Origin of the sequence: Variovorax paradoxus B4 (assembly GCF_000463015.1) — a bacterium.
GTDB classification, from domain to species: Bacteria; Pseudomonadota; Gammaproteobacteria; order Burkholderiales; family Burkholderiaceae_C; genus Variovorax; species Variovorax paradoxus_E.
The window spans coordinates 845,995-902,752 of record NC_022247.1 but is presented as its reverse complement, the minus strand read 5'-3'; the positions used below and the strand labels follow the sequence as shown (position 1 = coordinate 902,752).

The following is a 56,758-nucleotide window of genomic DNA, read 5'->3' as shown; positions in this document are numbered from 1 at the left end:
TTCACCTGGGTGCCGGGCGTCGCACACGCCAATACGCGGGTGACGCGGTCGAAGCCGGCCCTCTCTGTCGCGGCGCAGACCGAGGGAAGCCCGCCCCCGTCATACCTTCCTGTCGAGCTGATCGAGGACGAAGCAAGCAACGCACGCAGCGCCCTCGCTGACGCACTCAAACACGAGAACTACACCATTGTCTCCGTGGATGAAGCTTGCCGATTCGTTCTTTCGGAGATCAAGGCGACCACTGCGCTCAGAGTATGAAGGCGTCATACTCCGCACCAGGCCTACTCGACACCGAGCAACAGAAGTCAAGCCTTCTTTATGACCACGGTCATGCTGTCCGCCTCGTTCATCAGATCGACGCCGCACTCACAGCGGTATGAGTGGTAGTCGAAATTTGAAGAGCCGCACTTCCAGCACTTTGATGGCAACGTCGCGCGCTTGTAGACATCAATCGACGCGATCTGCGCGAACAGCTTTTCTATATCGCTGGTCGTGAAATGCGATCCTCGTCCCAACACGGCCAGCCGGGACGGCGATAAGGCTTCGCCTCGGCGTTTCAAGTGCTCAAAGGCAAGCAGTACGGAGAGCGAAGTCTGCCCCACGGCACTGCCGAACTCATCGGCGTATTGGCTGTGAGCGGGATGACTGGTTTGAATGTCCTCGAGGACATAGGTCCCTCCCGGTTCCAAAGCATCGAGACCGAGCCTCAGGCACCGCGATTGGTGCCGCGGAAAATGAGAGCCGTCCTCGATCAACAGTCGAAGGCCTTGCCCGATCTTTTCGAGCAAGCTCTTCACCTGCTCTTCTTCGTCTTGATCGACCTCGTGATAAGTAACACGAGAGTCTAAAGGCCACTCTGGCTGGGCCGGAAGAATGTCCGCGCCGTGAATGAGGGCGTAGGGGAATTTTGCCAGCAACCACCGTATCGAGTTTCCCTTGAACACGCCGAATTCGAGGATCTTTCCTTCGATCCTGTGCGGCAAGTGCGTGTCGTAAAAGTTGGTGAATCCGTGCCAAAACGACTTGTCGGTCTGCTCGAGTCGAGGGTCCATCATGGGCATGAAAGTGAAGAAATTTTGGAGCTGTGCGACTATCAATGCGAGCCCCCGACTTCAACGGCGGGCTTCTCGCAGCTACACCAATACGCTCGCCGGCGCCGCGACGCTGTCGCGTGCCACCAATTGCTCCTGCCAGCGGGGAATGGAGAACGGCTCACCTCGCTGTTCGAGGTCTTCGGCCACAGTCGCCGCCCAGGTGGCATCAACCACCGCGCAACCTTGTGCTCTCAGCCGATTGCTGAGCATCTGCTCGTTGACGATTGCAAGCACCTTGCTCTCGAAGAATGGCAAAGTCGTGGCGTCGAGCCTGAAGCGCGAGTGCCATTCGACCCCCTGCTCGGTACCATCGCCTGTCAGCCAGCCAAGAATGTTTTTTCGATAGCCGGACGAAATTGGCGCCTCTTTCAAGAACGGCTCTGCGGGATCTCCCGAGAAAAAGATCTCCTTGCTGGTCACGCTTACCAATGACCTCAAGAGCCTGATCTCAGCGGGTGGAAGAAAGACGAATGATGTTCTGAGCCACGACTGAGAACCCACTCCCAGCAGCGACACCGACTCGTTGTAGTAGTCGACATGGCCCAGCGCCACGCTTCGCCCCAGCATGAGGTTCAACATACGCTCGCTGAAGCGGTCTAGGTAGTCCACGTACAGTTGTCTGAATGCGGAAGTTGCAAGGTGGACGAAGTCGAAGTCGTCGAGGCGTGAGCCTAGGTAAGCGATGGCACTATCCCACGCAGAGAATTCCCAGGCCTCATTGGACCCACCGATCAGTATCGCGCCGCCATCAAGGCGTTCTTCGTGCGACGGAGGCAGCGCGTTGTCAACAACGATGAAGGTGTGCTCGATCTGCGGGAGGCGCTGTTCGATCAGTGCCCGAAGATCGGCCACAGCGGATTGATATTTAGCGGTACCGTGGCGGGCCATAAGCGTGGCAATCCGCAGCTTTGGGGTCATAGCTTCATCCATGTCAAGGTATGTTCTCGCTCCGTCCACCGTGCAATGTCGGTGCGGTGTAGGCATTCCTCGACAAAATCGAGCAGGTCCAACGCATAGCTGTGCCAGTTCGGGGGACGCACGCCATCGGCGAGTGCGGTAGCGCAAGACAGTTCGCTCACCGGCAACCCCGCCAACACTCGGCCCAGGCCCTCGACCAAAGACACAGTATCGTCGAACTCGATCATCCGGCCAGGCAAGCATGAATGCGCAGCAATCTCGTCCCATAGGGCGGATTTTCGAACCAGCACGGAACGTCCGTAGGCAAGGCTCTCCACCACCGGCAGCCCGAAGCCCTCATAGTGCGACGGAAACACCACCGCCTGCGCGGTTGCGATCAGCCTGTGAACCTCGTCGCCCGATACCTGTCCGCTCGGCACGTATTCGACCCGCGGCAGCGCACAAGAGGCCGCACCAAGAACCATGAATTTCTGCAAGGGAAAGGCATCGGACAAGACCTGCAATGTCGGCACTAGGTCCTTATGGTCGTAGTCGTTGCCAAACAGCAGCACATGATCGAGCGGCGCCTGCGCACCGACCGCGGGATCCGAGTGGTCGTTACCATCGAGACTCAGGTGAATGACTCTTTCCTGCACGCACGGCTTCACCGGAAATCTCGGCTGAAACCGTTGGCGGCTGAAAGACGAAATGTAGGCAAGCCCATCTGCGTGCGCAGCGATGAAACGCCAAGTTTCTTCCACGCGAAGATCGACTGCGTACAGCACATCCCAGGCAATGGTGTCCAGGATGTTGAAGATATTGACCAGCGCGTGGCGATGCAGTTGCGCCACGGTTTCCAGCGCCCATGGCTGATTGGGCATCAGGGCAGCAGCGTATGCGCCTGCAATATCGCCATGCGCATGGACAAGACCCGGATACCGCTCTGCCAAGCCATGAAATCTCGCGGCCTCGGACTGGCTTTGGACAACGACTTCCCAAGATGGGTGCTCGACCGACGAAAGGCCGTCAAGCAAACCCAGCATCACTTGCGACGTGCCGTTGTGAATGGCGGACATGCCGCGGAAATCGAGCAGAAGGCGCCTCGACTGGAGCGCAGGCGGATGCGCTGCAGCCAAGAGTTGCTCCAGCCGCCGGCTCGCACGACGTTCAATCTCGGCACCTGCACGCGCGTGGTCAGGATACATGTCGAGCAGTGTCGTCATGTCGGCTGATTCGAGCTTCGGGTAGACCAGCCGTTGCGCCTCTTCGCTGGGATCCGCAGGCAGGACGACGACCGCCCTGTTGGAGACCACATTTCGGTAACCCTTGCGTCTTGCCCGGCACAGCCCCAGGGCGAGCGCACCGGGCAAACTGCGAAATGGCCCGGAGGGCCCGAGCGCGGCGACGACTTCACGGCGCAGCAGAAGACACGACGACAGCAGTTCCGCCGTGATCGCGATCTCTGGCAACTCCGCCAACGCTCTTTTTGAGGTGAGCCCATGGCTCGGAACCTCGCCCGAATACGGGAATGGAAAGATGCCATCGGTTCGCGCATCGGCGAAGCGCGGTTGAGCGACGCCGAGCAATGGATCGGAATGAACGGCACGCCACAGGTGCAGGAGCACTTCGTTGGACGGCAGCAGCGGACCGATGACCACCAACAATGCCCGGCGCCGCACGGTGGCCTCCTCGACGGCAAGGTCGAACAACCCGGCCCCGTCGGCACTGCTACGTAGCACACCGGGCCACTCCGGCCGGGGCTGCAACTTAAGACTTGGCGGCAATACGACACTGAGTCGATCCACGACGTCGGCGAAGCCGCAGTACTTCAGCAGCTTGGCGACATGACGATCGAGCTTTGCCTGATCGAGCGCGCAAGCAGACATATCGATCAACAGGTCGTAGGGCCCCGCGGTCAAAGAGTCAGCGGCGGTCGAGTCTGGGTCTGTCATCGATTCAGAGTTCATCAATTGCACCGGCAAGCTCCGCATAGACAACTTCGGGCGAAAACTCGCGTGCAAGTGCGGCGCCGAGTTCGACAAGCGTCGCCGCGTCTGGGCGGTCCGAGAGAACACGCACCACGTGGTGCGCGAAGTCGAACCAGTCCGAGGCCACGTGGAGCAGCGGTTTCGCTGCCCCACCAATACCGTCGACCCCGGCGGGAAACGCGACCACCGGCCGCAACTGGCAGATCGCCTCGACCGTCTTGATCTTGAGGCCTGTGCCCGCTACCGTCGGATTGATAACGACTGCGGCACCAGCATACGCAGCGTCCAGCTCTTCGAATCTGCCGAGCACCTTGACGCCGTCGGGCACGATTGCAACCGATCGCCCCACATCGCCGACGATGTGCAGTTCGACATCCCCTCTTTCCTTGCGGATGATGGGCCACGAAAAGCGCAGGAAGTCCCGCGTACCTTTGACGTTCATCGGATTGTTCGAGGCCACCAGCAGAACGACGGGCTTGGACGGTGCCGCCCCAGCCTCGACGTTGACATGGAAATCGACACCCACATTCACGACACGGCGACCGGGAGCGAGCCGCGCAAGATCACGGCATTCGTCCGGCTGGATTCCGATCAGCAGCTGGGCTCGGTTAAGCAACGCGGCCTCCTCGGCCTCGCTCATGGCGAGCCCATCAGTCACGCCGTATTGCTCAACCTTGCTCGCCTTGGTCGAAAAGACATCGATGGTGTCAATCACCTTCGGTAGCTCGGAGCGCATCGCGGCGAACGCCCGCGTCATGAACACGTACTCGGCCAAAAGAACGTCGGGCTTCCAGTTTTCGTCGAGCTTCAGCAGCAATTCGATCAGCACGTCTGGGCAGAAAGTGCGCATGGTAGCGAGCAGATCGCGCTCACGCTGGATTGCGGGATCTTGCTCGCCGAGCACTGCGCCAAAGTCGCGGACAACTTCGCCATCCAAGCTCTCGACAAGGTGCGAATCTTCGGAGAGATTGTGGTGCACCACACCGTCGTGCCCGCATACGATGAAGTTGGGATAGATCGAGGCGGCCATTGCGATCTGTTGATCGGAAGGCATCTCATGCGGAAGCGGGCAAATCACGACCATCGGACTCCAGCCCGCGCTCGACAGCCACGTCAACAGCCGGTGAATTCGGTATTCATTACCGGCGCGGGGCGGGTACGGCATCACGTGGCCGACGCAGAGCACGCGGCGGTTCGCAGCCGAAACCGGAGTGCTCGCAACCGAGCGGTCCACATCGATGCGCCGCACATTGAAGTGCTTGTCGACGTCCGTACTAGGGGCCAACGCGGGCAACAACTCGACTTCGGGCGGTGGCGGTGGCGGTACCGGCGTCGCTACCCGACGCAGCGTGATAAGCCGCCATCCGGCCTTGACGGTGCCCACCGCCGCATGCCTGAGTTTCGGATGGCGCCTGAGGAACCCGCGCAGCCCGGCCACCGCCCCCGGGTGCCGCGAGGCAATTCCACGCATTGGGCCAGTAAGCCGCCAGCTGACGGAGGCATAGACCGCATGCAGCTGCTGGCGAGCGCTTGCAGCGTCGGCTCTCAGTTGATCCGCTTCAGCTTGCAACGCCAGAAGCCGTTGCTCAGCGGCCGTGCCATTCGCAACAAGCTGCTGTTCAAGCACGGCGGCCTTGTTGCGGTGGACTTGCAGCTCGCTGCGCGCGAGTTGAACGCCTTCGGACACCTCTTGCAACCGCGCCTCATGCAGGGCGGCATTTGCGCGCATCTCTTCTGCCAGCTCGGCTTCTCGAATGGTGAATTGTTTGCTGTTCTCCTCCAGCAATCGGCGTTCATGCACGAGCACAGCATCGGCGTTACGTCTCTCGAGTTCGGCCGCCGCGCGGACATGGCGCAACGACTCGCGCAATGCTTCGATCGCGCGACGCAGTGTCTCGAGCGCAAGCTCATCGCTGCTGGTCGCATCGCGTTCGGGCAGCTTTGCAAGCAGCGGTGTTGTGGCCGCTCCCAGTTGCGAGGTATCGATCTGCGGTGCGACGATTTTTCGAGTAGGGAGCTCGCGGGCATACGCTGCATCAAGCTGGCGGCAAATCGTCTGAAATGCCTCATCGCCATTGACGCCCTCCTCTTCTTCCCACGTCTTGAGGCGGTCGATGATGTCGTACAGCGCGCGCAACACTGCCACAGCGCGTGGATAGCCTCCCGGCTCGCTCGACTTGGTGACAGAGACATAGCGGTTGATATTCTCGTGCGAGAACGCCACGACATCATCACCGGCATGCGGGACTCGCACCCGGTCCAGCCTCGATGTGTAGCGGTTGGCCTTCTCGATCCACTGCTCTACGTTCTTATGCGACAAGTGATGAATGCAGGTACCGTCTCCGTAGGGGACGACGAAGGCGGCCGCCTCGTCGTACTTCATTCCGCCATGTACCGTCTCGAGGAAGGTTATTGCCTGTTTTGAGAAGAACCTGGGCTGGAATTCAGGCCAATAGTAGGCACGCTCGTCGTGCTGGCCCATGATGTAGTGCCGCTGCGGCAACAAGTAGACAGACGCGCGGGGAGATATGAGTTCGCGCTCGATGAAGCGTACAGCCTCGACGCTCAGGCATTCATCATCGTCCATGCAGACGATCCAGTCGTGCTTGCAGGTCGCGACCGCAAACGCCCTGGTTTCCTCAACCACAGGCGACCAGGGCACGACGATCACGCGGTCTGCAAACTGGGCCGCAAGCTCTGCGGTCCCATCTGTTGAGGACTTGTCAATCACCAAGAGCTCGTCGACGAACGACAGCGCCCTGAGGCAGGTACCGATCAGATCAATCCGGTTGTAGGCAATGACAACGCCACTGACCTGTTGACGTATTGCGCCAGTGTTTGCCACTGGTGCTTCGGGCGTCTCCCGCGCTCCTTCAATCGACATTCGGTTCCTCGAATTTGACGCTCATGCGGGCATTGCACTCACACATGGGTGGCGGTCTTCGCCCATTTTTTTAGTCGAAGGTCTCAGCTTGGTTCAGTGAAACACCGGCCTGGTCTTTGGCGGACAACACGGGGGCCATTCCGATCTCAGGCCACTCGATGCCCACTGCCACATCGTTCCACGCGATGCAGCGCTCATACGCCGGCGCATAGTAGTCGGTGGTCTTGTAGAGGAAGTCTGCCGTCGCGCTAAGCACAAGAAAAGCATGCGCGAACCCGGCCGGTATCCACAGCTGTTTGTGATTGTCCGCAGTCAGTTCCACGCCCACCCATTGTCCGAAGGTAGACGACGACTTGCGGATGTCCACCGCCACATCGAACACCGCACCTTGCGCCACACGCACCAGCTTGCCCTGCGGCTGCTGGATCTGATAGTGCAATCCGCGCAGCACGCCCTTGGCCGAGCGCGAATGGTTGTCCTGCACGAACTCGATGTGCCGCCCGACCGCCTCGTCGAACGCCTTGCCGTTGAAGCTCTCGTAGAAGAAGCCGCGCGCATCGCCGAAGACCTTCGGCTCGATGATCAGCACCTCGGGAATGGCGGTCGGCGTGGCCTTCACGAGCGCACCTCCTCGGCCAGCAGATGGTTCAGGTACTTGCCGTAGCCATTCTTCTGCAGCGGCGCGGCCAGCCTGGCCAGCTGCTCGCGGTCGATGAACCCATTGCGCCACGCGATCTCTTCCGGGCAGGCGATCTTCAGGCCCTGCCGGTGCTCCAGCGTGGCGATGAACTGGCCGGCTTCCAGCAGGCTCTCGTGCGTGCCGGTGTCCAGCCAAGCATAGCCGCGCTGCATGATCTGCACGTTGAGCTGGTCCAAGTCAAGGTAGGCCTGGTTGACCGCCGTGATCTCCAGTTCGCCGCGCGCACTCGGCTTCACGGCCTTGGCGATCTCGACCACCTGGTTGTCGTAGAAGTACAGGCCCGTGACGGCGTAGCTGCTCTTGGGCTTGGCCGGCTTCTCCTCGATGCTGCTGGCCTTGCCCTTGTCGTCGAAGGCCACCACGCCGTAGCGCTCGGGGTCGTGCACGTGATAGGCGAAGACGGTGGCGCCGGAGGGCTTCGAATCGGCATCGGCCAGCAGGTGCGCAAAGTCGTGGCCGTAGAAGATGTTGTCACCCAGCACCAGCGCGCTCGGCGAATTTCCTACGAATTTGTCGCCGATGATGAAGGCCTGTGCCAAACCATCGGGACTGGGCTGCACCGCGTACTGCAGGTTGATGCCCCACTGGCTGCCGTCGCCCAGCAGTTGCTGGAAGCGCGGCGTGTCCTGCGGCGTGCTGATGATCAGGATGTCGCGCATGCCGCCGAGCATCAGCGTGCTGAGCGGGTAGTAGATCATCGGCTTGTCGTACACCGGCAGCAGCTGCTTGCTGAGCGCGAGCGTGGCGGGGTGCAGCCGGGTGCCGGAGCCTCCGGCGAGGATGATGCCTTTGCGTTGCGTCGTCTTGGTCATGGGGTGTCGTGTCTCTTGTCTGCCATCAGAAAGTTTCGCGCAACATGCGCGCAACGCCGGACTGCCAGGTGGGCAGCACGAGGTCGAAGGTCGATTGCAGTTTCGTGGTGTCGAGGCGCGAGTTGTGCGGGCGCGTGGCCGGCGTCGGGAAGGCGCTGGTGGGCACGGGCTCGACCGCTTCGGGCCCGGCCTTGAGTGCGACCCCCGCCGCCTTCGCCTGCTCGATCACGAAGCGCGCATAGCCGTGCCAGGTGGTCTCGCCGCCGGCCACCGCGTGATACAGGCCAGCCTTGGCCGGGTCCTGCAAGGTGGCGCGAATGGCGTGCGCCGTGACGTCGGCCAGCAGCTCGGCGCCGGTGGGCGCGCCGAACTGGTCGTCGATGACGGTCAGGCGATCGCGCTCCTTGGCGATGCGCAGCATGGTCTTGGCAAAGTTGCCGCCGCGCGCGGCGTAGACCCAGCTGGTGCGGAAGATCAGGTGGCTGGCGCAGTGCTTTGCCACCAGCTGCTCGCCTTCGAGCTTGGTGCGGCCGTACACGCTGAGCGGACCGGTGGCGTCGTCTTCCTTCCAGGGCGTGCGGCCGCTGCCGTCGAAGACGTAGTCGGTGGAGTAGTGCACCATGAGTGCGCCGATCTGCTGCGCGGCCTCGGCCACCACGCCGGGCGAGGTGGCGTTGAGGGTGCGCGCGAACTCGGGCTCGCTCTCGGCCTTGTCGACGGCGGTGTGGGCCGCGGCATTGACGATGACGTCGGGGCGCACTTTGAGCACGGTGTCGGCCAGCTGCTCGGGGCGGCTGAAGTCGGCGTGGAAGTCGGTGCTGTCGAAGTCGAGCGCGACCAGCTCGCCCAGCGGCGCAAGGCTGCGCTGCAGCTCCCAGCCGACCTGGCCGCCCTTGCCCAGCAGCAGCAGCTTCATGCCGCCGCCTGGGCCGCGGGTGCGGCGTCGTATTGCTTCTCGACCCATGCGCGGTAGGCGCCGCTTTGCACGTTGCGCACCCATTCGCCGTGGGCCAGGTACCACTCGACGGTCTTGCGGATGCCGCTGTCGAAGGTTTCGGCGGGCTTCCAGCCGAGTTCGCGCTCGAGCTTGCGCGCGTCGATGGCGTAGCGGCGGTCGTGGCCGGGGCGGTCAGTGACGTAGCTGATCTGCGCCTTGTAGGGCTGGCCGTCGGCACGGGGGCGCAGTTCGTCGAGCAGGGCGCAGACGGTGTGGACGATCTCGATGTTGGGCTTCTCGTTCCAGCCGCCGACGTTGTAGGTCTCGCCGAGCTGGCCGGCTTCGAGCACGCGGCGGATGGCGCTGCAATGGTCCTTCACGTAGAGCCAGTCGCGCACCTGCATGCCGTCGCCGTACACGGGCAGGGGCTTGCCGGCCAGGGCGTTGACGATCATCAGCGGAATGAGCTTCTCGGGGAAGTGGAAGGGCCCGTAGTTGTTGGAGCAGTTGGTGGTGAGCACCGGCAGGCCGTAGGTGTGGTGCCAGGCGCGCACGAGGTGGTCGCTGGCGGCCTTGCTGGCCGAGTAGGGGCTGTTGGGCTCGTACTTGTTCTCTTCGGTGAAGGCGGGGTCGGTCTTGGAGAGCGAGCCGTAGACCTCGTCGGTGGACACGTGCAGGAAGCGGAAGGCGGCCTTCTGCTCGGCCGGCTGCGCGCTCCAGTGGCCGCGCACGGACTCGAGCAGGCGGAAGGTGCCGAGCACGTTGGTCTGCACGAAGTCTTCGGGGCCGTGGATGGAGCGGTCCACGTGCGATTCCGCGGCAAAGTTCACGATGGCGCGCGGCTTGTGCTCGGCCAGCAGGCGATCGACCAGGGCGCTGTCGCCGATGTCGCCCTGCACGAAGATGTGCCGCGGGTCGCCCTTGAGCGACGCGAGCGTCTCGAGGTTGCCGGCGTAGGTCAGTTTGTCGAGATTCACGACAGGCTCTTCGCTCTGCGCCAGCCAGTCGAGTACGAAGTTGGCGCCGATGAAGCCCGCGCCGCCGGTTACCAGGATCATGAGTCTCCCCGAAGTTTCGAATCAATGACAATTATCCCATTGGTCCGAATTGTCAAAATTCATGGTTGGCGGCTTTGCGGCCTCCGCCTACAATCGTTTCACTGCAGGAGAGTGGGTAGTGCTTTTTACTACCCCACCGAAGGCGCAAACTCCCATAAACGCTCAGGTCGGCCGAACGGATTTTTTGAAGTTCTTTCAAAGAGTTGCGTGGCATGTACTGCATCAACTGATACGCCGTCTGGAGAGCCATCACCTCGCGTGATGCACCGAAGGAGCAAACCCGTTGCAAGGTGCAACAGGTGAATCTCTCAGGTACCAAGGACAGGGGGAGCGGCAACTTGGACGGCGGTCGTCCGGTTGCTTGCTATTGAATCAGTAGCGCACCAAGTCCGTCGTTCAAGCGCCAATCTTCAAAAGGTACTTGAAATGCGCGTGATCGTTCTTGGCGCCGGCCTGCTCGGCGTGACTTCGGCTTACTACCTCCAGCAACTCGGCCACGAAGTGACCGTGATCGACCGGCAGGCCACGCCGGCCGCCGAAACCAGCTTTGCCAATGGCGGGCAGATCTCGGTCAGCCATGCCGAGCCCTGGGCCAACCCGAGCGCTCCGCTCAAGGTGCTGCAATGGCTGGGCAAGGAAGACGCGCCATTGCTCTTTCGCATCCGCGCCGACATGCGCCAGTGGCTCTGGGGCCTGCAGTTCCTGCGCGAATGCACGCCGGCGCGCACCAGGCACAACATCGAGCAGATCGTTCGCCTGGGCACCTACAGCCGCGAAATGCTGCAGCAGCTGCGCCGCGATGCCGGCCTCGACTACGACCAGCGCACGCAGGGCATCCTGCATTTCTATACGACGCAGAAAGAGTTCGACGGCGCCCTCGAGCCCGCGGAGCAGATGCGCGCGCTCGGCTGCGAGCGGCTGGTGATCTCGGCCGACGAGGCCGTGAAGATTGAGCCCGCACTCGCCCACATCCGCCCGAAGCTGGCCGGCGCCACCTACACGGCGGAGGACGAGTCCGGCGACGCGAACCTTTTTGCGCGCGAGCTGGCGAAGCGCGCGGCCGCGGCCGGCGTGAAGTTCCTCATGAGCCACACGGTGACCGCGCTGCGCGAGGCCGGCGGCAGCATCGACCACGTCGAAGCCACCGACAGCGAAGGCCGCTTCCAGCGCATCCGCGGCGATGCCTTCGTGCTCGCGATGGGTTCGCTGAGCCCGATCGTTGCCGCGCCGCTGGGCATCCGGCTGCCGATCTATCCGGCCAAGGGCTATTCGGTGACGCTGCCGGTGAAGGACGCGTCCAGGGCGCACCAGGTCTCGCTGACCGACGACGAGTTCAAGCTCGTGTTCTCGCGCTACACGTCGGCCTCCGGCGACCGCCTGCGCATTGCCGGCACGGCCGAGCTCAACGGCTACGACCGCGACCTGAACCGCGTGCGCTGCGAGGCGATCGTGCGCCGCGTCGAAGAGCTCTTCCCGGGTGCCGGCGACACCACGCAGGCCCAGTTCTGGACCGGCCTGCGCCCCGCGACGCCGAGCAACGTGCCGCTCATCGGCAAGACGAAACTGCCGAACCTGTTCCTCAACACCGGCCATGGCACGCTCGGCTGGACGCACGCCTGCGGCTCGGGCAAGTCGATTGCGCGCATCGTGAGCGGGCTCGCGCCCGAGGTCGACTTTGCGTTCACCGGCATGCCTGCGCCGGCAGCGCGCGTGCTGCAGCCGGCCTGAATGCCGGCAGGCAGGGCGAGGCTCAGTCCTTGCTGGTGAACACCGTCAGCACACCGGTGTAGCCGTACAGGTGATGGCGGGCGATCTCGCCCGCGGCAAAGAAGCCGACCAGCGGCACGTCGCCCAGCGCGTGCCGCACGATCTGCAGCTCGGCGCCCGGCGCGCCGAAATGCGGTCCGCCGCGTCCCGAGCAGCTCACGTACACGGCGCCCGCGATGCGGCGCGCCGGATGCGGCGCCGCCTCGGCCTCCCCCGCTGCGACAGCGCGCGCGGTGGCCAGCGTCTGCTCCTCGGGCTCGAGTTCTTCGCGGATTTCCGCGCAGATGCGCATCAGGTCGGCGCGCGCGGCCTGCGCATTGCGGCGGCAGAAGGTCAGGCGCATGCCGGCCTCCGCCACGTCGGCAATGGCGATGCCGCGGCGCGTGGGGTCCAGGCCGATGATGTGGCGCACCAGCACGTCGGCCCCCAGGTCGCCGGTGCGGCGGATGCCGTCGCTGCCTGCGGCGGCAAGGCCCACCAGGGTGGCGCGCACGGCGTCGATGGCTTCCTGCGGCCGCTCGAGCGACACCTGCAGGTCGGCCAGCAGCACATCGAGCGCGGGTTCGCCATCGAGCTTGAGCAGCAGGTTGCCGTCGGCTTCGGTGATCTCGCGCTCGCGCCCTGCGCCCGAGCGCAGCGGCTGGCAGCCCTGGGTGACCCGCGACACCAGCCGCACCCCCTCGCCGAACACCACGCCCGACAAGCCGCCCGAGAACACGCCGCCCGCGGCGCCATGCCCGCGGATGTTGCCGTTGCCGCCCACCGCGAACTGCAACGCGCCGCCGCGTCCCGACGACAGGCCGCCGAACAGATAGCCGGTGTTGGTGCGGCCCGCCATCTCGCCGATCAGCTCGGTGAGGTCGGGGGTGGCGGGGTCCGCGTGCACGAGCGCCGTGTGGGCCTCGAAGCCGCTCATTTCCGAATTGCCCAGCGGCGCCACGCCGGAGAACACGCGGTACTGGTCGCTCGGCAGCGCGCAGAGCATCAGGCTCAGGCCGGGTTCGTCGAAGTATTCGGCGTTGTTGGCCGAGACGCCGATGCCGACCGTGCCGGACCAGTCGGTGACCTCGGGCAGTTCGGCGCTCAGGTGGTCGAGGATGTCCTGCGCGTCCGCCGCGTAATGATCGGTGATGTAGAGCAGCCCGAGCGTCGGCGACGGCGCGTAGTCGGGCAGCGCCATCTGCGCGCGCAACTGGGCCAGCACGAGGCCCGCCGCCATGCGCCATTGCGGGTGGGTGGCGTGGCCGGAAGGAAACAGCTTCATGATGCGTGCCAACCCGTTCTCTTCAAAAAAGTGTTACGTATGGCGTCAGCGCCGGCCGGTCGTTCGCTTGCGCGCGGCGGCCGGTGCCTTCTTCGCGGCGGCGGGCGCGGCCGCCTTCCTGGCCGCGGGTTTCGAGGCCGCGGGAGCCGCCGCCGCCGGCTGGGCCATGGCCGGCACCTTGAGCTGGGCCGCATCCTGCAGCGCCGAACTCGCGATCTGCTGGAACTGCTCGGTCAGCGAGCCCCACCATTGCATCGGATCGACCACCCCGCCATTGCCGCCGCCACCGCCTGAAGCCGGCTTGCTGCGCGCTTTCTTCGCAGGCGCCGGGGCTTCTTCAGTCTCGGCTTCCGGTTCGGCCGGCGCGGCAGCCGCAGGTGCGGGTGCCGGCGCAGCAGCGGGCGCCACGGCGGCCGCCTGCTTGGTGAACGCGCTGGCGATATCTTCCATCCGCACGTTCATGCCGCGCAAGGTCGAAAGTGTCATCTTTTGCACTTCGAGCGCCTGGATGGTGGCCTTGAGCGCGTGGCCGTTCTGCTCGAGCCAATACTGGACCGTCTTGAGTTCCTGGATGCGCTTGTCGACCTCTTCCACGCTGAGCGTGGGGGCCACCCAGCTCGCGAGGCTCGGCAATCCGGGCACCGCGCCGCCCGCCGAACCGCCGGCGCCACCGCCGGCAAGGTTCTTCAGAAAATCGAATCCGGGGACGAATTGACTGAAGTCGAAGGGTTGGCTGGCGTTGCTCATGCGGAGGTCTCCGGGTTGGGTTTTCTTGTGATGCCAGCTTACTCCAAGGCATCGCCGTTTTGGGCCCCCGGGCCCTCCCCGTTGCCCCGTCAAAGTTCCGCGCGCACCTTGCTGAACACCTTCCAGAACGCCGCGTCCTGCGAGGTCGCGAAATTGATCCGCATCATCGTGCTCGGCGGCCGCCTCGCATGGAACAGCGAGCCCGGCGCGAGCAGGTAGCCCTGGTCGAGCATGCGCTGGGTGAGCGCGTCGGTGTCGACGCCGGTGTCGACCCAGCCGAACAGGCCCGCCGGTTCCGACGCGAAGGTGCAGCCGTGCGCCATGGCGAGCTTCACCGCGCGGCCGCGCGCGCCGTCGAGCCGGATGCGCACGCGCTCGGCATGCCGCCGCAGCTGGCCCTGGTCGATGCACCACGAAAGCGCCCGTTCGAACAGGGTGGGCGTGGTGAGCGTGGCCAGCAGCTTGGTTTCGAGCAGCCGCTCCTTCAGTTCCGGCGAGGCGGCCAGGAACCCGATGCGCCAGTTGGGCGCCAGGATCTTGGCGAACCCGCTGACGTAGATGGTGCGCTGCAGCCCGTCGAGCGCGCTGAGCCGCGTGGCGTGCTCGGGCGCGAGGTGACTGTAGGTGTCGTCCTCGACGATGTGGAAGTCGTGCTCGTTGGCCAGCTTGAGCACGCGGTGCGCGCTGCCGGGCGTGAGGCTGTAGCCGGTCGGGTTGTGCAGCACGCTCACGCTCACGAAGAGCTTGGGGCTGTGCAGCTGGCAGTACTGCGCCATCACCTCCAGGTCGGGCCCGTCGGCGCGGCGCGGCACCGGCAGGATGCGCATGCCCAGCGCCTCGAGCCGCGCAAACTCCAGCGCCCAGCCGGGCTCCTCGACCATCACCGGATCGCCCGCGCGCAGCAGCGTGCGGCTCACGATGTCGAGCGCATGCGTGGCGCCCACCGTGGTCACGATCTGGTCGGGCGCGGCGGGCACGTTGATGCCCACCAGCTTGTTCGACAGGCTGCGGCGCAGCGCCGCGTCGCCCGAGGGTTCGCCGTACTGGAGCGACAGCTCCTGCAGCGCGGCTGTACTGGTCATGCGGCGCACCGCCGTCGGCATGAAGGTGGACGACATCCATTCGGGCGGAAACACCCCCATGCCCGGCTGCGGCTTGTCGCTGGGCCGGTGGAACATGCTGCGGATGAGCGAGCTCGCATCGGCCGGCACGCGCGAGGCCATCATCTGGATGACCATGGGCGCCGCGTTGGGCGGGCGGCCCTCCTGCGCCGGGGCCGAATCGCGCACGTAGAAGCCGCGCTGCCGGCGCGCCTCGACCAGGCCCTGCGCCAGCAGCTGGTCGTAGGCCGCCACCACCGTGTAGGGGCTCACGCCCTGCTGGCGCGCGCATTCGCGCACCGAGGGCAGGCGCGCACCGGGCGGCAGCAGCCGGGTGCGGATGCGTTCCGCCAGCCGGTCGGCCAATTGCCCCGTGAGCGACTGGGTGGAGGTTCGTGTCAGCATCTGCGCCGGGCTTCTGTGTCGAAAGAAAGACCAATACAGTTTTCGAATATGTTCGATCAACTGTATTGGAACTGTAATGGTGTGAAAGTTTAGAGTGTATGCAATGAACTGGCAAGAATTCACCGCGCTGCTGGTGCTGGCCACGGCGATGAGTTTCTCGCCCGGTCCCAACACCACGCTTTCCACCGCCCTGGCGGCCAACGGCGGCCTGCCGCGCGCGATGCGCTTCGTGGTGGCCGTGCCGGTGGGCTGGACGCTGCTGCTGGTGCTGTGCGCGGCCGGCATCGGCGCCCTGGTGGTGGCGGTGCCTTCGCTGCGCCTGGGCATCAAGGCGCTGGGCGTGGGCTACCTCTTGTGGCTGGCCTACAAGCTGAGCGGCAGCGGCACGCTCGGCCGTGCAGACGGCGCCAGCCTCGACATCGGCTTCGGCCAGGGCGTGATGCTGCAGTTCGTCAACATCAAGGCCTGGCTGCTCGCGCTCACGCTGGTGGCCGGCTGGATCGCGGGGCAGCCCGATGCGCTCGGGCGCTTCGCCATCGTCGCGCCGGTGATGCTGGCCTACGCCTTCGTCAGCAACTTCACCTATGCACTGGCCGGCGCGCTGCTGCGCGAATGGCTCTCCAAGGGCCGGCGGCTGTTGTGGTTCAACCGTGCGATGGGGCTGGTGCTGGTGCTCACGGCCTGGTGGATGCTGGGCGTATGAGCAACAGGCTCAACATCAAGGACGAGACGCTGGGCATGTGGCTCGGCGTGATCGGCGTGGCGCTGTTCGCGGTCACCTTGCCGATGACGCGGCTGGCCACCGGCACGCAGGGCGCGCCGCAGCTGTCGCCCTGGTTCGTCACGCTCGGACGCGCCGCGCTGGCGGGCATTCTCTCCACGGTCTTCCTGCTCGCCACGCGTTCGCCGCGGCCCGCGCCGCACCAGTGGAAGCCCCTTGGCATGGCGGTGCTCGGCAACGTGATCGGCTATCCGCTGCTGCTGGGCTACGCCTTGCGCGTGGTCACGGCCAGCCACGCGGCGGTGGTGACGGCGCTGTTGCCGCTCGTGACCGCGGCAGTCGCGGCCTGGGTGCTGCACCAGCGCGCGCGGCTCGGCTTCTGGCTCTGCGCCATTGCGGGCAGCCTGCTGGTGGTGCTGTTCTCGGTGCTGCGCGCGAGCCAGGGCGGCCATGGTTTCGGCTTCGAATGGGCCGACCTGCTGCTGGTCGGCGCGGTGGTCGCGGCATCGTTCGGCTACATCTACGGCGCGCAGGTCACGCCGTCGCTCGGCGCGGAGCGGGTGATCTGCTGGGTCTGCGTGATGGCGCTGCCCGTGACGCTGCCCGCCACGCTGGCCATGTGGCCCACGGAGCCCATCGGCACGTCGGCCTGGCTGGGCTTCGTCTATGTCGGCGTGTTCTCGATGTGGATCGGCTTCTTCGCCTGGTACCGCGGCCTGGCCCTCGGCGGCGCGCTGCGCGTGAGCCAGACCCAGCTGCTGCAGCCCTTTCTCTCTATCCTTGCATCCATTCCGCTGCTGGGCGAACCGCTCGACGTGGTCACGCTGGGCTTTGCCATGGCCGTGGTCTGCACGGTGGTGCTCGGCAAGCGCCTTTCGCAGCCGCAGCCCGTTCTTGCCGTTTCGCCGCGTGCAGCGCATGCCGAACAATCCTGATCTCACCTCACCCGACTGAAAGAAGACCCCATGAACTGGAAACTCGCTGCCCGCGCCGCCAAGATGAATCCGTCGGTGCTGCGTGAAATCCTCAAGGTCACCGAGCGCCCCGGCATCATCAGCCTGGCCGGCGGCCTGCCCTCGCCCAAGACCTTCCCGATCCAGGCCTTTGCCGACGCCTGCGCCGAGGTGCTGCACAACGACGGCCAGGCGGCGCTGCAATACGCCGCGAGCGAAGGCTATGCGCCGCTGCGCCAGGCCGTGGCCGACATGCTGCCGTGGAACGTCGATCCCGCGCAGGTGCTCATCACCACCGGCTCGCAGCAGGGCCTCGACCTGGTGGCCAAGGTGCTCATCGATCCGGGCAGCAAGGTGCTGGTCGAAACGCCCACCTACCTGGGCGCGCTGCAGGCCTTCGGCCCGATGGAGCCGAACCCGGTGAGCGTGGCGAGCGACGACGAAGGCGTGATCGTCGAAGACCTGGTGGCCAAGGCACGCGCGACCGGCGGGCGCGCTTCGGAAGACGCCGCGCGCTTCGTCTACCTGCTGCCCAATTTCCAGAACCCCACCGGCCGCACCATGACCGAGGCGCGGCGCGCGGCGGTGTCGGCCGCCGCGGCCGCCGCCGGCCTGCCGATCGTCGAGGACAACCCCTACGGCGAACTGTGGTTCGACGAAGCCCCGCCGCTGCCGCTGACCGCGCGCAACCCCGAAGGCTGCATCTACCTGGGTTCGTTCTCGAAGGTGCTCGCACCGGGCCTGCGCCTGGGCTTCCTGGTTGCGCCGAAGGCCATCTTTCCGAAGCTGCTGCAGGCCAAGCAGGCGGTCGACCTGCACACGCCGATCTTCACGCAGCGCATGGTCTCGGCCGTGATGAAGGACAACTTCCTCGAGCGCCACGTGCCGACCATCCGCGCGCTCTACAAGCGCCAGCGCGACGCGATGATGGCTGCGCTCACGCGCGAGATGGCCGGGCTGGACGTGAAGTTCAACGCGCCCAAGGGCGGCATGTTCCTGTGGGCGCGCCTGCCCGAGGGCATCGACACGGTGGCGCTCTTGCCCAAGGCGGTGGAGCGCAACGTGGCCTTCGTGCCGGGCGCGCCCTTCTATGCGGACCAGGGCGATCCGCGCACGCTGCGGCTGTCGTTCGTGACGGCCAGCGTCGAGGAAATCGACACCGCCATCGCCGCGCTGGCCCTGACGCTGCGCGAGGAACTGGCGCTGCTGGGCGAACGCAGGCTCGCGCCCGAACCCGTCTGAGCCGCAACACGAGGCAGACCACGATGCACATCGCCATCCTGACTTTCGACGGATTCAACGAACTCGATTCGCTGATCGCGCTCGGGGTGCTCAACCGCATCAAGAAGCCGGGCTGGCGCGTGACGCTGGCCGCGCCCAGCGCCACGGTCACCTCGATGAACGGCGTCACCGTGCATGCGAGCTCCACGCTCGAGGCGGCCGCCGAGGCCGGCGCGGTGCTCGTCGGCAGCGGCATCCGCACCCGCGAGATCGCGGCCGATCCGGCCATCATGGGCGCGCTGCGCCGCCTCGATGCGAAGCGGCAGCTGATCGGCGCGCAGTGCTCGGGCACGCTGCTGCTCGCCAAGCTGGGCCTCCTGGGCGCGGTGCCGGCCTGCACCGACCTCACGACCAAGCCCTGGGTGCAGGAGGCCGGCATCGAGGTGCTCAACCAGCCCTTCTTCGCCAAGGGCAACGTGGCGACGGCCGGCGGCTGCCTGTCGGCGCCCTACCTCGCGGCCTGGCTCATCGCGCGCAGCGAAGGCATCGAGGCCGCGAAGAGCGCGCTGCACTACGTTGCGCCGGTGGGCGAGAAGGAAGACTACGTGGCGCGCGCCCTGCGCAACATCGCGCCCTATCTCCCCTCGGTTCCCGCAGCCACGGCCGACGCTGCCTGAAGGAAGCGCCGCAGGACGCCTCATGATCAGCCTCGCCACGCTCGCGCTCTTCCTGCTGGCCGTTCTCGCGCTGTTCCTGTCGCCGGGGCCGAACATGGCCTTCGTGCTCTCGCACGGCGTGGCCCACGGCCCGCGCGGCGGCTTCGCGGCGGCGCTCGGCATCTCGTCGGCCGACCTGGTGCACACGCTCTTCGCCGCCACCGGCGTCACGGCGCTGGTGGCGGCCTGGCCGCCCTCGTTCGACCTGCTGCGCTACGCGGGCGCGCTGTACCTGCTGTGGCTCGCGGTGCAGGCCCTCCGCAGCAGCGGCGGCCTCCCCACGGGCGCGCGTGCGCAGCCGTCCGCCTTCGCGCGCATCGTGCGCATGGCCTTCCTGAACAACCTCGTCAATCCGAAGGCGCTGCTGTTCTTCATGGTGTTCCTGCCGCAGTTCGTCGAGCCGGCGCGCGGCAGCGTGCCCTTGCAACTGGTGCAGCTCGGCGTCATGCTGTCGGCAGCCGCGCTCGCGTTCAACACGCTGCTCGGCGCCTGCAGCGGGCAGGTCGGCCGCTGGCTGCAGCGCCGTCCGGGGGCTGAAAAGTTCCAGCGCGGCCTGCTGGCCCTGGTGATGGTCGGCCTGGCGATCCGCCTGCTGCTGCTCGACCGTCCCGCCGTGCCATCCGCCCTGTCCGCCACACCTGTCCAAGGAAGCTGAACACCATGCTCAATATCTGGGGCCGCATCAGTTCGATCAACGTGCGCAAAGTCGTCTGGTGCGCGCAGGAACTCGGGCTCGACTTTCAACGCACCGAGGCCGGCGGCCGGTTCGGCGTGGTGCAGACGCCCGAGTACCTGGCACTCAACCCGAACGCGATGGTGCCCACCATCGACGACGGCGAAGGCAGCGATCGCGTCACGCTCTGGGAATCGAACGTGATCGTGCGCTATCTCTGCGCCAGGCATTCGCACGGCAAGTTCTACCCGAGCGAGCTGCCCGCGCGCTTCGATGCCGAACGCTGGATGGACTGGCAGCAGACCACGCTCAACCGGGCGAGCCGCGATGCCTTCGTGCAATGGGTGCGCACGCTGCCGGCCGAGCGCGAACCCGCCCTGATCGCGGCCTCCGTCCATACGAGCGAGGCGCTGTTCGCGATGCTCGACGCGCACCTGGCCCGGCAGCCCTTCATGGCCGGCGACCGCTTCACCATGGCCGACATTCCCATCGGCTGCGAAGCGCACCGCTGGTTCGGCCTGCCGCCGGCCGAATACCAGCGCCCCAGCTGGCCGAACCTCGAACGCTGGTACGGTGAACTGATCTCCCGTCCGGGCACGCGCGGCGTGCTCGATCTCCCGCTCGAATGAAAAGCATGAAACCCCGCCCGTTCAAACAAGTCGACGTCTTCACCGCCACGCCCTACCTCGGCAATCCGCTCGCCGTGGTGCTCGACGGCGGCGGCCTCGACGACGCCGAGATGCAGCGCTTCGCGCAGTGGACCAATCTTTCGGAAACCACCTTCCTGCTGCCCCCGACGCAGCCCTCGGCCGACTACCGCGTGCGCATCTTCACGCCCGGCGGCGAACTGCCCTTTGCCGGCCATCCCACCATCGGCAGCTGCCACGCCTGGCTGCAGGCCGGCGGCAAGCCCAAGGCGGCGGGCCGGATCGTGCAACAGTGCGCGGCCGGCCTGGTGCCGCTGCGCCATGAAGGCGAGCGCCTGGCTTTCTCGGCCCCGCCGCTCAAGCGCAGCGCGCCCAGCCCCACGCTGCTGGCCAAGGTGGCGGGTGCGCTGGGCCTGAAGGCGCAGCAGGTCGTCGCAGCCCAGGTGCTCGACAACGGCCCGGTCTGGTTCGGCCTGCTGCTCAGCGATGCGGACACCGTGCTCCGGCTCGTGCCCGACCACCGCATGCTCAAGGAACTGGGCGTGAAGGCCGGCGTGGCGGGCGTGCCTGCGGCAGAGGGCTCGTCGATGCTGATCGGCCGCTCGAACCGCGAGGCGCGCGCCTTCGGCGGCAAGGCCGTTGCAATCGAAGAAGACGACGGCCCGAAGATCGACCTCGAGGTGCGCGCTTTCGCCGCGCCCATCGGCGTGGAAGAAGACCCGGTCACCGGCAGCCTCAACGCCAGCCTCGCCGAATGGCTGATTGCCGACGGCCACATGCCCGCGCGCTACGTGGCTGCGCAGGGCCAGTGCCTCGGCCGTGCCGGTCGCGTGTACATCGAGCGCGACGGCGAGGGCAAGGTGTGGGTCGGCGGCGATGCCGTGACCTGCATCGACGGCCAGGTCACGCTGTAGGGCAAGGCACCATGCGCGCGCAACTCGACCATCTGGTAGTCGCCGCCGCCTCGCTGGCCGAGGGCGTGGCGTGGTGCGAGGCCACGCTGGGCGTCACGCCGGGCCCCGGCGGTTCGCATCCGCTGATGGGCACGCACAACCGGCTGCTGAACATCGCGAGCGCGGCCTTTCCCCAGGCCTACCTGGAAATCATCGCGATCGAGCCCGGCAAGCAGCCATCGCGCCCCGGCACGCGCCGCTGGTTCGACCTCGACGACCCCGTGCTGCAGGCGGGGCTCGCACAACGCGGACCGCGGCTGGTGCACTTCGTTGCGCGCGTGCCCGATGCGCGCGCCGCGCTGCAGGCGCTCGCGCACGAGGAGCACGCGCACATCGACCGCGGCCATCTGCTCGAAGCCTCGCGCGACACGCCCGCCGGCCGGCTCGAATGGCAGATCACGGTGCGCGACGATGGCCAGCGCCTCTTCTACGGCGCGCTGCCCACGCTGATCCAGTGGGGCCCCGTGCATCCCACCGACGCCATGCCGGCCTCGGGGCTGGCGATGCGCTCGCTGCAGGCCACGCATCCACGCGCGGCCGACCTGGCCGTGGCGCTGTCGGCCATCGGCATGGCCGGCATGGCGGTGCAGCCCGGCGCGCCCAATCTCGTGGCCGAACTCGACACCCCCCGTGGCCCCGTCACGCTTCAATCCGAAGGACTCTGACATGCTGAGCTTGACTGAAATCGCCTGGTTCGCACTCGCCTCGCTGCTGCTGGCGCTCACGCCGGGGCCGAACATGATCTATTGCGTGTCGCGCACGCTCATCCAGGGCCGGCGCGCCGGGCTGGTCTCGCTCGGTGGCGTGATGATGGCTTTCCTGGCCCACCTGTTCGCAGCCGCGCTCGGCCTCACCGCGCTGCTGCTGGCCGTGCCCGTCGCGTTCGACGCCATCCGGCTTGCCGGCGCAGCCTACCTGCTGTGGCTCGCATGGCAGGCGGTCAAGCCCGGCGGCAATGCGCCCTTCGAGGCGCGCGTGCTGCCGGCCGATCCGCCGGGCAAGCTGTTTCGCATGGGTTTTCTCACCAACCTGCTGAACCCGAAGGTCGCGATGTTCTACCTCTCGTTCTTTCCGCAGTTCATCCATCCGGAGCGCGGTTCGGTGCTGCTGCAGAGCGTGCAGCTGGGCGTCGCGCAAATGGCCAGCAGCGCCGCGGTCAACACCGTGGTGATCCTCGGCGCCGCGAGCATCACGGCCGTGCTCTCGCAAAGCGCCGGCTGGCTGCGCGCGCAGCGCTACGTCATGGGCAGCGTGCTGGCGGCCCTGGCGGTACGCGTGGCGCTGACGGAACGCAGGTAGGAGCGCAAGTTCGACGGCCGCGGCCGGATAATCCTGCGGCATGAGTTGGTCCGCCTCCCGATTCCTTGTTCAGCGCGCCCGACTGAAACGCTTCCTTCGCATCTCCGAATGGCAGTCGATGCTGGCCTGGGCCGTCGTGGCCGGGCTGCTCGGCACCGCAGCGACCGAAGCCTTCCGGCTGCTGCTGCGCTGGCTCGACCTCGCCGTGCTGGGCCAGGGCGGAGGCCTGGTGGCCCTGGCGCAGAGTCTTCCAGCGTGGGCGCGGGTGGCAGTGCCTGCGGCGGGAGGGCTGGTCGCCGGCGCGCTCCTGGTGCTGGCTCGCCGGCTCGGCAAGCCGGAGACGAAATCCGACTACATGGAAGCGATCGTGCTCGGGGACGGGCGGATCCCGGTGGCACAGACCATGGCGCGCAGCGCCTCCTCGCTGGTCAGCATCGCCAGCGGTGGTTCCATCGGCCGCGAGGGCTCGATGGTTCAGCTGGCGGCACTGTGTGCGTCATTGCTCGGCCGGCGGCTGCGCTTTCCGGTGGAGCGCCTGCGCGTGCTGGTGGCCTGCGGCGCCGCAGCGGGACTCACGGCCGCCTACAACGCGCCGATCGCAGGCGCATTCTTCGTGGCGGAGATCGTTCTCGGCTCGATCGCCATGGAGAGCCTGGGCCCGATACTGATTGCCGCGGTCGTCGCCAACATCGCGATGCGGGCCCTGCCCGGCTACGAGCCACCGTACGCCATGCCGACCTTTCCGACCGTGACCGGCGCGGAGGTCGTGCTCTTCGTCCTGCTGGGGGTATTGCTGGGCGCCGCGGGCGCCATGTTCCTGCGAGGACTGCGGCAGGCCCGCAATCTCTTTCAGCGCACCTCGCTCCCCTTGCCGCTGCGCCTCGCGCTGGGAGGCCTGGTGGTGGGGTTGATCTCGTGGAGGTTTCCCGAGGTCTGGGGCAATGGATACAGCGTCGTCAATTCCGTGCTGCACACCGATTGGCCGTGGGCCCTGCTGCTGATGATCGTCGCCGCGAAGTCGGTGGCCACGCTGGCCACCGTGGGGTCCGGGGCGGTCGGAGGCGTCTTCACACCGGCCCTGTTCTTCGGCTGCATGCTGGGCACGCTTTTCGGCCAGGGCATCCATCAGCTTTGGCCGCAGGCGACCGCCGCCCCTTTTGCGTATGGCATCGTCGGCATGGGCGCCTTCCTGGCCGGCGCCACGCAGGCTCCACTCATGGCGATCCTCATGATCTTCGAGATGACCCTGAGCTATCAGGTCATGCTGCCGCTGATGGCCGCCAGCGTGGTGGCGTACTTCATCGTGCGGTCGACCCGGTCCGGCTCGATGTACGAGATCACCGAACACCGGCATCTCCGGCAGATCGAGCGCGAGCGGCTTCGCGCGTCCGACATGCTGAGCCTGGTGCAACCGACGGAGACCGTGGTGCCCGAAACGGCCGACCTGCAGCAGATGAGCGCACTTTTCTTGAAGCACCCGGTCAAGTACCTTTATGTGGTGGATGCGCAGAATCGCTATCAAGGCGTCGTACCGCTGCGGCAGCTGACCGCCGCCATGACGGTCAAAGGCACGGCGTCCGGCCACGGCCGATGCGCCAGCGATTTTCTCAGCCGCGAGATTCCTCCCATCACCCAGGACATGAACCTTGGAGCTGCGCTGCAGCGCTTCATCGAGCATCAGGGTGAACGCCTCCCCGTCGTGCGAAGCGTGAATGATCCCGAGCTCCTTGGCGTGGTTCACAAGACCGCCCTGCTTCAAACCTACGTGCGCCTCAGCGAGTAATGCCGTCCCGGGAAGCCCTCGACAACGGATCGCATTCCTTGACTCCACATGGACAGGTTCCCCTACGCTGCCACTCGCGCAAGCCTTGTCAGTCGTTGACGCAACTGTCTTCTGCGGGCACGAGGCATTCGGGCAGGTCGGCTCCCACGGCCCCTCCCCGGGTGCGGATGGTGGAGCTGGCGGCAGCGGCCACCGCCAGGCCGCGCGGCAGCAATATCCACAGCTGGCCGCGCTCTTTCATGCGGCGCGCCTGGGTCGCGGCCTGTTGGCCGTTTCCGAAGAAGTAGTCTGCCCGGACAGCACCACGAATCGCGCCGCCTGTATCCTGCGCAATCGTCAGACGCCGCATCGGTGCGCCGCTCCCTGGCGCACGCGTCGAGACGAAGACGGGGTAGCCCAGAGGCGTGCTGCGTGGATCGACCGCGATCGATCGCCCCGCCGACAGCGGCACGCCGAACGCACCAACCGGACCGCCCGCCATGGCACCGGCCTCCTTGAAGAAAACATAGCTTGGATCCTTGATTCCGGAGCCGGTCGCCTTGCCGGCGTTGCGCCGTCCCGGCACCATCACCGCGCCGCTGGTCTTGGGAAGGGCAAGCGTGAAGCCACGCGTGCGGATCACGGATACGTCGGTATCGCCATCCACGCCATCGTCCTCATCGCCATCGTCCAACTCGAGCTCGATTGACGAGCCGCGCACCTTGACCGGACTGCGGGCCCTGCCGGATGCCGATTGCGCCAGACTGGGCCTGAACGGCTGTCCGTTCTGCTCCGCGTACGCGACGCGGATCACTTCCCCGTTGTTCAGGCGGATGCGTCCGGACCCCTGGATCTGCATCTCGTAGAGCGCTGTCGCGCTGCTCACGAACGCGAGCACCTTGGCGTTCGGCGCGCCTTTGGTCTCGATCTCTTCACGGGTGAAATAGGGCAGGAGTCGATTCCCCTCGATGCGAAGGCGAACCTTGCGATCCAGGGTGTCTCGCGTGATGCTCGACAGGTCGAGTGCATACAGGCCTGGCGCCCCCATGTCCCGCGTGCTCAATCCGCCTTGAACGGCCACGTTGCGGCCCTTCACGCGTGCGGCCACAACGCCGTTGCCCGCAGGCAGCTTGCGTGCATCTGCAAAAAGCATGTCCTGCGGTTGCGCATACACCGGATAGATGTTGGGCGGCTCATATTGTCTGCTGCCGGCGATCTCGGGTTCAAAATAGCCGGTGACCACGCCATCGGGGCGTCGGTCGTCGTCCCGAATCTGATAGGCGGAGAACTCGCGCTCGAAGAAGTTGCGTATCGCCACGTCATTGTTGCGGCCCACGCTTCTCGCGCGATCACACACCTGCCGCCATTCGGCGCCACGCCCCGTCAACACCTTGCAGCTGCCCAGGAACGCCGGCCAGCTTTCGGAAAAGTCATCCTGCCGCCACCCGGGGACCAAGTCGAAACCTACCGATGTGTATGTGGCGAGTCGAGTCGAGAACGTACGCGCTCGGCCGGCAATATTGCCACTCGCCGGCGATGAGGCAGCCGCGGCAGAGGGGGCGGGAGGCGATTGCCCGGGCACTCCCCCCGCGGAGGGTGTGCTCGCAGGCGGCGGCAACGGAGGCGGCGGCGGCGTTGAGTGGGCGGCCGCAGGTGTCGCAACAGGAGCGTCGAATGGCATCCAAGTCTCGATCGTGCTGCAACTGGCAAGCGCGGCTGCGAGCGCCACGCTTCCAATTCGCCACCGGGCGGATGAGAAGCAGAGATGCGATTTCATGGGAGGTCCTTGGCACGGAGGTGATCATCTGCAGCGCCCGCACTGAAAGTGCGCTACCCGCTCATGTCGAGCGATATGTTTCTTGCCGCACCGCGAAGATCCGACCCACGGGAGGAAGGCAGGCACCTGGCAATCAAGGCCGAGAGTCGACACGGCAGACAAGGATAGGGACGACTCGCAAATCTGACCATCTGTACGACGATCTATCACGAACGATCTAGGGAATGGCTCTCGGTACGGCAACGGCGCGAAGCGGTACGTCCGTGTCCCGTCAAGGTGGTGATCTCCCCGGTTGAAAGTACCAGCCGGATTGCTCAAGATGGCGGATTGTTCAGACACGCGATGCAGGCACCAGAACATGAATCGACTTTTTGCCCTGAGCCCGCTTCTCGCGCTGGCCGCCTGCGCGGGAAGCGGGCTGATCGCCGGCAAGGCGCAGGGGCAATCCTCGGAGATCCGCTCTGTCCAGGTGATCGGCGAGTCGGCAATCGATCTGAGAACCCGCGCCATCCTCGAAGCGTCCCGGCAGTGCGGGGCGCAGAGCAAGCACGCCCGCATCGTCGAAGTGACCTCCAATGGCCTCACCCTCTTCAGCCACAAGCCGGAGGCCGAGGCGGTGTTTCGCTGCGAGTAGGTGCGCGACGCGCAAGGTTCGGCTCCGCTCGAAGGGATCTGGCTCAACTACCGCGCCTGCCCGCAGCACCGAATTTCAATGCCCATTCGACCGACTCCTCTGATTTCCCTTGCCCTTTTCGCTTGGTGCGCCTCTTCGGCATGGGCGGAGCCGATGGAGGCGGCGAGGATGGCCGAGCGCTACCTCGACGTTCAGCGTTGCATCGAGCGCACCATCGGCAAGCAATGGCCGCAGAAGTACGGGATCGTTCTCGCCCGAAACCAATGGGGCGCAATCGAAGCGACAGAGCGTTCGATCGATGCCGCGCCACAGGCGGTCCGCATGACGGATCTGCGTTGCAGACGCCAGCTCAGCCTGACAGGCGAACCCCGTCCCTGAGCGTGAATCCTGTGCCGATCAGCGCGCACGCACGGGAGGAAGAGTCCGCATCCCGTCTTTCCCACGCACAGATAATCGCGTGAGGCGTCAGGGAAGCGGCTGCGTATTGGCCGTGTCCAGCGGCAGGCGCGACACCTCGGCCAGCAACAGCGCAAGCTGCTGCGCGGCGGCATCGACGACCGCCTGGCCGCGCGGCGCCGTCGCGGCGGCTGCGTTGCCGGCCGCGCCCTGCGCGTTGTAGTCCTCCATGGCCCAGCCGAGCTTGGCGCTCCTGCCGTTGCCGAGAATCGCGTAGTCGGCCGCGCGCTGCTCGGAGGTGGAGCGGAAATTCTTCGCCTCGCCCATGCGCACCTGCTGCGGCGCAAGCGCCAGCATCATCGAGGTTTCGATCTCGCCCGCATGCACGCCGAAGCGGTGCTCGCCGGCGCCGAACTGCGCGCCCGCATCGCCCAGCGGCAGGTTGAACCAGCTCACGCTGTAGACGATGAGGCCGTGCGCCGCGCGCAGCTCGCGCGCCACGATGTCCATCGCGCCCACGTGGCCGCCGTGCGCGTTGAACAGCACCAGCTTCTTCACGCCGGCATGCGCCACGCCGGCGCCAATTTCCTTCCACATGCGGATCACGGTCTCGGCCGACAGCGTGAGCGTGCCCGCGAAGCGCGCGTGCTCGGGGCTCAGGCCGATCTGCTGCGTCGGCAGGAACAGCACCGGCAGTGCGGCCGGCAGCAGCGGCAGCGAGGCGGCCACGATGCCGTCGGCCAGCACCGTGTCCACGCCCAGCGGCAGATGGGGCCCGTGCTGTTCGGTGGCGCCGAGGGGCAGCACCGCGACCGTGGCGGCCGCATCGAGCGCCGCGAAATCGCGCGTGGTGAGCTGGGACCAGAAGCGGGGCAAGGAGGCCGGTTGTGCGTGCATCTTGCGATCTTAGGCTGACGCGCCGCCGGCGCCCAGATGGCCGCGCGATGCGCACGTGGATGCCTTCATGCCCATCGATGTGCGACTCAGTTCACGCTCCGGCCACATCTTTCGCCGTTTGTCGGTCATTTGTTAACAAACTCCCATAGAGTCACTTTTTAGGAACTTTTCAATACAGCTTTCGTGGCTTCGAGAAGTTCTGCCCTGAATGGCGTTTCGCCGTGCAGGGAGCGCAATCAAAGGGAGCAGAGTGTCAATCCACAAGAACGATGGAGGCACGGTCGTGGCTGGACGCAGTTCGGCGCCGGCCGACCCGTTGCCTCGATACCTCGCACAGGCTGTGCGGAGCCTGCCTCCGATCGTCTGCCTGCTGGCATTCGGCGCCTCCGCTGCACTTGCGGATCCGGTTGCCATTGCGTCGCCCGCGGCGGCCGATCGCACCGCAGCCTCCTCCTACGCTCCACAACGGCACGACGCGCTCATCGGCGCGTATCGCGCGAACCGCATCCCGCCGCCGCAAGCACTGCAGCAGCTGAGGGCATGGCTCGCAACGGCGCTGGGCCATGCCGAGCGGCAGCGCGTCGTCTCCGACGCCGTGGCGATCGCGGCCGCAGACGGCCAGTTCGCCGAAGCCGCGGCCCTGGGCCGCCAAGGGCCGCCCGCCGGCTTGCACGACTACGCGCTCGGCCCGCTGGCCCTGGCGGCGCGCCGCACGCAGGACCTCACGCTGCAGGGCGAGGCCATCGCCGTCTGGCGGGCGCGCCTGCCGGCGTCGCGCGATGCGCTGCGCGAAGATGAACTGCTGCTCGCGTCGAGCGGCGCCGCATCCGCGGCTTTCGAGGAGGCCGAAGCGGCGGAACGCGCGAATCCCGGCACCTTCACGGCGCTGGCCTTGTCCACGCTGCAGCAGCAGGCGCTCGCGCAGCAACTGCGCTGGGCGGTGCTGGAGCGCGACGAGCGCATCGGCGCGGCGCGCGTGGCCGCGCTCGACAAGGTGCTGGCGCAGCAGGAGATCGCGCTGGCCCGGCTCGACGCATCGGCACTGCACGCCAACCCGGCCGATGCCGATGCCTGGCGCTCCGCTCGCCTGCGGCTGCAGTCCGACCGGCTGCTGGCGCTTGTCGAGCGCGGCCTTCCCGCCGACGCCATCGCGCTGTACGAGGCACTGCACGCCGACGGATCGGCGCTGCCGCCCTATGCGCTCGGCGCCGCAGCCCGTGCCTTCGCGCAGGAACGCCGCTCGGTCGATGCCGTGCCGCTGTTCGAGGCGGCCGTGGCCGGCAGCGGCCCGGCACTGGCGGCGGCCGACCCGATCTACCAGGGGCTGGCCTACGCCTATCTCGATACCGGCCGCTTCGAGGAAGCCGATGCGCTGCTCGCGCGCATCGAAGGCGCCACGCCCGCCACGCTGCGCCTCGCGCCCGAAGCGGGCCTGCCGAACGGCGAGTACACCGAAGCGAACGGCATGCGCGCCATGCTGCTGCTCTATGGCGACCGGCATGCGCTCGCGCAGCAGCGCTTCGCCCTGCTCACGGGCGAAGCGCCTCTCAACGCCGAGTTTGCGGCCGGCGCGGGCCTGGCCGAACGGCTGCGCGATCGCCCCGAAGCGGCGCTCGCGCGCTACGAAGCGCTGGCCGCCGACCACCCGTATGACATCGGCGCACGCGCCGGCCACGTCGAGGCGCTGCTCGACGCGGGCGAATTCCGCGAGGCCCGCCGCCGCGCCGAATCGCTCGAGGCCGACGCGCCCGACACCGCCCAGGTGCGCGACCTGGGCCGCAAGCGGCGCGCAGTCACCGGCCCGCGGCTCGACCTCGACGCCGAGGCAGCTTCCGGTGGCGCCGCCATCGCCAATCGCGAATGGCGCCTTGCGAGCCGCCTCAGCTCGGGCCTGATGGACGACCAATGGCGCGTCTTCTACGACCAGGTGCTGGGCCGCGCAGACACCTCGGACGGCAATGGAAACTGGGCGCGCGGCGGCATCGGCCTTGCCTGGCAGCGCGGCCGCTGGCTGGCCGAGGGTGCTCTGCAGCACTCGAACACCGGCCCCTATCGCACCAGCGCGGCCGGGCGCATCGACTACCGCGCCGGGGACGCATGGCGGCTCTCGGCCACCTTCGACGGCGACAGCAAGGATCTGCCCTGGAAGGCACGCATCGCAGGCATCGGCGCGCGCGAGACCGGCCTGGCCCTGAGCCGCGTGGTCAGCGAGGCGCGCCGCTTCGAGCTGCAATGGCAGCGGCTCGACTTCAGCGACGGCAACCTGCGCAACGGCCTCGACTTCAGCTGGCGCGAACGCTGGGTCAGCACGCCGCGCTTCCAGCTCGAGACGCGGCTCGGCGCCGGCACCAGCCGCGGCCGGCAGCAGGAGGTTGCGTACTTCAGCCCGCCCCGCGATGCCAGCGCCCAGCTCACCGTGCGCGCGCAATGGCTCAACTGGAAAAGCGACGACAGGCAGTTCTTCCAGGCCATCGAGATCGGTGGCGGCAGCTATCGCCAGGCCGGTTTCGGAACCGGCCCGCTGTGGAGCGTGCGCTACGAACACAGGTGGAACCTGGGCCCGAAGCTGACCCTGCGCTACGGGCTGGGCATTTCCGGCCATCCCTACGACGGCGTGCGCGAACGGCAGCGCAGCGTCTTCCTGAATCTTTCGATGCCCCTGCCCTGATGCGAACCGACCTGTTCATCCTCCTGCGCGCCACCATGGCCTGGCTGCTGCTGTCTCTCGCGCTTCCCGGCGCGGCGCAGCCGCTGCCGCCCGCCGACCCCGACGACGGCGTGAGCTTTCGCGTGCTCTCCTTCCACGACGTGCGCAGCAACGTGCGCGCGAGCTTCGAGAGTTCGCCCGACGGCACCGCCATCGACGAGCGCACGCTGGCCGAGGTGTTCGCCTGGCTGCGGCACAACCGCTACCACCCCATCAGCCTGCAGCAGGCGATCGATGCGCGCGCCGGCGGCCAGCCGCTGCCCCCGAAGCCCGTGCTGCTGACCTTCGACGACGGCTACCGCAGCGCCTACACCAAGGTCTTTCCGCTGCTCAAGCGCTTCGGCTATCCCGCGCTGCTGGCGCTGGTGACGAGCTGGCTCGACGTGCCGGAGGGCGCAAGCGTTCCGTACGGCGACAAGCCCGCGCCGCGCGACGACTTCCTGCGCTGGAGCGAGGCCGCCGAAATGGCGCGCTCCGGCCTGGTCGAGCTGGCGAGCCACAGCCATGCGATGCACAACGGCGTGCAGGCCAATCCGCAAGGCAACATGCTGCCGTCCGCCGCAACGCACCGCTACGACCCGGCCACGGGCCGCTACGAGGACGACGCCGCCTACGCGCAGCGCATCGAATCCGACCTGCGCCGCAGCCGCAGCATCATCGAGGCCCGCACCGGCGCCAAGGTGCGCGCGATGGTGTGGCCCTACGGGGCCTACAACAGCGCAGCATTGAAGGCTGCCGAGCGCGCGGGGATGCCCGTCACCTTCACGCTCGACGACGGGCCGAACGCGGCCTCGGTGCCGCTCTCGCGGATTCGCCGCGCGCTGGTGGCCTACGACAACGAGGCCCCCGAGTACGCCCGGCTGCTGAGCAGCCCCGCGGGCGGCGAGCTGCGGCCGGTCAACCGCGTGATGCACGTCGACCTGGACTATGTCTACGACCCCGATCCGGCACAGCAGGAGCGCAACCTCTCGGCCCTCCTCGACCGCGTCGCGGCCATCCGGCCCCGCGCCGTGTTCCTGCAGGCCTATGCCGACCCCGATGGCGACGGCGTGGCCGATGCGCTCTATTTCCCGAACCGCCAGCTGCCGATGCGCGCCGACCTCTTCAGCCGCGTGGCCTGGCAATTGCGCAGCCGCACCGGCGTGAAGGTCTATGCATGGATGCCGGTCATGGCCTTTCGCCTGCCGGCGTCGAACCCGCTCGCGGCGCATACGGTGCGCACCATGGACGGCGGCACACCCGCGGACCGCTACCACCGGCTGTCGCCCTTCGACCCCGAAGTGCGCGCGCTGATCGGCGGCATCTATGAAGACCTCGGGCGCCATGCCTTCTTCGAGGGCCTGCTGTTCCACGACGACGCGATGCTCTCGGACGACGAAGACGCAAGCCCGCCCGCGCTCGCCGAATACGGCCGCTGGGGCTTGCCGGCCGACGTGGCCGCCATCCGCGCCGACCCGGCCCTGATGGCGCGCTGGACCGGTGCCAAGACGCGCTACCTGACGGAATTCACCCGGGAGCTCGCCGCGCGCGCAGGCGCGTGGCGGCCCGGGCTGGAAACCGCGCGCAATCTCTATGCGCGGCCGGTGCTCGAACCCGCGGCAGAGCAATGGTTTGCGCAGAACTACGAAGCCTCGCTCGCGGCCTACGACTACGTGGCGCTGATGGCGATGCCGCGCATGGAGCGCGAAGCCGATGCGCAGGCCTGGCTCGCACGCCTTGCGCGCCGCGCGGCTGACACGCCGCGCGGCCTGGACGGCACCGTCTTCGAACTGCAGGCGCGCGACTGGCGCACGGGCCGGCCCGTGCCCGACGAGGAACTTGCGCGCCAGTGGGCGCTGCTGCACCGCATGGGCGTGCGGCACCTGGGCTACTACCCCGACGATTTCCTGGCCAGCCAGCCCTCGCTCGAGGTGGTGCGCCGCGCGATCTCGGTGCGCGCGCTGCTGCCGCGCGCGCTGCCCGCGCCAGCGCCAACGTCGGCCGCGACATCCGCGGCAGAAGGCCGCTCGCCATGACCACCCTCCACGCCCTGTCCGAAGCGCTGCCGCCGCTGCTGTTCGGCTTCGTCTTCTACTACCCCTTCTTCATGGCGTACGTCTGGATGGCGGGCGGGCTGTCGCATGCCTGGGTGTTCGAGCGCCAGCGCGATGTCGAGATCGATCCGCTGCAAGTGCTTGCGTCGCAGCCCCTGGTGACGGTGGTGGTGCCCTGCTTCAACGAAGCGCCCCACCTGCGCGAGGTCATCGAGCAGCTGATGCGCACGCGCTATCCGAACTTCGAGGTGATCGCGGTCAACGACGGCAGCACCGACGGCACGGGCGAGCTGCTCGACGCGATGACGCAGGAATACAGCCGGCTGCGCGTGATCCACAACGCCAGCAACCAGGGCAAGGCCGTGGGCCTGAACACCGCCTGCCAGCTCGCGCGCGGCGAGTACATCCTGGGCATCGACGGCGATGCGCTGGTGGACGCCAACGCCATTGCCTGGATGCTGAATCCGATGCTGGAGTCCGAACGCATCGGCGCCGTGACCGGCAATCCGCGCATCCGCACCCGCACCACGCTGCTCGGGCGCATGCAGGTGGGCGAGTTTTCCTCGATCATCGGGCTCATCAAGCGCTCGCAGCAGCTGGTGGGCACGCTGTTCACGGTGTCGGGCGTGATCGCGATGTTCCGCCGCCGCGCCGTGATCGACGTGGGCTTCTGGAGCCCCGACGTGCTCACCGAGGACATCGACATGAGCTGGAAGCTCCAGCTCGGCGGCTGGCAGCTGCGCTTCGAGCCGCGCGCGCTGTGCTGGATCCTCATGCCCGAGACCTTGCGCGGCCTCTGGAAGCAGCGCCTGCGCTGGGCCGTCGGCGGCATCCAGACGATGCTGCGCTACACCCCGCGCATCCTGCGGCCGCGGCAGTGGCGCATGTGGCTGGTCTATGCCGAGTACATGGTCAGCGTGGTGTGGGCCTATGCGATGGCGCTCGTGCTGGTGATCGGCTTTCTGCGGCCGTTCCTGCCCGCCGCGTCGGCGTGGCATTCGGCGCTGCTGCCGCACTGGCAGGGCACGCTGCTTGCCATGACCTGCATCCTGCAGATGCTGCTGAGCCTGTGGATCGATCGCCGCTACGACCGCGACCTGCTGCGCTATTTCGCCGGAACGATCTGGTACCCGATCGCTTTCTGGACCATCACGATGGCGGCCACCGTCATCGCCCTTCCCAAAGCCCTGATGCGCCGCCGCGGCAAGCGTGCGGTGTGGACGAGCCCCGACCGAGGAGTTTCCGATGCACCACCACCCTGAATCCCACACCCTGCCGCCGGTGCGGCGCCGCTCCTGGGGCCAGCCCGCGGGGGAAGAGCCGATCATCGACGCCGCGCGCATTTCGCTGCGCGCCTTCGGCAGCGGCCGCTCGCCGCAGCGCACGCTGGCCATGTACCTGTGGCTGCGCGTGCTGCGCCCGGCCGTCACCGTGGCGATCTGGTTCTGCGCGATCTGGTACGCATGGCCCTATGTGCTTGGCGCGCGCTCGCAGCCCGAGGTGCTGCACCTGCTCGGCCTCTATGCCACCGTGATCGGCGTGATCCTGGTCTCGATGCTGCTGATGGCGCCGTTCCGCCGGCTGCAGCACCTGCGCGAGGCACCGCCGGACCAGGAGCAGTCGTCGCTGTTCGCGCTGGCCTCCTACATCGCCGTGCCGCCGGCACGCCTGTCCGCCTGGCAGCGCGCCCGCCAATTGCTGGTGCACCATGACCGCGACGGGCAGCTGCGCCATGCCGAGGACGCGGCATGCGGCCTGCCGGAGCCCGCGCTGCGAACGGCGGCCGCCGCACGCTGACCGGTACGGCCGCGTCCCTGCAGGGATTTCGCGTCGGTGATTCAATCGCTCCGATTCGCAGCAACCCTTCAAGGACTCTTCAATGGATCTCCAGCTCCAGGACCAGCACGTTCTCATCACCGGCGGCAGCAAGGGCATCGGCCTGGCCTGCGCGCTCGGCTTCCTGCAGGAGGGCGCGCGCGTGAGCCTCGTGTCGCGCGACCTGCAGAACCTGGAGCGGGGCCGCAAGACGCTGGCCGAAGCGTTCGCACAGGCCGAGGGCCGGGTCTCGGTGCATGCGGCCGACCTCAAGGACCCGGCCAGCGCCGTGGCCGCGCTCGATGCAGCCGAGCAGGCCTTCGGCCCGGTCGACGTGCTGGTGAATTCGGCCGGCGCCGCGCGCCGCACGCCGCCCGACGAGCTGGATGCCGCCGCCTGGCACGACGCGATGGACGCCAAGTACTTCACCTACATCCACATGATCGATCCGGTGGTCAAGCGCATGGGCCAGCGCGGCCGCGGCGCGATCGTCAACGTGATCGGCCAGGGCGGCAAGGTCGCCAGCCCGGTGCACATGGCCGGCGGTGCAGCCAACGCGGCGCTGATGCTGGTGAGCGCCGGCATGGCCGCTGCCTATGCGGCCAAGGGCGTGCGCGTGAACGCGGTGAACCCCGGCCTCACGCTGACCGAGCGGCTGCAGGAAGGCATGAAGGCGGACGCGAAGCTGCAGGGCATCGGCAGCGACGAGGCGCTGCAGCGCGCCACAGCCCGCCTGCCGCTCGGGCGCATCGCCACGCCGCAGGAGATTGCCAACACGGTCGTGTTCCTGGCCTCGCCGAAGGCGAGCTACGTGACGGGCGCCATCGTCGCGATGGACGGCGCGGTCACGCCGATGATCTAGGGCCTACCCGGCCGTCAGCGCCTCGAACTTCAGCGCCAGGAAATCCACCAGCGCCCGCACGCGCGCGGGCACGAAGCGTCCGCTCGGCAGCAGGGCGTGCAGCGGGTAGGGCTCGGTGTCCCAATCGGGCAGCAGCCGCACCAGTCGGCCGGTGCTGATGTCGTTGCGCACGTCGAGCGCGGACTTCAACGTGATGCCGCGGCCGGCCACCGCCCACTCGCGCGCGAGCGAAGCGTCGTCCACGCTGCGGTCGCCCTTCACGCGCACTTCGGTCCACTGCCCGTTCTGCGCGAAGCGCCATGTGCGATGGCGGCGCCCGCCGCGATCAAAGGTGAGGCAGTTGTGGTGCACCAGGTCCTGCGGCGTCTTCGGCGCGGCGTGGCGGCGCAGGTAGGCGGGCGATGCGGTGAGCAGCGGATTGGTCAGCGCGAACGGCCGCGCCACCAGCCGCGAATCGGCCAGCGCGCCGTAGCGCAATGCCACGTCGACCTCGTCGCGCGTCACGTCGAGCAGCCGGTCGCCGACGGACAGCGACAGCTGCACACCCGGGTGCAGTTCAAGGAATTCGTCGAACCAGGGCAGCAGCGTGCTGCGCGTGAGATCCGACGGGGCGGCCACGCGCAAGGTGCCGACCAGCTCGCCGCGATCGGCCGTGACCAGCGACTCGCCCTCGTCCAGCAGCTCGAAGGCGCGCACCGCGTAGTCGAGCAGCGTCTGGCCCTGCGACGTCAGGCGCATGGCGCGGGTCGAGCGCTCGAACAGCCGGGCGCCGAGCTGCGTTTCCAGCCGCTTGAGCGTGGCGCTGGCGGCAGCCGGCGTCATGCCCAGCGCATGGGCGGCCGCCGTGAGCGTGCCGCCGCGGGCGGTCTGCACCAGCACCTGCAGGTCCGACAGATTTTCAATCTTCATTTGAAAGTGTTGCTCGTTTATGCGGTCTTATCAATTCTGAATTGCCATCCTACAGTCGAGCCATCGTTCAGGAAACAAGGAAAGGTTCCCCACCATGAAAGCCATCGGCTACTACCAGCCCCTCCCCATCGACAACCCCGAGTCGCTGCAGGACATCGAATTGCCCGCCCCCGTGGCCGGCCCGCGCGACCTGCTGGTGCGCGTGAAGGCCATCTCGGTCAATCCGGTCGACACCAAGGTGCGCAAGAACATTGCGCCCGAAGCCGGCCAGCCCAAGGTGCTGGGCTGGGACGCCGCGGGCACGGTCGAGGCCATCGGCGCCGGGGTGAAGAACTTCAAGCTCGGCGACCGCGTCTACTACGCCGGCTCGATCGTGCGGCCCGGCGCCAACGCCGAACTGCATGCGGTGGACGAGCGCATCGTGGCCCTCGCGCCCAGGAGCCTCGACGATGCGCAAGCCGCCGCGCTGCCGCTGACCACCATCACCGCCTACGAGCTGCTGTTCGACCGCCTCCAGGTGCCGAAGAACGGCGGCGCGGGCCAGACGCTGCTGGTCACCGGCGGGGCCGGCGGCGTGGGGTCGATCCTGATCCAGCTCGCGCGCCAGCTCACGCAATTGCGCGTGGTGGCCACGGCCTCGCGGGCCGAGACGCGGGCGTGGTGCCTGGCACTCGGCGCCCACGCGGTCATCGACCACTCGAAGCCGCTCGCGGCCGAACTCAAGGCCGCGGGCATCGGCGAGGTCGACATGGTCGCGAGCCTCACGCAGACCGGCCAGCACTACGCGCAGATCATCGAAAGCCTGAAGCCCCAGGGCCAGCTCGCGGTGATCGACGACCTGCCGGCGCTCGACGCGATGCCGCTCAAGACCAAGTGCATCTCGCTGCACTGGGAAATGATGTTCGCGCGCTCGCGCTTCGAAACGCCGGACGTCGCCGAGCAGGGCGCGCTGCTGGCCGAGGTGGCGGCGCTGGTCGATGCGGGCCGCATCCGCACGACCGCCAATGCGAGCTTCGGCGCCATCAATGCCGCCAACCTCAGGAAGGCGCATGCGCTGATCGAGAGCGGCAAGGCGCAGGGCAAGGTGGTGCTCGCGGGGTTCTGAGCACAATCGGCTGCATGGCCGACAGCATCCAGCCCCCGATCGAATTCGAAACCCCGCGCCTCCGGCTGCGCCAGTGGCAGGGGAGCGATCTCGCGCCATTTGCCGCGCTTGCGGCCGATCCGCAGGTCATGGAGTTTCTGCTGCCGGTGCCCACGCGGGCCGATAGCGATGCGCTCGCCGCACGCATCAGGGCCCGCATCGCCGAACAGGGCTGGGGCTTCTGGGCCGTCGAGCACAGGGAATCGGGCGAGTTCGCCGGCTTCACGGGCCTGAACGTGCCGCTGGCCGCGTTGCCCTTTTCGCCCTGCATCGAGATCGGCTGGCGCTTCGCACGCAAATGGTGGGGCCAGGGGCTCGCGAGCGAGGCCGCGCGCGCTGCCTTGCAGGCGGGTTTCGAGCGGCTCGGATTCGACGAGATCGTGGCGTTCACGGCGCTCGGCAATCTTCGCTCGGCGGCGGTGATGGAACGCCTCGGCATGCGTGAGGACGTGGACGGCGCCTTCGATCACCCGGCCGTGCCGGAGGGGCACGCGCTGCGCCGGCACCGGCTCTTTCGAATCGGCCGTCTGCAGCGCTAGAGACAGAGGCGAAACGCCTACTGCGGCTTCGCCCGCGAGACGCGCCAGACCACGTTGCCCACGTCGTCGGCCACCAGCAGCGCGCCGTTCTTGTCGAGCGCCACGCCCACGGGCCGGCCCTGCGCCTTTTCGTCGGCCGTGAGGAAGCCGGTCAGCACGTCGATCGGCGGTCCGCTCGGCTTGCCGCCGATGAACGGCACGAACACCACCTTGTAGCCGGACTTCGGCTTGCGGTTCCAGGAGCCGTGCTCGCCGATGAAGGCGCCGGTCGCGAACTCGGCGGGCATGCCGCGCCCGTCCGAGAAGACCAGCCCCAGGGGCGCGACGTGCGAGCCGAGCGCGTAGTCGGGCGCGATGGCCTTGGCCACCAGGTCGGGCTTCTGCGGCGTGACGCGCGCATCCACATGGCCGCCGTAGTAGCTCCAGGGCCAGCCGTAGAAGGCGCCGTCTTTCACCGATGTGAGGTAGTCGGGCACCAGGTCGCTGCCGATTTCGTCGCGCTCGTTGACCACGGTCCACAGCGCCTTGGTCTCGGGCTCCCAGGCCAGTCCGTTGGGGTTGCGCAGCCCGCTCGCGAACAGGCGCTTCTCGCCGCTCTTCGCATCCACCTCCCAGATGGCGGCACGGCCCTCTTCGGCGGCCAGCCCGTTTTCGCCGATGTTGCTGTTGGAGCCGACCGTGACGTAGAGCCTGGTGCCTTCGGCATTGGCGACCACGTTCTTGGTCCAGTGGTGGTTGATGCCCGCGGGCAGCGGCGTGACCACCGTGGGCGTTGCGCTGACCGAGGTCTGGCCCTCGGTGTAGGGCACCTTGACGAGCGCGTCGGCGTTGGCGATGAACAGCTCGCTGCCCACCAGCGCCATGCCGAACGGCGAGCTCAGGTTCGACAGGAACACCTGCCGCACCTCGGCCGCGCCATCTCCGTCGGCATCGCGCAGCAGCGTGATGCGGTTGGGGCTCGGCACGCCCGCCCCGGCGCGGCCCATGACCTTGCCCATGACCCAGTTGCGGATCTTGCCCATCGGGCCGCTGCCGCCGTCGCTGCTGCCTTCGAGCTTGGGCGGCTTGTTGCTTTCGGCCACCAGCACGTCGCCGTTGGGCAGCGTGTAGACCCAGCGCGGATGGTCCAGCCCGCGCGCCAGCGCGTTCACGCGCAAGCCGTCGGCGGCCCTGGGGGCAGCAGCATCGGTCCAGCCAATCGCCGTTGCCACGTTGACGGTGGGAATCAGCGTCTTGTTGGGTTCGACCAGCTGCGGACGCGGTCCGGTGGTGGCCTCGGGCGCCAGCTTGGCGGTTTCGCCGCAGCCGGCCAGCGCCAGCGCCGCAATCACCGTGGCCATGGAGGCCTGCGAAGACATGGCGATGCTCGGTACCTTCATTCGCGCTCCTTGGTTGCTGCGGCATGAGAAGGGCCGCGTTTCTCCGCCAAATCATGGGGACGGCTGCGGCACGGGCTGTCGGCCATGGGCGCTTTTTGGCGTGGGCGCACCCCATTCACGCATCGCCGCTACCATCGGCCGCATGACCGACGACCTGTTCCGCGCCGACGCCTACCTGCGCACCTGCGAAGCCCGCATCCTGCGCATCGACGATACCGGCATCGTGCTGGACCGCACCGTGTTCTATCCCCTGGGGGGCGGCCAGGCCGGCGACGCCGGCGTGCTGGCGCTGGCCGACGGCCGCGAAGTGGTCATCGCCGACACCCGCAAGGCGAAGAACGAGGAAGGCCAGCCCACCCATGAATTCGTCCATGTGCCGGCGCCCGGGCAGGCCGAACTGCTTGCAGCGCTGGAACCCGGCAGCGCCGTGACCGCGCGCCTCGACTGGGAGCGCCGCCACCGGCTGATGCGCTTCCACACCGCGAGCCATCTGCTCTGCCACCTGGTGCCCGTGCCGGTGAACGGCTGCTCGATCACGCCCGACTATGCACGCATCGACTTCCACATGACCGATCCGCTCGACAAGGAAGCCCTGACGGCGGGCCTCGCGCGGCTGGTGGGTGCCGCGCATCCGCTGACCGTGGGCGCCATCACCGACGAGGAGCTCGACGCCAATCCGGCGCTGGTGAAAAGCATGAGCGTGCAGCCGCCGCGCGGCTCGGGCACGGTGCGCACCATCCGCATCGGCGGCGAGGGCGACGCGCAGATCGACTTCCAGCCCTGCGGCGGCACGCATGTTGCGAACACCGCCGAGATCGGCGCGGTGGTGGTCACCAAGATCGAGAAGAAGAGCGCCAACAGCCGCCGCGTGGTGCTGGGCTGGGCTGCCTGACCGACGGAACTTCGCACCGCGCCCCTGCTCCGACTGACGGCATGATCTTTTCCCGCTTTCACCTCGCTACATTTCTGGTAGCAGCCGCCGCAGCCTGCATGCCGGCTGCGGCCCAATTGGCATCCCGGCCGGGAGCGGTGGTCACCACCCCCCACGTGCGCGCGGAACTGGTGGCGCATGCGCCCGAAGGCGTTTCGCCGGGCGCACCGGTCTGGGTCGGTCTGCAGATCACCCATCAGCCCGAGTGGCATACCTACTGGAAGAACGCCGGCGATTCCGGCCTGCCCACCGAACTGAACTGGACGCTGCCGAGCGGCGTGGCGGCCGGCGACATCGCCTGGCCGGTGCCCCGCAAGATCCCGGTCGGCAACCTCGCCAACTACGGCTACGAAGGCACCGTGCTGTTGCCGGTGCCGCTCGAGGTGTCGAGCAGCTTCAAGCCGCCGCTGGCCCTCGGCGCCGGCGCGTCGGCGCTCGACGTCCGGCTCAAGGCCAGCTGGCTGGTGTGCCGCAAGGAATGCATCCCCGAGGAAGGCGAATTCACCCTTGCGCTGCCACTGCAGGGTTCGACCGCGCTGCACAAGGCCGAGTTCGACGCAGCCCTGGCCGCGCAGCCGCAGCCGCTCGCCAAGCCGGGCGCAGTGGAGGTCAGCGGCAACAGCCTGCAGGTGCGCCTCGAGGGCCTGCCCGCCTCGGCCCACGGCAAGACCCTGGGCTTCTTCCCCGAAACGCCCGAGCTGATCCGCACCGCCGCGGAATCGGGCAAGGACTGGACGCAAAGCTGGCAAGGCGCCACCTGGACCGCCACGCTGCCGCTGGCCGACCAGCGCAGCGCCAGCCCGACGACCCTGCCGCTCGTGGTGGCGCTGGCAGAGCCCGACCGGCGGCCCGGCCAGCCGGTGGCCTGGCGTGCCGAGGCGCCCGTCAGCGGCAGCTGGCCCGCCGCCGCGCCGCGCGCGGAGGTTCGCCCGCGCTGCAGGCAGCCCTTGCCGCCAATGCGGCCGCCGCTCCCTCCTCGCCTTCTTCGGAACTGCCGCCGCAACCCACGGTCACGCTGATGGCCGCACTGCTCGGCGCCCTGCTCGGCGGACTGCTGCTGAACCTCATGCCCTGCGTCTTCCCGATCCTCGCGATCAAGGTGCTGGGCTTCGCGCGGCAGGCCGGCAACCACCGCGCGCACCGCACCGCAGGCCTGGCCTACACCGCCGGCGTGATGCTCTCGGTGCTTGCGCTGGGCGGCGCCATGCTGGCGCTGCGCGCGGCGGGCGCGCAACTGGGCTGGGGCTTCCAGCTGCAATCGCCGGCCGTGGTGGCGGCGCTGGCGGCGCTGTTCACGCTGATCGGGCTCAACCTGGCGGGCGTGTTCGAATTCGGCCGCGCAGCGCCCTTGTCCCTGTGTTCGGCGCAGGCCCGGCATCCGATTGCCAACGACTTTCTTTCGGGCGTGCTGGCGGTGGTGATCGCTTCGCCCTGCACCGCGCCGTTCATGGGCGTCTCGCTCGGCTTTGCCATCGGGCTTCCCGCATCGCAGGCGCTGCTGCTGTTCGCCGCGCTGGGCCTTGGCCTGGCGCTGCCGTACCTGGTCGCCGGCTTCATCCCCGCCGTGGCGCTGCTGCTGCCCAGGCCCGGCCCCTGGATGCATACGCTGCGCCGGCTGCTGGCGTTCCCGATGTTCGCCACCGTGGCCTGGCTGGTCTGGGTGCTGGGCCAGCAAAGCGGTATCGACGGCGCGGGCACGCTGCTCGCGCTGCTGGTGTGCATGGCCGCCATCGTCTGGGCGCTGACGCTGCGCGGCCGCACGCGGCTGGTCATTGCCACGCTGATGGTCGCCTTCACCGCGGTGCTGGCCGCCGCCATCGGACGCAACGTGCTGCAGACGGTGGAGCCGGCCAGGCTGGCTGCAACCGCCGGGCAGCGCTGGCAGCCCTGGTCGGCCGAGCGCGTGGCCGAGCTCACGGGCGCCGGGCAGCCGGTGTTCATCGACTTCACGGCCGCCTGGTGCGTGACCTGCCAGTACAACAAGAAGGCCACGCTCGCGAATGCCGAGGTGCTGGCCGATTTCGACAGCAGGAAAGTCGCGATGCTGCGCGCCGACTGGACGCGCCGCGACCCCGCCATCACCGCCGCCCTGATGGCGCTCGGCCGCAGCGGTGTGCCGCTGTATGTGCTGCAGGCGCCCGGCAAGGCGCCGGTCATCCTGACCGAGATCCTGGGCAAGGACGAGGTGCGCGCAGCGCTCGCCGCGCTTTGACCCCCAGCGCGACATGGGTTGTCACATGCACATGAGCAAAGCGCCCTAAGCTGTCGCCGTTGTTCGATTTTCTTTTGGAGTTCAAGCTGGCCATGTCACTTTCGCCATCGTCCGACTCGCGTTCCATTCGCGCCGCGCGCCATGCCCGCGCCGCCCTCAGCCGCGCCTCGCGCCGCGCCGTGGTGGCTGCCGCCGTGGCGCTGGGCGCCACCTTCCTGATGGGCAACAATGCCTTCGCCGCGCCCGCCGTGGGCCAGCAGGCGCCCGACTTCGTTGCGGTGGACACCAGCGGCGCCAAGCACAAGCTGTCCGACTTTGCCGGCAAGTTCGTGGTGCTCGAGTGGACCAACCCGGGCTGCCCCTTCGTGCGCAAGCACTACGACAGCGGCAACATGCCCGCCACGCAGAAGGCCGCCACGGCCCAGGGCGTGGTCTGGCTGTCGGTCAACTCCACCGAACGCGCGGCCAGCGACTACCTGCAGCCCGCCGCGCTCGACGCCTGGATGAAGTCGCAAAAAGCCGCGCCCACCGCGGTGCTGATGGACGAAGACGGCGTGATCGGCCAGGCCTACGGCGCACGCACCACGCCGCACATCTTCATCATCGACCCCAAGGGCATGCTGGTGTATGCCGGCGGCATCGACAGCATCGCCTCGGCCCGTCCGGACGACATCAAGACCGCGACCAACTACGTGAACCAGGCGCTGGGCGAAGCCTTCGGCGGCAAGCCGATCTCGACGGCCTCGACGCGGCCCTACGGCTGCTCGGTGAAGTACAAGAGCTGACGAAGCCGGCAATGACAGGTACCTGACTCGCGCGGTCAGGCAGCGGTCGGGAACCCCGGCCTACCCTCGGGCGAACGACATCGCTCAAGGGGACAACGAGATGAATCCTGCGCAATCCGCCGCGCAACCGGGCACGGCCGCCCGCGCCGCTTCAGGCACTTCTGCTTCCTCCGCTTCCGCCGCCTCTTCCTCGAAATTCGCCACCGTGCTGCGCGTGACCGGCGGCAATTTCATGGAGATGTTCGACTTCTTCCTGTTCGGCTTCTACGCCACGCAGATCTCGAAGGCCTTCTTTCCGTCGGGCAACGAATTTGCCTCGCTGATGCTGACCTTCATGACCTTCGGCGCGGGTTTCCTGATGCGGCCGCTGGGCGCGATCTTCCTGGGCGCCTACGTCGACCGCGTGGGCCGCCGCCAGGGGCTGATCGTCACGCTCGCGCTGATGGCACTCGGCACGCTGCTGATCGCCTGCGTGCCGGCCTACGCCACCATCGGCCTCGCGGCGCCGCTGCTGGTGCTGATCGGCCGGCTGCTGCAGGGCTTCTCGGCCGGCGTGGAGCTGGGCGGCGTCTCGGTCTACCTGTCGGAAATGGCCACGCCGGGCCGCAAGGGCTTCTACGTGAGCTGGCAGTCGGCCAGCCAGCAGGTGGCCATCGTGGTGGCAGCGGCGCTCGGCTACTGGCTCAACGTGACCTTCACCTCGCAGGAGATCGGCGACTTCTACTGGCGCATTCCGTTCTTCGTCGGCTGCCTGATCGTGCCGGTGCTGTTCGTCATCCGCCGCTCGCTGCAGGAGACCGAGGAGTTCATGGCGCGCAAGCACCGCCCCGACGCGCGCGAGATCTTCCAGTCGATGGTCGCCAACTGGGGCCTCGTGCTCGCGGGGATGATGCTGGTGTCGATGACGACCGTGTCGTTCTACCTGATCACGGTCTACACGCCCACCTTCGGCAAATCGGTGCTGCACCTGAGCACCACCGACGCGCTGGTCGTCACGCTGTGCGTGGCCATCTCGAACTTCATCTGGCTGCCGATCATGGGCGCGCTGTCGGACCGCGTGGGGCGCAAGCCGCTGCTGGTCCTGTTCACGGTGCTGACCATCCTGACCGCGTACCCGTCGCTCAAGTGGCTGGTCGGCGCGCCGAGCTTCGCGCGCATGCTGGAGGTCGAGCTCTGGCTGTCGTTCCTCTACGCGAGCTACAACGGCGCGATGGTGGTGGCGCTGACCGAGGTGATGCCGGTCAATGTGCGCACCGCGGGCTTCTCGCTCGCGTACAGCCTCGCGACGGCGCTGTTCGGCGGCTTCACGCCGGCCATCGCCACCGGGCTGATCGAGATGACCGGCGACAAGGGCGCGCCGGGCCTGTGGATGACGGCCGCCGCCATCTGCGGGCTGGTGGCGACGCTGATGCTTTACCAGCGCAACGTGAACCCGGCGGATGCGCGGCGCGTGCCGTTGGTTTAGGCCCTGTTGGCAGGCTCTAGCGCCGGCGCGGGGCCCTGCGACAATCGGGGAATGCCTTTCGCCCCCTTGCAAAACGACACTTTCCTGCGGGCCTGCTGGCGCCAGGCCACAGACCACACGCCCGTCTGGCTCATGCGCCAGGCCGGACGCTACCTGCCCGAGTACGTGGCCACCCGCGCCAAGGCCGGCAGCTTCATGGGGCTGGCCACCAACGTCGACTACGCCACCGAAGTCACGCTGCAGCCGCTCGCGCGCTATCCGCTGGACGCGGCCATCCTGTTCTCCGACATCCTCACCGTGCCCGACGCCATGGGGCTGGGCCTGTCGTTCGAGGCCGGCGAAGGCCCGCGCTTCGCGCACCCGGTGCGCGACGAAGCGGCCGTTGCGGCGCTCGAGGTACCCGACATGGCCAGGCTGCGCTATGTGTTCGATGCCGTGGCGTCGATCCGCAAGGCGCTGGCCGGCCGCGTGCCGCTGATCGGTTTTTCGGGCAGCCCCTGGACGCTGGCCTGCTACATGGTGGAAGGCGCGGGCTCCAGTGACTACCGGCTCGTGAAGAGCATGCTCTACAGCCGCCCCGACCTGATGCACCGCCTGCTCGCGGTCAACGCCGATTCGGTGGCCACCTACCTCAATGCGCAGATCGACGCCGGCGCGCAGGCCGTGATGGTGTTCGACAGCTGGGGCGGCGTGCTGGCCGACGGCGCGTTCCAGGAATTCAGCCTCGCCTACACGGCGCGCGTGCTGGCCGGCCTCAAGCGCAACGGCGCCGATGGCCAGCCCGTGCCGCGCATCGTCTTCACCAAGGGCGGTGGCCTGTGGCTCGAAGCCATGCGCGAACTCGACTGCGAAGTGCTCGGCGTCGACTGGACCGTGAACCTCTCGGCCGCGCGCCGGCTGGTCGGCGAAGGCACCGACGGCAAGGCCAAGGCCTTGCAGGGCAACATCGACCCCAACGTGCTGTTCGCACCGCCCGCGCAGATCGAGGCCGAGGTGGCGAAGGTGCTGCGGGCCTTCGGCAAGCCGCATGCCGATGCCGATGCCAAGGGCCCGACCCACATCTTCAATCTGGGCCACGGCATCAGCCAGTTCACGCCGCCGGACCATGTGGCGGCGCTGGTGCAGGCCGTGCATGCACAATCGCGCGCCCTGCGCAAAAGTTAAAAACGGTTAACGGGGCGGCGAACGCCAGCGAGGCGTTCCTGGCCCCCAAAAATCGATTTGCAGCCGTTTGTCAAGCACAAAAACGGTGTAGGAACTCCGACTTATGCACAAAACACGTGTTGCACTGCGCAAGATTATCTGAAGTGCTCCCCTCTTTGCTCCTAAACCAATAGCGAAGCTAAGTTGTTGATTTATATAGAAATTGAACTTTGCTTTTTTTGAGGGCAATCCAGCCAGAGGCTTGATTTTCAAGGCTCGCCGACGTGTCGAGCCCGGTTGTCAACAAAGTTATCCACAGAAACTCTGGATGGTTCCCAAAGCACTGGAAAATCAACGACTTAAGCGATCTTGTTCAAAGTCGCATTAACAAACCTTGCCAACAAGGACGCCCATTTCCACCGTCAGCCCAGTCCCCGAAACAGCAGCAGCACCGGCGAGCATGCCGCCGGCGATGGCCTGGCGGCTCGACATCGCGGTGCAGACGCCAGCCCATGCCGCGCTCGGCGACCTGCTGAGCTACGCCAGCCCCGCCCCTCTGGTGCCCGGCACGCTGGTGCGGGTGCCGCTGGGCCGGCGCGAGGTGCTGGGCGTGGTGTGGAACGAGCCGAGCCCGCTGGACGACGCCGAGCCCGACATGGCCCTGAAGCCCGTGGGCGCCGCGCTGGACGCGCTGGCCCCGCTCGGCGACGCCTGGCGCGACCTCGTGGCCTTTGCCGCGCGCTACTACCAGCGCTCGATCGGCGAGATCGCCTTGGCCGCGCTGCCGCCGCAGCTGCGCGACCTGAGCGGAACGCAGCTGGCGCGCCGGCTCAAGCGCAAGACGACGACCGGGCCCGTGGCCGAAACGGCCGAAGCCGCCCACCCGGTCGCCCTGAGCGCGGAGCAGACCGCCGCGCTGGCCCGCATCGAGTCTGAGGCCGGCACCTTCCTGCTGGTCGGGAGCACCGGCAGCGGCAAGACCGAGGTCTACCTGCGCTGCGTGGCCGACCTGCTCGCGGGCGACGCCGGCGCGCAGGCGCTGGTGATGGTGCCCGAGATCAACCTGACGCCGCAGCTCGAAGCCCGCTTCAAGGCGCGCTTCGGCGACGATGCGGTGGTGTCGCTGCACAGCGGCATGACCAACCCGCAACGGCTCGCAAGCTGGCTCGCGGCGCACAGCGGCGCCGCGCGCATCGTGCTGGGCACGCGCATGGCGGTGTTCGCGTCGATGCCGGGCCTGAAGCTCGTCGTGGTCGACGAGGAACACGACCCCAGCTACAAGCAGCAGGAAGGCGCGCGGTATTCGGCGCGCGACCTCGCCGTCTGGCGGGGCCAGCGCGAGGGCGCGAAAGTCATCCTCGGCTCGGCCACGCCCTCGCTCGAAAGCTGGCACCAGAGCCGCCCCGCCGAGGGCGAAGACCCGGGCGGACGCTACGTGCGGCTGGCCATGCCTTCGCGCATCGGCGCCGGCGAACTGCCCACGGTGCGGCTGGTCGACATGAACCTGCAGCCGCCCAAGACCGTGCTCTCGGGCGCGCTGCTCGACGCCATCGGCCAGCGCATCGCGCGCGGCGAGCAGAGCATGGTGTTCCTGAACCGCCGCGGCTATGCGCCGGTGCTGGCCTGCGCCGACTGCGGCTGGAAAAGCGAATGCCCGCATTGCAGCGCCTACCGCGTGTTCCACAAGATCGACCGCACGCTGCGCTGCCACCACTGCGGTTTTACCGAGCGCGTGCCGCGCGCCTGCCCGTCCTGCGGCAACCCCGACATCGCACCCGTGGGCCGCGGCACCGAACGCCTCGAGGAGCATCTTGCGGAACTGTTCGCGGCCGTGACCCGGCCCGACGGCAGCGCGGTACGCATCGCGCGCATCGACGCCGACAGCACCAAAAAGCAGGGCGCACTCGAATCGCAGCTCGCGGCCGTGCATTCAGGCGAAGTCGACGTGCTGGTGGGCACGCAGATGATCGCCAAGGGACACGACTTCCGGCGCATCACGCTGGTGGCGGCAGTGAACCCGGACGGCGCGCTGTTCTCCAGCGACTTCCGCGCGCCCGAGCGCCTGTTCAGCCTGCTGATGCAATCGGCCGGCCGCGCGGGCCGCGACGCGGCCTACCTTGCGGCGCAGGGCGCCACGGCCGAGATGTGGATCCAGACGCACCATGCGCAGCACCCGCTTTTTTCTGCCCTGCGAAAGCACGACTACACGGCCTTCGCCCGGCAGCAGCTCGAGGAACGCGCCGCCGCCGGCATGCCGCCCTTTGCTTTCCAGGCGCTGCTGCGCGCCGATGCACGCACGCAGGAGGCCGCGCAGGCCTTTCTGAACGCGGCGAGCACGGCCGCCGATGCGCTGGCAGGCGCCGAGCGCGTGGTGCGCTACCCCGCGGTGCCGCTCGCGATCCAGCGCGTCGCCAACGTGGAAAGAGCGCAGATGCTGATCGAAAGCCCTTCGCGCGCCGCATTGCAGCGCCTGCTGGCGCAGTGGCAGCCGCTGCTGCATGCGCTGCGGCGCACGCCCGAAGGCAAGGGCGTGATCCGCTGGCTGGTCGATGTCGATCCGCACAGCATCTAGGGGCGGCCTTGCCCCGGGGCCATGCGCTTGCGGCGGTCAGTGCAGGCCCGCGGGCTCCTTGCCGACGTCGACGTAGCGCAACTCGGTGCTGCGGCGCCGCGCGCTGCTTGCGGGCCAGGCGAACACCACCAGGCTCAGGGCGCCCAGCGCGAGCGAGGTGCCGGTGCCCAGCATGCCGGCATGCCAGAACCAGCTCACGCCGGCAACCCAGACCAGCCACAGCAGGATACGAATAAGTATTGCCATCGTGCTGCCCATTCATACTTTGATTCGCAAACACTCTATCAGGCCTTGTGCAAACTCAAGTATTCATCTGAAGTGATAGCAGTAGCTATGCCTTACGGCCGTTACGCCGCAGCGGAAATATTGCAAAAAAACCGTTGACTACACCCCCGCACGCTGCGCAAGCTGTCGCTGTGCGAGGCCCGTTCCGGCCTCGCACATCAAGCAAGCACGCTGGTCCGCGGGGTCGTCTGTCGTGAAACTGCCTTCATCTCTGGTTTCGGCTCTCCTGTTCGCATGCCTCGCATGCCCGGCGGCCGAACTCGACCTGCAGGGCAGCCGGCTCCTGGTGTCGGGCATGCTCGACGGCAGCGCAATCAAGACCTTCACCGATCACCTGGGCAAGGGCACCGTGCGCACCGTGGTGTTCGAGGACTCGTTCGGCGGCACCGCCGAAGCGGCGGGCGCCTACGCCAACGCCATCCGCGCCAGCGGCGTGGATACCGAGATCCGCGGCCAGTGCATGGCCGCCTGCGCCTATGCCTTCCTGGCCGGCAAGGCACATCGCTTCGGCTACGGCCTGCAGGTGAACGGCGTGCTGCTGCCGGTGGCGGCAAGGCCCACGGCGGCCGAGCTGGCGGTGCGCTGGCGCGGCGAGGAAGCCCACAAGACGCTGGCGGAATTCACGCCCATCGCGGCGGCCGCGCCCATCCGGGCCACGGAAACCCGCCCCTCTGGAACGGCCAGAGACAACTGGCAGCCCGAGCACGGCGTGCTCTTCACGGCCAGCCCGACGCTCTTCGGCCGCATCTACAACGCGTTCTATTGCGACGGCTCCCAGGGTCGCGACTTCTCCAAATGCGAGCGCCTGCCCGACGCCGATCCGTTCAAGCTCGGCGTGCTGACGCCCTGATGCCGCTCAGCGCAGCACCCCGACCGCGAACGGAAAGCTGAAGAAAGTCGCCACCGTCGTCCACAGGATGATGCGTGCGATGCGGCCGTTGTCGGCACCGAAGCGCTCGGCCAGCATCGAAACGTTGCTGGCGCTCGGCAGCGCCGCCACCAGCACGATCACCATCAATGCCGAAGATGAGAGCGGCAGGCCGAGGGCGATGGCGCCCTGCCCCAGCGCCCAGACCAGCACCGGATGCACCAGCAGCTTGACGGCCACCACCGGCAGCACATCGGCCAGCGGGGCCTTGGGCGGCACCGCCGACTTCGTGCCCATGGCGGCTGCCACCGCGGCACTGGCGCCGTGCTCGCGCGCGAGCAGCGCCGAACGCGCCAGCACCGCGCCGATGGTGAAGAGCGCCACCGGCGAAGCCGCATCGGCCAGCATGGCGATGGTGCGCTCCACCGGCCCCGGCAGGCGCCAGCGGGCCGCCGACAGCAGCACGCCCAGCAGGATCGACCACGGCATCGGATTGACCAGCACGCCGCGCAGCGCCTGGCGCGCCGCCTGCCGCGGCCCATGATGCGCGGCACCGCCGCCGACGCCGTCGAGGCGCGACAGCGCAATGCACAGCGACGAGGTCACGACCAGGTCGAAGGCGATGGTGATGATCATCGGCCCGGCGGCCTGCGCGCCCAGCAGCGCCACCAGCAGCGGCACGCCCATGAAGCCGGTGTTCGGGAAGGCCGCCACCAGCGCGCCGAAGGCACCGTCGTTCCAGCCGATGCGCTCGTTGCGGGTGAAGACGACCACGCCCGCCACCACGGCCAGCGCGCTCAAGCCCCAGACCAGCGCCACGCTGCCATCGAGCAGCTGGCCGATCGGCGTACCGGCGCCAAATCGCAACAACATGCAAGGCAATGCGAAATACAGCACGAAGGTATTGAGGCCGGGAATCGCATCGAGCGGCAGGACGCGGGCGCGCGCGGCGCCATAGCCGGCCGCGATCAAGACGAAGAAAGGAAAGGTTACGAGAAATACGGGCAGCACGGCCCCATTGTCGTTGCGTCTCGCATCGTGAACTCCCGCGGCATCTCCGGAAAGCTGCGCCCCGTATCATTGCGCGCTTTGCGCCTGCCGTTCCTCCGCGGCTTTCCGTTCCCACTCCCCATGTCTTCCGGTCTCAATCTCGCGCAGCAAGAAGCGGTCAATTACCTGCACGGCCCCTGCCTCGTGCTGGCGGGCGCGGGCTCGGGCAAGACGCGCGTCATCACGCACAAGATCGGCCGGCTGATCCAGGCCGGACTCGAGCCCAAGCGCATTGCGGCCATCACCTTCACCAACAAGGCCGCCAGCGAAATGCGCGAGCGCGCCAAGGGGCTGATCGGGCGCGAGGCGAAGCATGTGGTGATCTGCACCTTTCACGCGCTGGGCGTGCGCATGATGCGCGAAGACGGCGCCGTGCTGGGCCTGAAGCCGGCCTTCAGCATCCTCGACAGCGACGACGTCACCAAGATCCTGAAGGACGCGGGCGGCACCACCGACACCGCCACCGCGCGCATCTGGCAGTGGACCATCAGCAAGTGGAAGAACATGGGCCTGAACGCCGCGCAGGCCGAGGCGGCCGCCGCGGACGACAACGAGCGCATCACCGCGCGCATCATGGCGCGCTACGAAGAGCGGCTCACGGCCTACCAGAGCGTCGACTTCGACGACCTCATCGGCATGCCGCTCAAGCTGCTGCGCGACTTCGACGAGGTGCGCGCCAAGTGGCAGGCCGCGCTGGGCCACATCCTGGTGGACGAGTACCAGGACACCAACGCCACGCAATACGAGGTGCTGAAGGCACTGGCCGGCGAACGCGGGCGCTTCACCGCGGTGGGCGACGACGACCAGTCGATCTACGGCTGGCGCGGCGCCACGCTGGACAACCTGCGCAAGCTGCCGGTCGACTATCCGGCCCTGAAGGTCATCAAGCTCGAACAGAACTACCGTTCGACGAGCGCGATCCTGCGCGCGGCCAACAACGTGATCGGCCCCAACCCCAAGCTGTTTCCGAAGACGCTGTTCTCCGAGCTCGGCGAAGGCGAGCCGGTGCGCGTGGTCGATGCCGACTCCGAGGCGCACGAGGCCGAGCGCGCGGTGGCGCGCATCGTCAGCCTGCGCGCGGGCGATGCCATGACCCAGGGAACGCAGGGCAAGCAGTACAAGGAGTTCCGCGACTTCGCCATCCTTTACCGCGCCAACCACCAGGCGCGCGTGTTCGAGCAGGCATTGCGCAAGGCGCAGATCCCCTACAAGGTGTCGGGCGGCCAGAGCTTCTTCGACCGCGCCGAGATCAAGGACCTGTGCGGCTGGTTCCGCCTCTGGGTCAACAACGACGACGACCCGGCGTTCCTGCGCGCCATCACCACGCCCAAGCGCGGCATCGGCCACACCACGCTCGCGAGCCTGGGCACCTTCGCCAGCCAGTACAAGCTGAGCCTGTTCGAGGCGCTCTTCAGCCCGTCGCTGCCGAGCGTGATGCCCAAGCGCACGCTCGAAGGCATCCACGAGTTCGGCCGCTACATCAACGACCTCGAATACCGCGCGCGCCGCACCATGGGCGCCGAGGATTCGCGCACCTTCATGCTCGACTGGCTGAAGGAGATCGACTACGAGAAGCATCTCTACGACGGCGAGGACAGCGAACAGGCCGCGGCCGCGCGCTGGACCAACGTGATGGAGTTCGTCGACTGGATGTCGCTGCGTGCGGGCGGAGCCATCGACGATGCCTCGGGCGCCGACAGCAACATCGAGACCGAGCGCAAGAGCCTGCTCGAGGTGGCGCAGACCATCTCGCTGCTGTCGACCATCAGCGAGCGCGAGCAGGACCAGAACGTGGTCACGCTGTCGACGCTGCATGCCTCCAAGGGCCTCGAATGGCCGCACGTGATGCTGATCGGCGTGACCGAGGGCCTACTGCCCTTCAAGCTCGAAGACGACAACGGCCGGCAGCTGAAGGTCAGCGACGAGACGCTGCAGCGGCTGCAGGAAGAGCGCCGCCTCATGTACGTGGGCATCACGCGCGCGCAGCGCAGCCTGGCCGTGAGCTGGACCAAGAAGCGCAAGCAGGGCCGCGAGATGGTGCCCTGCGTGCCGAGCCGCTTCATCGCCGAGATGGCCCTGGACAAGACCACCACCCGGGAAGACCCGCGCGAGAAACTCAAGGCGCTGCGCGCCGAGTTCGCGCAAAAGGCGCAGGACAGCGCGGCCGCCAAGGCCGCGGCCGCGGCGGCGCCATGAAGAGGCTGCTGCCCGCCTTCCTTGCCGCTCTTCTGGCCGCCACGGGCTGCGCCACGGCAACACAGGGCGGCAATGGCGCCGACTGCCCCGCCGATGCGCGCGAGCTGCCGCTGCAGTCGCTCTACGGACGCTGGGAGGCGCGCTTCGACGGCTCTGCCGCCGTGGCCACGGTGCAGCTCGGCAGGCACCCCGAATACGCCGGCGTGCGCGGCACCATCACGCGCCACGCCGCCGGCGGCAGCGCCCAGCCTTCGGTGGCGCAGCTCGCGGGCGACGTCGACGATGAAGGCGCCCTTTCCATCGACGAATCGCTGGACGGCCGCGCGATCAGCGGCGTCTGGGCCGGCACCCTGCAACCCGGCTCCTGCGGCCGGGAATTCAGGGGCACGTGGCGCAACGCCGCGGACGAAAGCACGCATCCGTTCGTGCTGAACAAGACGGGGGGAACGCAAGGAAACCAATGACCCAACGAAAACACGCCATCTTCTCCGGGCTGGCGACCCTCGCGGCCTGCCTCGGCGGCGCCGCCACCGCGCATGCGCAGGCCGTCGACCAGCCACGCAGTCCGCTGGCCGACGCACAGCTGACGTGGCAGCAATGCGCCGCACTCGGCAACAGCAACGAAGCGCGCCTGGCCTGCTTCGACCGCTGGGCGCAGCAGCAGACGCTGCCTTCGGTCTCGGTGCCCGTGGCGCCGCCGGTGCTGGCCAACACGCAGCCGGCGCCGCCGGTGGACGCCTCGATACCGGCCACGCGCGTGATCTCGGTCGACACCAACGAAGGCTGCCGCGACCGCCAGTACTCGGCGCTGTCTCGCTTCTGGGAGCTCGAGAACGGCACCGATTGCGGCACCTTCGGGTTCCGCGGCTATCGGCCGCTCAACGTGTCGGCCTCGGCCGCCACCAGCAAGCCCGACACGCCCACCTCGCCGGCCGAAGGCCACACCGGAACCCCCGTGGCCTACCAGGCGAACGAAATGCGCATCGGCCTGTCGGTGCGCACCAAGGTCGCCCAGGGCCTGCTCACGCAGAACGAGCCAGCCAAGAAGGACTCGCTGTGGTTCGCGTACTCGCAGCAGTCGACCTGGCAGCTGTTCAACGGCTCGATCTCGCGGCCATTCCGCACCACCGACCACGAGCCCGAGCTGATGTATGTCTATCCGCTCGACTTCAACCTGCCCGGCGGCTGGCGCTGGCGCTATGCGGGCGTGGGCCTGGTGCACCAGTCGAACGGCCAGAGCCTGCCGCTGTCACGCAGCTGGAACCGCGTCTACCTGATGGGCGGCGCCGAACTCGGCGACCGCTTCAGCCTCACCGGGCGCATCTGGCAACGGGTTTCGGAAGAAGCCGCGAAGGACGACAACCCCGACATCTCCAACTACATCGGCCGCGCCGAAGTCACGGGCCGCTGGAACTTCAACCGCGACAACACCCTGGGCGTCACGGTGCGCAACAACCTGCGCGAAAGCGGCCGCGGGTCGATCCGTCTCGAGTGGCTGAAGACCATCGGCGATTCGACCAAGAGCAACCTGCGCTTCCATACGCAGCTGTTCCATGGCTACGGCGACACGCTGGTGGACTACAACCGCAAGCGCACCGTGCTCAGCATCGGCCTGAGCCTGGTGGACTTCTGACCTGCCAAGCCACACCATGATCCAGGACCTTTCTCCCGTCGACGCCACGCAGCGCGAGATCATCGCGGCGCTGCATGTCGCGCCCGTCTTCGATGCTGCCGCGGAGATCGAGCGGCGCACCGGCTTTCTCGCGGACTACCTGCGCAGCACCGGCCTCAAGGCGCTGGTGCTCGGCATCAGCGGCGGCGTCGATTCGCTGACCGCCGGCTGCCTGGCGCAGCGCGCCGTCGAAAAGCTGCGCGCGCAAGGCTACGGCGCCACCTTCATCGCAATGCGCCTGCCCTACGGCGTGCAGAAGGACGAAGCCGAGGCGCAGGCCTCGCTCGCGCTGATGAGGCCGGACCGCGTCCTCACCGTCGACATCCGGCCGGCGGCCGACGGCATGCTCGCGGCGCTGAAGACCGGCGACCTGGCCTTTCGCGACGCGGCGCACGAAGACTTCGTGCTCGGCAACATCAAGGCGCGCCAGCGCATGATTGCGCAGTTCGCGGTGGCCGGCGCGCATGACGGGATCGTCATCGGCACCGACCATGCGGCCGAGGCGCTGATGGGTTTCTTCACCAAGTTCGGCGACGGCGCGGCCGACGTGACGCCGCTCACCGGCCTCAACAAGCGCCGCGTGCGCGCACTCGCGCAGCGGCTCGGCGCGCCCGACGAGCTGGTGTTCAAGGTGCCCACGGCGGACCTCGAATCGCTGGTGCCGGGCAAGCCCGACGAGGACGCCTTCGGCGTCAGCTACGAGCAGATCGACGATTTCCTCGAAGGCAAGCCGGTGGCCGCCGCGGCGCGCGAGATCATTCTTGCCACGCATCGCAAGAGCGCCCACAAGCGCGCGCTGCCGGTGGAGCCGCCGCACCCGATCCAGCCTTGACCGGCTCTACGCCGCCTTGAAGCGAGGCGGCTCCAGCAGGCGTTCGAGCAAGGCCGAAAGCTTGTCGACGTCGACCGGCTTCGTCAGGTGGGCCCGGAAGCCCGCCTCGAGGCTGGTTTCCCTGTCGCTCGCCTGCCCGTAGCCGGTGACGGCAATCAGCGGCGGCGGGTTGATCATCTCGGAGCGCAGGCGCCGGGCGACTTCATGGCCGCTCAGGTCGGGCAGGCCGATGTCCAGCAGCACCACATCCGGGTCTTGCGCCCTCACTGCCTCGATGGCGGCCAATCCGCCATGCGCGATGCTGGACTTGTAGCCCAGCGCCTCCAGCAGCAGCGCCATGGTCTCGGCCGCATCCACGTTGTCGTCCACCACCAGCACGCGCTGCTCGCCCACCGGCCGCGGCTGCGCCTCCAGCATGGAGACCGGCGCCTGGGTGGTCGGGAACTGCACCACGAATTCGCTGCCCTCGCCCGGCCTGCCGGTGCTGAACGCGCTGACGCGTCCTCCGTGCAGCGTCGTCAGCTGCTGCACCAGGCAGAGCCCCAGGCCCAGCCCGCCCTGCGTCCTTGCCATGTTCTGCTCGCCCTGCACGAACAGGTCGAAGATCCGCTGCAGGTCCTGCGGCGGTATGCCGGGCCCGTCGTCGCGCACGCTGATGTCCGCATCCGTTGCGCTTCGCGAGAGCGACACGTGGATGTTGCCGCCGTTCCCGGTGAACTTTGCGGCGTTGTGGATCAGGTTGCTGACGATCTGGATGACCCGCGCGCTGTCCCCGGCGATCCAGGGGTCCGCGTCCTGCGTCTGGAGGTGCAGTGCCTGCGACTTGCTCTCGATCAGCGGGCGCACCGCCTCGATGGCCTCGGCGATGGCGTCGCGCAGGCAAACCGGCTTGTTCTCGAGATGGATCTTGCCGCTCGTGATGCGGCCCACGTCGAGCAGGTCGTCCACCAGCCTCGTCATCTGCCGCAGCTGCCGGCCGATGATGTCGCGGGTGTGCACGAGCACGGCCGATTCCGATGTCTCGCGCTTGAGGAGCTCCAGCGCGTTCGAGATGGGC

General features: G+C 67.8%; 49 protein-coding genes, 1 pseudogene and 2 riboswitches (2 of these 52 running past the window's edge). Of the genes and pseudogenes, 32 read left to right on the top strand and 18 right to left on the bottom strand.

The features are described 5' to 3' along the window. On the top strand, window positions 1-258 hold the 3' end of the coding sequence (locus VAPA_RS04060) for a hypothetical protein (RefSeq protein WP_021005493.1). Its footprint begins 1,200 nt before the window's first position; the window shows 258 of its 1,458 coding nt (coding positions 1,201-1,458); the start codon falls outside the window, past its left edge; the stop codon is at window positions 256-258. Window positions 259-305: 47 nt separating this feature from the next. Here the strand turns inward: VAPA_RS04060 and VAPA_RS04055 are convergent, their stop codons facing one another. The 8 genes from VAPA_RS04055 to rfbB form a co-directional block, all read right to left on the bottom strand. Then, window positions 306-1,061 (bottom strand): class I SAM-dependent methyltransferase, encoded by a 756-nt coding sequence (locus VAPA_RS04055; protein WP_155248049.1) that lies wholly within the window; start codon window positions 1,059-1,061, stop codon window positions 306-308. Between the two features lie 72 nt (window positions 1,062-1,133). Further along, window positions 1,134-2,012 carry a hypothetical protein gene (locus tag VAPA_RS04050; protein ID WP_021005491.1) on the bottom strand — a complete coding sequence of 293 codons (879 nt, stop codon included), beginning with the start codon at window positions 2,010-2,012 and terminating at the stop codon, window positions 1,134-1,136. After that, window positions 2,009-3,958 carry a glycosyltransferase gene (locus tag VAPA_RS04045; protein ID WP_196232543.1) on the bottom strand — a complete coding sequence of 650 codons (1,950 nt, stop codon included), beginning with the start codon at window positions 3,956-3,958 and terminating at the stop codon, window positions 2,009-2,011. The genes VAPA_RS04050 and VAPA_RS04045 overlap by 4 nt, the downstream gene beginning before the upstream one ends. Next, window positions 3,948-6,863: a glycosyltransferase gene (locus VAPA_RS04040; RefSeq protein WP_021005489.1), complete on the bottom strand. Its 2,916-nt coding sequence runs from the start codon at window positions 6,861-6,863 to the stop codon at window positions 3,948-3,950. The genes VAPA_RS04045 and VAPA_RS04040 overlap by 11 nt, the downstream gene beginning before the upstream one ends. 70 nt (window positions 6,864-6,933) lie before the next feature. Then, the gene (gene rfbC / locus VAPA_RS04035) at window positions 6,934-7,482 is read right to left on the bottom strand and encodes a dTDP-4-dehydrorhamnose 3,5-epimerase (RefSeq protein WP_021005488.1); all 549 of its coding nucleotides are present in this window, start codon (window positions 7,480-7,482) and stop codon (window positions 6,934-6,936) included. After that, window positions 7,479-8,375, bottom strand: coding sequence for a glucose-1-phosphate thymidylyltransferase RfbA (gene rfbA, locus VAPA_RS04030; protein WP_021003467.1), 897 nt, complete (start codon window positions 8,373-8,375; stop codon window positions 7,479-7,481). The genes rfbC and rfbA overlap by 4 nt, the downstream gene beginning before the upstream one ends. Window positions 8,376-8,400: 25 nt before the next feature. After that, window positions 8,401-9,291, bottom strand: a complete 891-nt coding sequence (gene rfbD, locus VAPA_RS04025) for a dTDP-4-dehydrorhamnose reductase (protein ID WP_021003466.1) — start codon at window positions 9,289-9,291, stop codon at window positions 8,401-8,403. Continuing rightward, window positions 9,288-10,370, bottom strand: coding sequence for a dTDP-glucose 4,6-dehydratase (gene rfbB, locus VAPA_RS04020; protein ID WP_021005487.1), 1,083 nt, complete (start codon window positions 10,368-10,370; stop codon window positions 9,288-9,290). Before rfbB ends, rfbD begins: the two co-directional genes overlap by 4 nt. A 94-nt stretch (window positions 10,371-10,464) precedes the next feature. Beyond that, a riboswitch (glycine riboswitch) is annotated at window positions 10,465-10,559 on the top strand. A gap of 39 nt (window positions 10,560-10,598) precedes the next feature. Continuing rightward, window positions 10,599-10,705, top strand: a riboswitch (glycine riboswitch). 91 nt (window positions 10,706-10,796) lie between these two features. On the opposite strand from rfbB, the gene VAPA_RS04015 reads away from it, so the two are divergent. Continuing rightward, the gene (locus VAPA_RS04015) at window positions 10,797-12,098 is read left to right on the top strand and encodes a D-amino acid dehydrogenase (protein WP_021005486.1); all 1,302 of its coding nucleotides are present in this window, start codon (window positions 10,797-10,799) and stop codon (window positions 12,096-12,098) included. A 22-nt stretch (window positions 12,099-12,120) separates the two neighbouring features. Here the strand turns inward: VAPA_RS04015 and VAPA_RS04010 are convergent, their stop codons facing one another. From VAPA_RS04010 to VAPA_RS04000, 3 genes are all read right to left on the bottom strand, one after another. After that, complete coding sequence (locus tag VAPA_RS04010; protein ID WP_021005485.1) at window positions 12,121-13,401, bottom strand: FIST signal transduction protein; 1,281 nt, start codon at window positions 13,399-13,401, stop codon at window positions 12,121-12,123. Between the two features lie 45 nt (window positions 13,402-13,446). Then, complete coding sequence (locus tag VAPA_RS04005) at window positions 13,447-14,148, bottom strand: PhaM family polyhydroxyalkanoate granule multifunctional regulatory protein (protein ID WP_021005484.1); 702 nt, start codon at window positions 14,146-14,148, stop codon at window positions 13,447-13,449. Between the two features lie 89 nt (window positions 14,149-14,237). Beyond that, window positions 14,238-15,653 (bottom strand): aminotransferase-like domain-containing protein, encoded by a 1,416-nt coding sequence (locus VAPA_RS04000; RefSeq protein ID WP_021005483.1) that lies wholly within the window; start codon window positions 15,651-15,653, stop codon window positions 14,238-14,240. A gap of 103 nt (window positions 15,654-15,756) precedes the next feature. Between VAPA_RS04000 and VAPA_RS03995 the strand changes: the two genes are divergently transcribed. Genes VAPA_RS03995 through VAPA_RS03950 form a run of 10 tightly spaced genes read left to right on the top strand, consistent with a single transcriptional unit; the run spans window position 15,757 to window position 24,619 of the window. Then, the gene (locus VAPA_RS03995) at window positions 15,757-16,356 is read left to right on the top strand and encodes a LysE family translocator (RefSeq protein ID WP_021005482.1); all 600 of its coding nucleotides are present in this window, start codon (window positions 15,757-15,759) and stop codon (window positions 16,354-16,356) included. Then, a complete protein-coding gene (locus VAPA_RS03990; protein WP_021005481.1) occupies window positions 16,353-17,309 on the top strand; it encodes a DMT family transporter in 957 nt (318 codons plus the stop codon). The genes VAPA_RS03995 and VAPA_RS03990 overlap by 4 nt, the downstream gene beginning before the upstream one ends. Before the next feature lie 30 nt (window positions 17,310-17,339). After that, window positions 17,340-18,569, top strand: coding sequence for an aminotransferase-like domain-containing protein (locus VAPA_RS03985; RefSeq protein WP_021005480.1), 1,230 nt, complete (start codon window positions 17,340-17,342; stop codon window positions 18,567-18,569). A gap of 23 nt (window positions 18,570-18,592) precedes the next feature. Next, a complete protein-coding gene (locus tag VAPA_RS03980; RefSeq protein WP_021005479.1) occupies window positions 18,593-19,225 on the top strand; it encodes a DJ-1/PfpI family protein in 633 nt (210 codons plus the stop codon). A gap of 22 nt (window positions 19,226-19,247) precedes the next feature. Beyond that, window positions 19,248-19,919: a LysE family translocator gene (locus VAPA_RS03975; RefSeq protein WP_021005478.1), complete on the top strand. Its 672-nt coding sequence runs from the start codon at window positions 19,248-19,250 to the stop codon at window positions 19,917-19,919. A gap of 5 nt (window positions 19,920-19,924) precedes the next feature. Beyond that, on the top strand, window positions 19,925-20,566 hold the full coding sequence (locus VAPA_RS03970) for a glutathione S-transferase family protein (protein ID WP_021005477.1): 642 nt from the start codon (window positions 19,925-19,927) through the stop codon (window positions 20,564-20,566). 5 nt (window positions 20,567-20,571) lie between these two features. Beyond that, window positions 20,572-21,498, top strand: coding sequence for a PhzF family phenazine biosynthesis protein (locus VAPA_RS03965; RefSeq protein WP_021005476.1), 927 nt, complete (start codon window positions 20,572-20,574; stop codon window positions 21,496-21,498). Window positions 21,499-21,509: 11 nt separating this feature from the next. Continuing rightward, complete coding sequence (locus VAPA_RS03960) at window positions 21,510-22,202, top strand: VOC family protein (protein ID WP_021005475.1); 693 nt, start codon at window positions 21,510-21,512, stop codon at window positions 22,200-22,202. Window position 22,203: 1 nt separating this feature from the next. Beyond that, entirely contained in the window at window positions 22,204-22,836 is a 633-nt protein-coding gene (locus tag VAPA_RS03955; protein ID WP_021005474.1) for a LysE family translocator, read from the top strand. A 40-nt stretch (window positions 22,837-22,876) separates the two neighbouring features. Continuing rightward, window positions 22,877-24,619: a ClcB-like voltage-gated chloride channel protein gene (locus tag VAPA_RS03950; RefSeq protein WP_021005473.1), complete on the top strand. Its 1,743-nt coding sequence runs from the start codon at window positions 22,877-22,879 to the stop codon at window positions 24,617-24,619. A gap of 88 nt (window positions 24,620-24,707) precedes the next feature. Here the strand turns inward: VAPA_RS03950 and VAPA_RS03945 are convergent, their stop codons facing one another. Further along, a complete protein-coding gene (locus tag VAPA_RS03945; protein WP_329604095.1) occupies window positions 24,708-25,916 on the bottom strand; it encodes an MltA domain-containing protein in 1,209 nt (402 codons plus the stop codon). An 817-nt stretch (window positions 25,917-26,733) separates the two neighbouring features. On the opposite strand from VAPA_RS03945, the gene VAPA_RS03940 reads away from it, so the two are divergent. Both VAPA_RS03940 and VAPA_RS03935 read left to right on the top strand, forming a co-directional pair. After that, window positions 26,734-27,009 carry a hypothetical protein gene (locus VAPA_RS03940; protein WP_041946008.1) on the top strand — a complete coding sequence of 92 codons (276 nt, stop codon included), beginning with the start codon at window positions 26,734-26,736 and terminating at the stop codon, window positions 27,007-27,009. 168 nt (window positions 27,010-27,177) lie between these two features. Continuing rightward, window positions 27,178-27,387: a hypothetical protein gene (locus VAPA_RS03935; protein WP_041946007.1), complete on the top strand. Its 210-nt coding sequence runs from the start codon at window positions 27,178-27,180 to the stop codon at window positions 27,385-27,387. Between the two features lie 87 nt (window positions 27,388-27,474). On the opposite strand, the gene VAPA_RS03930 is transcribed toward VAPA_RS03935, so the two are convergent. Further along, window positions 27,475-28,302, bottom strand: a complete 828-nt coding sequence (locus VAPA_RS03930) for a creatininase family protein (RefSeq protein ID WP_021005469.1) — start codon at window positions 28,300-28,302, stop codon at window positions 27,475-27,477. 283 nt (window positions 28,303-28,585) lie between these two features. Between VAPA_RS03930 and pgaA the strand changes: the two genes are divergently transcribed. The 5 genes from pgaA (at window position 28,586) to VAPA_RS03905 (ending at window position 35,719) form a co-directional block, all read left to right on the top strand. Then, the gene (gene pgaA / locus VAPA_RS03925) at window positions 28,586-30,970 is read left to right on the top strand and encodes a poly-beta-1,6 N-acetyl-D-glucosamine export porin PgaA (protein ID WP_196232542.1); all 2,385 of its coding nucleotides are present in this window, start codon (window positions 28,586-28,588) and stop codon (window positions 30,968-30,970) included. Beyond that, complete coding sequence (gene pgaB / locus VAPA_RS03920) at window positions 30,970-33,024, top strand: poly-beta-1,6-N-acetyl-D-glucosamine N-deacetylase PgaB (RefSeq protein ID WP_021005467.1); 2,055 nt, start codon at window positions 30,970-30,972, stop codon at window positions 33,022-33,024. The genes pgaA and pgaB overlap by 1 nt, the downstream gene beginning before the upstream one ends. Further along, window positions 33,021-34,304 carry a poly-beta-1,6-N-acetyl-D-glucosamine synthase gene (gene pgaC / locus VAPA_RS03915; protein WP_021005466.1) on the top strand — a complete coding sequence of 428 codons (1,284 nt, stop codon included), beginning with the start codon at window positions 33,021-33,023 and terminating at the stop codon, window positions 34,302-34,304. The genes pgaB and pgaC overlap by 4 nt, the downstream gene beginning before the upstream one ends. Continuing rightward, window positions 34,288-34,839 (top strand): PgaD family protein, encoded by a 552-nt coding sequence (locus VAPA_RS03910; protein ID WP_021005465.1) that lies wholly within the window; start codon window positions 34,288-34,290, stop codon window positions 34,837-34,839. The genes pgaC and VAPA_RS03910 overlap by 17 nt, the downstream gene beginning before the upstream one ends. An 82-nt stretch (window positions 34,840-34,921) precedes the next feature. Continuing rightward, window positions 34,922-35,719 (top strand): SDR family oxidoreductase, encoded by a 798-nt coding sequence (locus VAPA_RS03905; RefSeq protein ID WP_021005464.1) that lies wholly within the window; start codon window positions 34,922-34,924, stop codon window positions 35,717-35,719. A gap of 3 nt (window positions 35,720-35,722) precedes the next feature. Here VAPA_RS03905 and VAPA_RS03900 read toward each other — a convergent pair whose 3' ends face one another. Then, window positions 35,723-36,628 (bottom strand): LysR family transcriptional regulator, encoded by a 906-nt coding sequence (locus VAPA_RS03900; protein WP_021005463.1) that lies wholly within the window; start codon window positions 36,626-36,628, stop codon window positions 35,723-35,725. A gap of 94 nt (window positions 36,629-36,722) precedes the next feature. On the opposite strand from VAPA_RS03900, the gene VAPA_RS03895 reads away from it, so the two are divergent. After that, a complete protein-coding gene (locus VAPA_RS03895) occupies window positions 36,723-37,733 on the top strand; it encodes a zinc-binding alcohol dehydrogenase family protein (protein ID WP_021005462.1) in 1,011 nt (336 codons plus the stop codon). Window positions 37,734-37,747: 14 nt separating this feature from the next. Next, a complete protein-coding gene (locus VAPA_RS03890) occupies window positions 37,748-38,311 on the top strand; it encodes a GNAT family N-acetyltransferase (RefSeq protein WP_021005461.1) in 564 nt (187 codons plus the stop codon). A gap of 17 nt (window positions 38,312-38,328) precedes the next feature. Here VAPA_RS03890 and VAPA_RS03885 read toward each other — a convergent pair whose 3' ends face one another. Further along, window positions 38,329-39,690: a PQQ-dependent sugar dehydrogenase gene (locus VAPA_RS03885; protein ID WP_021005460.1), complete on the bottom strand. Its 1,362-nt coding sequence runs from the start codon at window positions 39,688-39,690 to the stop codon at window positions 38,329-38,331. Between the two features lie 142 nt (window positions 39,691-39,832). On the opposite strand from VAPA_RS03885, the gene VAPA_RS03880 reads away from it, so the two are divergent. From VAPA_RS03880 to VAPA_RS03855, 6 genes and pseudogenes are all read left to right on the top strand, one after another. Continuing rightward, complete coding sequence (locus VAPA_RS03880; RefSeq protein ID WP_021005459.1) at window positions 39,833-40,582, top strand: alanyl-tRNA editing protein; 750 nt, start codon at window positions 39,833-39,835, stop codon at window positions 40,580-40,582. A 41-nt stretch (window positions 40,583-40,623) separates the two neighbouring features. Further along, a pseudogene (locus VAPA_RS03875) lies at window positions 40,624-42,833 on the top strand (protein-disulfide reductase DsbD family protein). 92 nt (window positions 42,834-42,925) lie between these two features. After that, window positions 42,926-43,618: a thioredoxin family protein gene (locus VAPA_RS03870; RefSeq protein WP_021005458.1), complete on the top strand. Its 693-nt coding sequence runs from the start codon at window positions 42,926-42,928 to the stop codon at window positions 43,616-43,618. A 100-nt stretch (window positions 43,619-43,718) separates the two neighbouring features. Further along, entirely contained in the window at window positions 43,719-45,083 is a 1,365-nt protein-coding gene (tcuC, locus tag VAPA_RS03865; protein WP_021005457.1) for an MFS transporter, read from the top strand. Between the two features lie 51 nt (window positions 45,084-45,134). Then, window positions 45,135-46,247, top strand: a complete 1,113-nt coding sequence (gene hemE, locus VAPA_RS03860) for a uroporphyrinogen decarboxylase (protein WP_021005456.1) — start codon at window positions 45,135-45,137, stop codon at window positions 46,245-46,247. 451 nt (window positions 46,248-46,698) lie between these two features. Then, window positions 46,699-48,798: a primosomal protein N' gene (locus VAPA_RS03855; RefSeq protein WP_021005455.1), complete on the top strand. Its 2,100-nt coding sequence runs from the start codon at window positions 46,699-46,701 to the stop codon at window positions 48,796-48,798. Between the two features lie 36 nt (window positions 48,799-48,834). Here the strand turns inward: VAPA_RS03855 and VAPA_RS03850 are convergent, their stop codons facing one another. Next, entirely contained in the window at window positions 48,835-49,044 is a 210-nt protein-coding gene (locus VAPA_RS03850; RefSeq protein WP_021005454.1) for a hypothetical protein, read from the bottom strand. A 232-nt stretch (window positions 49,045-49,276) separates the two neighbouring features. Here VAPA_RS03850 and VAPA_RS03845 point away from each other — a divergent pair, with 232 nt between their 5' ends. Beyond that, the gene (locus VAPA_RS03845) at window positions 49,277-49,933 is read left to right on the top strand and encodes a hypothetical protein (RefSeq protein ID WP_230558960.1); all 657 of its coding nucleotides are present in this window, start codon (window positions 49,277-49,279) and stop codon (window positions 49,931-49,933) included. A 6-nt stretch (window positions 49,934-49,939) separates the two neighbouring features. Here VAPA_RS03845 and VAPA_RS03840 read toward each other — a convergent pair whose 3' ends face one another. Beyond that, a complete protein-coding gene (locus tag VAPA_RS03840) occupies window positions 49,940-50,962 on the bottom strand; it encodes an AEC family transporter (protein WP_021005452.1) in 1,023 nt (340 codons plus the stop codon). A gap of 120 nt (window positions 50,963-51,082) precedes the next feature. Here VAPA_RS03840 and VAPA_RS03835 point away from each other — a divergent pair, with 120 nt between their 5' ends. From VAPA_RS03835 to nadE, 4 genes are read left to right on the top strand one after another with little or no spacing between them, the layout of a single operon-like run. Then, window positions 51,083-53,197 carry an ATP-dependent helicase gene (locus tag VAPA_RS03835; protein WP_021005451.1) on the top strand — a complete coding sequence of 705 codons (2,115 nt, stop codon included), beginning with the start codon at window positions 51,083-51,085 and terminating at the stop codon, window positions 53,195-53,197. Next, window positions 53,194-53,661 (top strand): hypothetical protein, encoded by a 468-nt coding sequence (locus VAPA_RS03830; protein WP_021005450.1) that lies wholly within the window; start codon window positions 53,194-53,196, stop codon window positions 53,659-53,661. The genes VAPA_RS03835 and VAPA_RS03830 overlap by 4 nt, the downstream gene beginning before the upstream one ends. Next, window positions 53,658-54,830: a phospholipase A gene (locus VAPA_RS03825; RefSeq protein ID WP_021005449.1), complete on the top strand. Its 1,173-nt coding sequence runs from the start codon at window positions 53,658-53,660 to the stop codon at window positions 54,828-54,830. The genes VAPA_RS03830 and VAPA_RS03825 overlap by 4 nt, the downstream gene beginning before the upstream one ends. A 16-nt stretch (window positions 54,831-54,846) precedes the next feature. Continuing rightward, the gene (gene nadE, locus VAPA_RS03820) at window positions 54,847-55,701 is read left to right on the top strand and encodes an ammonia-dependent NAD(+) synthetase (protein ID WP_021005448.1); all 855 of its coding nucleotides are present in this window, start codon (window positions 54,847-54,849) and stop codon (window positions 55,699-55,701) included. 6 nt (window positions 55,702-55,707) lie between these two features. On the opposite strand, the gene VAPA_RS03815 is transcribed toward nadE, so the two are convergent. Beyond that, a protein-coding gene (locus tag VAPA_RS03815) for a hybrid sensor histidine kinase/response regulator (RefSeq protein WP_021005447.1) crosses the window boundary here: on the bottom strand, window positions 55,708-56,758 show its 3' portion. Its footprint extends 875 nt past the window's final position; only the last 1,051 of its 1,926 coding nucleotides appear in the window; the start codon falls outside the window, past its right edge — the gene reads right to left on this strand; its stop codon occupies window positions 55,708-55,710.

Coding starts and splice junctions, on each gene's coding strand:
- VAPA_RS04055 (WP_155248049.1), bottom strand. CDS start 1,061: ATGCCCATGATGGACCCTCGACTCGAGCAGACCGACAAGTCGTTTTGG.
- VAPA_RS04050 (WP_021005491.1), bottom strand. CDS start 2,012: ATGACCCCAAAGCTGCGGATTGCCACGCTTATGGCCCGCCACGGTACC.
- VAPA_RS04045 (WP_196232543.1), bottom strand. CDS start 3,958: ATGAACTCTGAATCGATGACAGACCCAGACTCGACCGCCGCTGACTCT.
- VAPA_RS04040 (WP_021005489.1), bottom strand. CDS start 6,863: ATGTCGATTGAAGGAGCGCGGGAGACGCCCGAAGCACCAGTGGCAAAC.
- rfbA (WP_021003467.1), bottom strand. CDS start 8,375: ATGACCAAGACGACGCAACGCAAAGGCATCATCCTCGCCGGAGGCTCC.
- rfbD (WP_021003466.1), bottom strand. CDS start 9,291: ATGAAGCTGCTGCTGCTGGGCAAGGGCGGCCAGGTCGGCTGGGAGCTG.
- rfbB (WP_021005487.1), bottom strand. CDS start 10,370: ATGATCCTGGTAACCGGCGGCGCGGGCTTCATCGGCGCCAACTTCGTA.
- VAPA_RS04015 (WP_021005486.1), top strand. CDS start 10,797: ATGCGCGTGATCGTTCTTGGCGCCGGCCTGCTCGGCGTGACTTCGGCT.
- VAPA_RS04010 (WP_021005485.1), bottom strand. CDS start 13,401: ATGAAGCTGTTTCCTTCCGGCCACGCCACCCACCCGCAATGGCGCATG.
- VAPA_RS04005 (WP_021005484.1), bottom strand. CDS start 14,148: ATGAGCAACGCCAGCCAACCCTTCGACTTCAGTCAATTCGTCCCCGGA.
- VAPA_RS04000 (WP_021005483.1), bottom strand. CDS start 15,653: ATGCTGACACGAACCTCCACCCAGTCGCTCACGGGGCAATTGGCCGAC.
- VAPA_RS03995 (WP_021005482.1), top strand. CDS start 15,757: ATGAACTGGCAAGAATTCACCGCGCTGCTGGTGCTGGCCACGGCGATG.
- VAPA_RS03990 (WP_021005481.1), top strand. CDS start 16,353: ATGAGCAACAGGCTCAACATCAAGGACGAGACGCTGGGCATGTGGCTC.
- VAPA_RS03985 (WP_021005480.1), top strand. CDS start 17,340: ATGAACTGGAAACTCGCTGCCCGCGCCGCCAAGATGAATCCGTCGGTG.
- VAPA_RS03980 (WP_021005479.1), top strand. CDS start 18,593: ATGCACATCGCCATCCTGACTTTCGACGGATTCAACGAACTCGATTCG.
- VAPA_RS03975 (WP_021005478.1), top strand. CDS start 19,248: ATGATCAGCCTCGCCACGCTCGCGCTCTTCCTGCTGGCCGTTCTCGCG.
- VAPA_RS03970 (WP_021005477.1), top strand. CDS start 19,925: ATGCTCAATATCTGGGGCCGCATCAGTTCGATCAACGTGCGCAAAGTC.
- VAPA_RS03965 (WP_021005476.1), top strand. CDS start 20,572: ATGAAACCCCGCCCGTTCAAACAAGTCGACGTCTTCACCGCCACGCCC.
- VAPA_RS03960 (WP_021005475.1), top strand. CDS start 21,510: ATGCGCGCGCAACTCGACCATCTGGTAGTCGCCGCCGCCTCGCTGGCC.
- VAPA_RS03955 (WP_021005474.1), top strand. CDS start 22,204: ATGCTGAGCTTGACTGAAATCGCCTGGTTCGCACTCGCCTCGCTGCTG.
- VAPA_RS03950 (WP_021005473.1), top strand. CDS start 22,877: ATGAGTTGGTCCGCCTCCCGATTCCTTGTTCAGCGCGCCCGACTGAAA.
- VAPA_RS03940 (WP_041946008.1), top strand. CDS start 26,734: ATGAATCGACTTTTTGCCCTGAGCCCGCTTCTCGCGCTGGCCGCCTGC.
- VAPA_RS03935 (WP_041946007.1), top strand. CDS start 27,178: ATGGCCGAGCGCTACCTCGACGTTCAGCGTTGCATCGAGCGCACCATC.
- VAPA_RS03930 (WP_021005469.1), bottom strand. CDS start 28,302: ATGCACGCACAACCGGCCTCCTTGCCCCGCTTCTGGTCCCAGCTCACC.
- pgaB (WP_021005467.1), top strand. CDS start 30,970: ATGCGAACCGACCTGTTCATCCTCCTGCGCGCCACCATGGCCTGGCTG.
- pgaC (WP_021005466.1), top strand. CDS start 33,021: ATGACCACCCTCCACGCCCTGTCCGAAGCGCTGCCGCCGCTGCTGTTC.
- VAPA_RS03910 (WP_021005465.1), top strand. CDS start 34,288: ATGCACCACCACCCTGAATCCCACACCCTGCCGCCGGTGCGGCGCCGC.
- VAPA_RS03905 (WP_021005464.1), top strand. CDS start 34,922: ATGGATCTCCAGCTCCAGGACCAGCACGTTCTCATCACCGGCGGCAGC.
- VAPA_RS03900 (WP_021005463.1), bottom strand. CDS start 36,628: ATGAAGATTGAAAATCTGTCGGACCTGCAGGTGCTGGTGCAGACCGCC.
- VAPA_RS03895 (WP_021005462.1), top strand. CDS start 36,723: ATGAAAGCCATCGGCTACTACCAGCCCCTCCCCATCGACAACCCCGAG.
- VAPA_RS03890 (WP_021005461.1), top strand. CDS start 37,748: ATGGCCGACAGCATCCAGCCCCCGATCGAATTCGAAACCCCGCGCCTC.
- VAPA_RS03885 (WP_021005460.1), bottom strand. CDS start 39,690: ATGAAGGTACCGAGCATCGCCATGTCTTCGCAGGCCTCCATGGCCACG.
- VAPA_RS03880 (WP_021005459.1), top strand. CDS start 39,833: ATGACCGACGACCTGTTCCGCGCCGACGCCTACCTGCGCACCTGCGAA.
- VAPA_RS03870 (WP_021005458.1), top strand. CDS start 42,926: ATGTCACTTTCGCCATCGTCCGACTCGCGTTCCATTCGCGCCGCGCGC.
- tcuC (WP_021005457.1), top strand. CDS start 43,719: ATGAATCCTGCGCAATCCGCCGCGCAACCGGGCACGGCCGCCCGCGCC.
- hemE (WP_021005456.1), top strand. CDS start 45,135: ATGCCTTTCGCCCCCTTGCAAAACGACACTTTCCTGCGGGCCTGCTGG.
- VAPA_RS03855 (WP_021005455.1), top strand. CDS start 46,699: ATGGCCTGGCGGCTCGACATCGCGGTGCAGACGCCAGCCCATGCCGCG.
- VAPA_RS03850 (WP_021005454.1), bottom strand. CDS start 49,044: ATGGCAATACTTATTCGTATCCTGCTGTGGCTGGTCTGGGTTGCCGGC.
- VAPA_RS03835 (WP_021005451.1), top strand. CDS start 51,083: ATGTCTTCCGGTCTCAATCTCGCGCAGCAAGAAGCGGTCAATTACCTG.
- VAPA_RS03830 (WP_021005450.1), top strand. CDS start 53,194: ATGAAGAGGCTGCTGCCCGCCTTCCTTGCCGCTCTTCTGGCCGCCACG.
- VAPA_RS03825 (WP_021005449.1), top strand. CDS start 53,658: ATGACCCAACGAAAACACGCCATCTTCTCCGGGCTGGCGACCCTCGCG.
- nadE (WP_021005448.1), top strand. CDS start 54,847: ATGATCCAGGACCTTTCTCCCGTCGACGCCACGCAGCGCGAGATCATC.